The 56,166-nt window shown below is 62.9% G+C and carries 54 protein-coding genes and 1 tRNA gene (1 of these 55 only partly in view); 23 read left to right on the top strand and 32 right to left on the bottom strand.

Annotation, left to right across the window (positions count from 1 at the left end; genetic code table 11):
• The 3 genes in view from KBX17_RS05445 to KBX17_RS05435 are tightly spaced (at most 7 nt apart) and all read right to left on the bottom strand, a layout consistent with a single transcriptional unit that may run on beyond the window.
• Positions 1–406, bottom strand: partial view of a biotin carboxylase N-terminal domain-containing protein gene (locus KBX17_RS05445; RefSeq protein WP_256018842.1) — the 5' end (the start) only. 1,346 nt of this gene lie to the left of the window's left edge; the window shows 406 of its 1,752 coding nt (coding positions 1–406); its start codon is at positions 404–406; the stop codon falls past the left edge of the window.
• Between the two features lie 7 nt (positions 407–413).
• Positions 414–1,967 (bottom strand): urea amidolyase family protein, encoded by a 1,554-nt coding sequence (locus tag KBX17_RS05440; RefSeq protein ID WP_256018840.1) that lies wholly within the window; start codon positions 1,965–1,967, stop codon positions 414–416.
• A complete protein-coding gene (locus tag KBX17_RS05435; protein WP_005291273.1) occupies positions 1,964–2,722 on the bottom strand; it encodes a LamB/YcsF family protein in 759 nt (252 codons plus the stop codon). The genes KBX17_RS05440 and KBX17_RS05435 overlap by 4 nt, the downstream gene beginning before the upstream one ends.
• Before the next feature lie 71 nt (positions 2,723–2,793).
• Here KBX17_RS05435 and KBX17_RS05430 point away from each other — a divergent pair, with 71 nt between their 5' ends.
• Together KBX17_RS05430 and ppk2 are read left to right on the top strand one after the other, a co-directional pair.
• Positions 2,794–3,117 (top strand): putative quinol monooxygenase, encoded by a 324-nt coding sequence (locus KBX17_RS05430; protein ID WP_005291270.1) that lies wholly within the window; start codon positions 2,794–2,796, stop codon positions 3,115–3,117.
• A gap of 82 nt (positions 3,118–3,199) precedes the next feature.
• The gene (gene ppk2 / locus KBX17_RS05425) at positions 3,200–4,072 is read left to right on the top strand and encodes a polyphosphate kinase 2 (protein WP_255995437.1); all 873 of its coding nucleotides are present in this window, start codon (positions 3,200–3,202) and stop codon (positions 4,070–4,072) included.
• Here ppk2 and KBX17_RS05420 read toward each other — a convergent pair.
• Together KBX17_RS05420 and KBX17_RS05415 are read right to left on the bottom strand one after the other, a co-directional pair.
• Complete coding sequence (locus tag KBX17_RS05420) at positions 4,069–4,626, bottom strand: DNA-3-methyladenine glycosylase (protein ID WP_256018839.1); 558 nt, start codon at positions 4,624–4,626, stop codon at positions 4,069–4,071. The two genes, ppk2 and KBX17_RS05420, sit on opposite strands and share 4 nt — an antisense overlap.
• A gap of 3 nt (positions 4,627–4,629) precedes the next feature.
• Positions 4,630–5,442, bottom strand: a complete 813-nt coding sequence (locus KBX17_RS05415; protein WP_256018837.1) for an HAD family hydrolase — start codon at positions 5,440–5,442, stop codon at positions 4,630–4,632.
• A gap of 34 nt (positions 5,443–5,476) precedes the next feature.
• Here KBX17_RS05415 and KBX17_RS05410 point away from each other — a divergent pair, with 34 nt between their 5' ends.
• The 3 genes from KBX17_RS05410 to manA all read left to right on the top strand — a co-directional run bounded on the left by KBX17_RS05410 (position 5,477) and on the right by manA (position 9,297).
• Entirely contained in the window at positions 5,477–6,478 is a 1,002-nt protein-coding gene (locus KBX17_RS05410; protein WP_256018836.1) for a 3-hydroxyisobutyryl-CoA hydrolase, read from the top strand.
• 72 nt (positions 6,479–6,550) lie between these two features.
• A complete protein-coding gene (locus tag KBX17_RS05405; RefSeq protein WP_256018834.1) occupies positions 6,551–8,023 on the top strand; it encodes a glyceraldehyde-3-phosphate dehydrogenase in 1,473 nt (490 codons plus the stop codon).
• Positions 8,023–9,297 (top strand): mannose-6-phosphate isomerase, class I, encoded by a 1,275-nt coding sequence (manA, locus tag KBX17_RS05400; RefSeq protein ID WP_256018832.1) that lies wholly within the window; start codon positions 8,023–8,025, stop codon positions 9,295–9,297. The genes KBX17_RS05405 and manA overlap by 1 nt, the downstream gene beginning before the upstream one ends.
• Positions 9,298–9,307: 10 nt before the next feature.
• On the opposite strand, the gene KBX17_RS05395 is transcribed toward manA, so the two are convergent.
• From KBX17_RS05395 to KBX17_RS05385, 3 genes are all read right to left on the bottom strand, one after another.
• Positions 9,308–9,643, bottom strand: a complete 336-nt coding sequence (locus KBX17_RS05395; protein WP_005291246.1) for a PLD nuclease N-terminal domain-containing protein — start codon at positions 9,641–9,643, stop codon at positions 9,308–9,310.
• Between the two features lie 114 nt (positions 9,644–9,757).
• Complete coding sequence (locus KBX17_RS05390) at positions 9,758–10,897, bottom strand: glycosyltransferase family 1 protein (RefSeq protein WP_256018831.1); 1,140 nt, start codon at positions 10,895–10,897, stop codon at positions 9,758–9,760.
• An 11-nt stretch (positions 10,898–10,908) separates the two neighbouring features.
• Positions 10,909–12,105: an NAD-dependent epimerase/dehydratase family protein gene (locus tag KBX17_RS05385; protein ID WP_256018829.1), complete on the bottom strand. Its 1,197-nt coding sequence runs from the start codon at positions 12,103–12,105 to the stop codon at positions 10,909–10,911.
• Between the two features lie 289 nt (positions 12,106–12,394).
• Between KBX17_RS05385 and KBX17_RS05380 the strand changes: the two genes are divergently transcribed.
• Positions 12,395–14,026, top strand: a complete 1,632-nt coding sequence (locus KBX17_RS05380) for an FAD-binding dehydrogenase (RefSeq protein WP_256018828.1) — start codon at positions 12,395–12,397, stop codon at positions 14,024–14,026.
• Here the strand turns inward: KBX17_RS05380 and KBX17_RS05375 are convergent.
• On the bottom strand, positions 14,023–15,279 hold the full coding sequence (locus KBX17_RS05375; protein ID WP_256018826.1) for a D-serine ammonia-lyase: 1,257 nt from the start codon (positions 15,277–15,279) through the stop codon (positions 14,023–14,025). The two genes, KBX17_RS05380 and KBX17_RS05375, sit on opposite strands and share 4 nt — an antisense overlap.
• Positions 15,280–15,379: 100 nt before the next feature.
• Here KBX17_RS05375 and KBX17_RS05370 point away from each other — a divergent pair, with 100 nt between their 5' ends.
• Positions 15,380–16,648 carry an MFS transporter gene (locus tag KBX17_RS05370; protein WP_256018824.1) on the top strand — a complete coding sequence of 423 codons (1,269 nt, stop codon included), beginning with the start codon at positions 15,380–15,382 and terminating at the stop codon, positions 16,646–16,648.
• Between the two features lie 34 nt (positions 16,649–16,682).
• Here KBX17_RS05370 and KBX17_RS05365 read toward each other — a convergent pair whose 3' ends face one another.
• From KBX17_RS05365 to KBX17_RS05355, 3 genes are read right to left on the bottom strand one after another with little or no spacing between them, the layout of a single operon-like run.
• Positions 16,683–17,081, bottom strand: coding sequence for a hypothetical protein (locus tag KBX17_RS05365; RefSeq protein ID WP_005291230.1), 399 nt, complete (start codon positions 17,079–17,081; stop codon positions 16,683–16,685).
• Positions 17,082–17,084: 3 nt separating this feature from the next.
• Positions 17,085–17,372 (bottom strand): PLD nuclease N-terminal domain-containing protein, encoded by a 288-nt coding sequence (locus tag KBX17_RS05360; protein ID WP_256018823.1) that lies wholly within the window; start codon positions 17,370–17,372, stop codon positions 17,085–17,087.
• 15 nt (positions 17,373–17,387) lie between these two features.
• Positions 17,388–17,681, bottom strand: a complete 294-nt coding sequence (locus tag KBX17_RS05355) for a PLDc N-terminal domain-containing protein (protein WP_005291223.1) — start codon at positions 17,679–17,681, stop codon at positions 17,388–17,390.
• An 85-nt stretch (positions 17,682–17,766) separates the two neighbouring features.
• On the opposite strand from KBX17_RS05355, the gene KBX17_RS05350 reads away from it, so the two are divergent.
• The 6 genes from KBX17_RS05350 to KBX17_RS05325 all read left to right on the top strand — a co-directional run bounded on the left by KBX17_RS05350 (position 17,767) and on the right by KBX17_RS05325 (position 25,437).
• Positions 17,767–18,969: a YihY/virulence factor BrkB family protein gene (locus KBX17_RS05350; protein ID WP_256018817.1), complete on the top strand. Its 1,203-nt coding sequence runs from the start codon at positions 17,767–17,769 to the stop codon at positions 18,967–18,969.
• Between the two features lie 23 nt (positions 18,970–18,992).
• Positions 18,993–19,874, top strand: coding sequence for an SDR family oxidoreductase (locus KBX17_RS05345; RefSeq protein WP_005291217.1), 882 nt, complete (start codon positions 18,993–18,995; stop codon positions 19,872–19,874).
• Between the two features lie 41 nt (positions 19,875–19,915).
• Positions 19,916–20,791, top strand: a complete 876-nt coding sequence (locus KBX17_RS05340) for a patatin family protein (protein ID WP_256018816.1) — start codon at positions 19,916–19,918, stop codon at positions 20,789–20,791.
• 11 nt (positions 20,792–20,802) lie between these two features.
• Positions 20,803–21,672, top strand: a complete 870-nt coding sequence (locus KBX17_RS05335) for a patatin family protein (RefSeq protein ID WP_005291211.1) — start codon at positions 20,803–20,805, stop codon at positions 21,670–21,672.
• Between the two features lie 215 nt (positions 21,673–21,887).
• Complete coding sequence (locus KBX17_RS05330) at positions 21,888–23,555, top strand: HNH endonuclease (RefSeq protein WP_256018815.1); 1,668 nt, start codon at positions 21,888–21,890, stop codon at positions 23,553–23,555.
• 292 nt (positions 23,556–23,847) lie between these two features.
• Positions 23,848–25,437: a DASS family sodium-coupled anion symporter gene (locus KBX17_RS05325; protein ID WP_256018814.1), complete on the top strand. Its 1,590-nt coding sequence runs from the start codon at positions 23,848–23,850 to the stop codon at positions 25,435–25,437.
• A gap of 19 nt (positions 25,438–25,456) precedes the next feature.
• Here KBX17_RS05325 and KBX17_RS05320 read toward each other — a convergent pair whose 3' ends face one another.
• Together KBX17_RS05320 and KBX17_RS05315 are read right to left on the bottom strand one after the other, a co-directional pair.
• Entirely contained in the window at positions 25,457–27,088 is a 1,632-nt protein-coding gene (locus KBX17_RS05320; RefSeq protein WP_256018813.1) for a peptide chain release factor 3, read from the bottom strand.
• 59 nt (positions 27,089–27,147) lie between these two features.
• Positions 27,148–28,032 (bottom strand): NAD(P)/FAD-dependent oxidoreductase, encoded by an 885-nt coding sequence (locus tag KBX17_RS05315; protein WP_256018812.1) that lies wholly within the window; start codon positions 28,030–28,032, stop codon positions 27,148–27,150.
• Positions 28,033–28,170: 138 nt separating this feature from the next.
• On the opposite strand from KBX17_RS05315, the gene KBX17_RS05310 reads away from it, so the two are divergent.
• On the top strand, positions 28,171–28,716 hold the full coding sequence (locus tag KBX17_RS05310) for an NADPH-dependent FMN reductase (RefSeq protein WP_256018811.1): 546 nt from the start codon (positions 28,171–28,173) through the stop codon (positions 28,714–28,716).
• Between the two features lies 1 nt (position 28,717).
• On the opposite strand, the gene pth (KBX17_RS05305) is transcribed toward KBX17_RS05310, so the two are convergent.
• Complete coding sequence (gene pth / locus KBX17_RS05305) at positions 28,718–29,404, bottom strand: aminoacyl-tRNA hydrolase (RefSeq protein ID WP_370687584.1); 687 nt, start codon at positions 29,402–29,404, stop codon at positions 28,718–28,720.
• Between pth (KBX17_RS05305) and KBX17_RS05300 the strand changes: the two genes are divergently transcribed.
• From KBX17_RS05300 to KBX17_RS05290, 3 genes are read left to right on the top strand one after another with little or no spacing between them, the layout of a single operon-like run.
• On the top strand, positions 29,403–30,194 hold the full coding sequence (locus KBX17_RS05300) for a hypothetical protein (RefSeq protein ID WP_256018810.1): 792 nt from the start codon (positions 29,403–29,405) through the stop codon (positions 30,192–30,194). The two genes, pth (KBX17_RS05305) and KBX17_RS05300, sit on opposite strands and share 2 nt — an antisense overlap.
• Before the next feature lie 8 nt (positions 30,195–30,202).
• The gene (locus KBX17_RS05295) at positions 30,203–30,880 is read left to right on the top strand and encodes a hypothetical protein (RefSeq protein WP_256018809.1); all 678 of its coding nucleotides are present in this window, start codon (positions 30,203–30,205) and stop codon (positions 30,878–30,880) included.
• Positions 30,881–30,923: 43 nt separating this feature from the next.
• A complete protein-coding gene (locus tag KBX17_RS05290) occupies positions 30,924–31,883 on the top strand; it encodes a nitronate monooxygenase (protein WP_256018807.1) in 960 nt (319 codons plus the stop codon).
• 6 nt (positions 31,884–31,889) lie between these two features.
• Here KBX17_RS05290 and KBX17_RS05285 read toward each other — a convergent pair whose 3' ends face one another.
• The 3 genes from KBX17_RS05285 to KBX17_RS05275 all read right to left on the bottom strand — a co-directional run bounded on the left by KBX17_RS05285 (position 31,890) and on the right by KBX17_RS05275 (position 33,932).
• Complete coding sequence (locus KBX17_RS05285) at positions 31,890–32,426, bottom strand: hypothetical protein (protein ID WP_256018806.1); 537 nt, start codon at positions 32,424–32,426, stop codon at positions 31,890–31,892.
• A 111-nt stretch (positions 32,427–32,537) separates the two neighbouring features.
• Positions 32,538–33,104 carry an aminoacyl-tRNA hydrolase gene (gene pth / locus KBX17_RS05280; RefSeq protein WP_255997064.1) on the bottom strand — a complete coding sequence of 189 codons (567 nt, stop codon included), beginning with the start codon at positions 33,102–33,104 and terminating at the stop codon, positions 32,538–32,540.
• Positions 33,105–33,245: 141 nt separating this feature from the next.
• A complete protein-coding gene (locus KBX17_RS05275) occupies positions 33,246–33,932 on the bottom strand; it encodes a 50S ribosomal protein L25/general stress protein Ctc (RefSeq protein ID WP_005291181.1) in 687 nt (228 codons plus the stop codon).
• 307 nt (positions 33,933–34,239) lie between these two features.
• Here KBX17_RS05275 and KBX17_RS05270 point away from each other — a divergent pair, with 307 nt between their 5' ends.
• Complete coding sequence (locus tag KBX17_RS05270) at positions 34,240–35,721, top strand: NAD-dependent succinate-semialdehyde dehydrogenase (RefSeq protein ID WP_256018804.1); 1,482 nt, start codon at positions 34,240–34,242, stop codon at positions 35,719–35,721.
• Here the strand turns inward: KBX17_RS05270 and KBX17_RS05265 are convergent.
• The 4 genes from KBX17_RS05265 to KBX17_RS05250 form a co-directional block, all read right to left on the bottom strand.
• Positions 35,718–37,196, bottom strand: coding sequence for an amino acid permease (locus KBX17_RS05265; protein ID WP_232210306.1), 1,479 nt, complete (start codon positions 37,194–37,196; stop codon positions 35,718–35,720). The genes KBX17_RS05270 and KBX17_RS05265 overlap by 4 nt on opposite strands.
• Position 37,197: 1 nt before the next feature.
• Positions 37,198–38,175: a ribose-phosphate diphosphokinase gene (locus tag KBX17_RS05260; protein ID WP_005291171.1), complete on the bottom strand. Its 978-nt coding sequence runs from the start codon at positions 38,173–38,175 to the stop codon at positions 37,198–37,200.
• Positions 38,176–38,194: 19 nt separating this feature from the next.
• Entirely contained in the window at positions 38,195–39,646 is a 1,452-nt protein-coding gene (gene glmU / locus KBX17_RS05255) for a bifunctional UDP-N-acetylglucosamine diphosphorylase/glucosamine-1-phosphate N-acetyltransferase GlmU (protein ID WP_370687588.1), read from the bottom strand.
• 72 nt (positions 39,647–39,718) lie between these two features.
• Complete coding sequence (locus KBX17_RS05250) at positions 39,719–40,969, bottom strand: MFS transporter (RefSeq protein ID WP_256018801.1); 1,251 nt, start codon at positions 40,967–40,969, stop codon at positions 39,719–39,721.
• 109 nt (positions 40,970–41,078) lie between these two features.
• Here KBX17_RS05250 and KBX17_RS05245 point away from each other — a divergent pair, with 109 nt between their 5' ends.
• Entirely contained in the window at positions 41,079–42,593 is a 1,515-nt protein-coding gene (locus KBX17_RS05245) for a multicopper oxidase domain-containing protein (protein ID WP_256018799.1), read from the top strand.
• A 23-nt stretch (positions 42,594–42,616) separates the two neighbouring features.
• On the opposite strand, the gene KBX17_RS05240 is transcribed toward KBX17_RS05245, so the two are convergent.
• Positions 42,617–43,519: an Ltp family lipoprotein gene (locus KBX17_RS05240; protein WP_256018796.1), complete on the bottom strand. Its 903-nt coding sequence runs from the start codon at positions 43,517–43,519 to the stop codon at positions 42,617–42,619.
• Positions 43,520–43,953: 434 nt separating this feature from the next.
• On the opposite strand from KBX17_RS05240, the gene mfd reads away from it, so the two are divergent.
• Complete coding sequence (gene mfd, locus KBX17_RS05235; protein ID WP_256018794.1) at positions 43,954–47,628, top strand: transcription-repair coupling factor; 3,675 nt, start codon at positions 43,954–43,956, stop codon at positions 47,626–47,628.
• Positions 47,629–47,652: 24 nt separating this feature from the next.
• Here the strand turns inward: mfd and KBX17_RS05230 are convergent, their stop codons facing one another.
• The 8 genes from KBX17_RS05230 to KBX17_RS05195 all read right to left on the bottom strand — a co-directional run bounded on the left by KBX17_RS05230 (position 47,653) and on the right by KBX17_RS05195 (position 52,273).
• On the bottom strand, positions 47,653–48,015 hold the full coding sequence (locus KBX17_RS05230; protein ID WP_256018793.1) for a Fic family protein: 363 nt from the start codon (positions 48,013–48,015) through the stop codon (positions 47,653–47,655).
• Between the two features lie 36 nt (positions 48,016–48,051).
• On the bottom strand, positions 48,052–48,225 hold the full coding sequence (locus KBX17_RS05225; protein ID WP_256018791.1) for a hypothetical protein: 174 nt from the start codon (positions 48,223–48,225) through the stop codon (positions 48,052–48,054).
• A gap of 74 nt (positions 48,226–48,299) precedes the next feature.
• Complete coding sequence (locus KBX17_RS05220; RefSeq protein WP_005291148.1) at positions 48,300–48,500, bottom strand: antitoxin VbhA family protein; 201 nt, start codon at positions 48,498–48,500, stop codon at positions 48,300–48,302.
• Positions 48,501–48,543: 43 nt separating this feature from the next.
• The gene (locus tag KBX17_RS05215; protein ID WP_005291146.1) at positions 48,544–49,470 is read right to left on the bottom strand and encodes an ABC transporter substrate-binding protein; all 927 of its coding nucleotides are present in this window, start codon (positions 49,468–49,470) and stop codon (positions 48,544–48,546) included.
• On the bottom strand, positions 49,470–50,156 hold the full coding sequence (locus KBX17_RS05210) for an ABC transporter permease (protein WP_256018789.1): 687 nt from the start codon (positions 50,154–50,156) through the stop codon (positions 49,470–49,472). Before KBX17_RS05210 ends, KBX17_RS05215 begins: the two co-directional genes overlap by 1 nt.
• Positions 50,157–50,161: 5 nt before the next feature.
• Entirely contained in the window at positions 50,162–50,797 is a 636-nt protein-coding gene (locus tag KBX17_RS05205) for an ABC transporter permease (RefSeq protein WP_370686977.1), read from the bottom strand.
• On the bottom strand, positions 50,794–51,600 hold the full coding sequence (locus tag KBX17_RS05200) for an ABC transporter ATP-binding protein (RefSeq protein WP_005291138.1): 807 nt from the start codon (positions 51,598–51,600) through the stop codon (positions 50,794–50,796). Before KBX17_RS05200 ends, KBX17_RS05205 begins: the two co-directional genes overlap by 4 nt.
• A gap of 52 nt (positions 51,601–51,652) precedes the next feature.
• Positions 51,653–52,273, bottom strand: a complete 621-nt coding sequence (locus KBX17_RS05195; RefSeq protein ID WP_256018788.1) for a CPBP family intramembrane glutamic endopeptidase — start codon at positions 52,271–52,273, stop codon at positions 51,653–51,655.
• Between the two features lie 22 nt (positions 52,274–52,295).
• On the opposite strand from KBX17_RS05195, the gene KBX17_RS05190 reads away from it, so the two are divergent.
• Both KBX17_RS05190 and KBX17_RS05185 read left to right on the top strand, forming a co-directional pair.
• Positions 52,296–53,630 (top strand): NAD(P)H-binding protein, encoded by a 1,335-nt coding sequence (locus KBX17_RS05190; RefSeq protein WP_256018786.1) that lies wholly within the window; start codon positions 52,296–52,298, stop codon positions 53,628–53,630.
• 72 nt (positions 53,631–53,702) lie between these two features.
• Positions 53,703–53,776 (top strand) — tRNA-Leu (locus tag KBX17_RS05185).
• A gap of 8 nt (positions 53,777–53,784) precedes the next feature.
• Here the strand turns inward: KBX17_RS05185 and KBX17_RS05180 are convergent.
• Positions 53,785–54,828, bottom strand: coding sequence for a suppressor of fused domain protein (locus KBX17_RS05180; RefSeq protein ID WP_255997055.1), 1,044 nt, complete (start codon positions 54,826–54,828; stop codon positions 53,785–53,787).
• A gap of 119 nt (positions 54,829–54,947) precedes the next feature.
• On the opposite strand from KBX17_RS05180, the gene KBX17_RS05175 reads away from it, so the two are divergent.
• The gene (locus KBX17_RS05175; RefSeq protein ID WP_005291123.1) at positions 54,948–55,850 is read left to right on the top strand and encodes a Bax inhibitor-1/YccA family protein; all 903 of its coding nucleotides are present in this window, start codon (positions 54,948–54,950) and stop codon (positions 55,848–55,850) included.
• The last annotated feature ends 316 nt before the right edge of the window (positions 55,851–56,166 follow it).

Raw genomic sequence — 56,166 nt, 5'->3', positions numbered from 1 at the left:
CGCCAACCTCCACTGCGACGCGGCGAGCGGCGATCTTGTCGCCGAGCAGCTCGATCGAGTCGGGAGTGGGGCCAATCCAGGTCAGGCCAGCGTCAACAACTGCACGGGCGAAGTCAGAGTTCTCCGACAGGAAGCCGTAACCGGGGTGGATGCAGTCTGCTCCAACTTTATGCGCCAGGGAGATCAGTGCCGGGACGTTCATGTACGTCTCGGAAGCGCTATTGCCGGGCAGGCGGTAGGCCTCGTCGGCAACGAGCGTGTGCAGCGCGCCGGTGTCAGCGTCGGAATAGACCGCGATGGATCGGATGCCCAGGTCGCGCGCCGCGCGGGCGATGCGGACCGCGATCTCCCCACGGTTGGCAATGAGCACCGCTTTCAAGGATGTCTGAGGTGCAGGAGTGGTCATGGTGTAGTTAATCTCTTTCGCTGTATCGTTCGAAGCGGATGGTGGAGCCAGGGGAAAGTTGCGCGGCAATGTCGACGTCTTCACTGATCACGGTGGCAATGACGGGATAGCCACCGGTCACTGCGTGGTCACGCAGGAACACGACGGGCTGGCCGCTGGGCGGGATTTGCACGCTGCCGGCCACCATGCCTTCTGAGGGAAGTTCGCCACTGCGATCACGCTGCAGCGGTTTGTCTGTTTCTAGGCGCACGCCGACGCGGTTGGATTCGCCGGTCACCGTGAAAGTCGTGTCAAAGAAACGCTCGACTTCATCTGTGCTGAACCAGTCATCGCGCGGGCCGAGCACGCAGCGCACGGTCGCGGTGTCAGCGGTGACGCGCAGTGGGTTGGACAACAGGGCGTTCGCAGTGTCCGGCTTCTTCAGCGACACGGAAACGGTGTCGCCAGCCTGGATCGGTGCGGGGCCGAGCCCGGAGAGCAGGTCGGTCGCGGCGGAATCCAACTCGGTATCGGCGATGAGCCCGCCGCGCACAGCGATATAAGAGCGCATGCCCACCCGGGGTGGGGCGACAACGAGCTGCGCACCGGCCGGCACAATGATCGGGGTGGCGAGTGGGAACGACCTCTGGCCCACGAACACGTCGGTGTCGGCACCGGTGACGCACACGACGGTTTCCGTCAGTGCCGTCATAGTCAGCCCGCCGATGTTTTCCAGGAGAGTCGCGTTGCGCTTGTTGCCCACCACGTCGTTCGCGATGCGCGCGGACGCACGGTCCGACGATCCGGACGTGGTCACGCCGAGGCTGCCGTTGCCCTGCCTGCCCAGGTCCTGGTAGAGCGTCTGCAGTCCAGCATCGTCCACAGTGAACAGCGGCATGCGTGGGGGAGTGTCCAGCTCGAAGTGGCTGGTCTCTTGCTCGTGCGCAAGCTTTTCGACGCTGACATAGCGCACCGTATCCCCAGGGCTGACCAACGCCGGAGGCTTAGCGGTGGAGTCCCACATCGGTGTCGTGGTCGTGCCGATGAGCTGCCACCCGCCTGGTGAGGTGCGCGGGTAAACGGCGGAGAAGTCACCAGCCAATGCGACGGCGCCGGCTGGGACCTCAGTACGGGGGGATGAGCGGCGTGGCACGTCGAGTGCGTCTGCCTCGTTTTCAGGGACGCAGTAGGTGAATCCGGGAGCGAATCCGCCAAACCCGGCCTTCCACACGGTGGACGTGTGCCATTCGATGAGTTCGTCGCGGGTCTTGCCCAGGTGTTCAGCTAGTTCGTCGAGGTCTGCGCCGTCGTAGCAAACCTCAATTTCGATCTCGCGGGATTCCTTGCTTCCTGCCGCCTCGGGTTCGAAGTCGCGGAGGAATTCGGCTGCTGCTGTAGCCGCTGAGGTGGAATCAAAGGTGACCAGCACGGTGCGGGCGCCGGCGATGACGTCGGTTTGGCGCTCGAGAGGCTCGGTGCTTAAGGCCGCGTAGAAATCCATGACCTGTTCGAGGCTGACTAGGTCGACCATGAGTCCGCGCGTGCCCACGCGCTTGATGTCGCGTTTAATGGTGCCGCTCACAGGAAGCTCCTGATCTCAATGCCTTCGTCCTGCAGCTTCGCCACAACGCTGCGGGTCAACTCAACAGAGCCGGGGGAGTCGCCGTGCACGCACACCGATTCCGCAGCAACGTCGACGATACTGCCGTCGATGGCAGTGACGGCACCGGTTGAGGCGACCTGCAACACGCGCTCAGCCACCTGTTGGGCGTCCGTCATCACAGCGTTCGGTTCGCGGCGGGAGACCAAAGTGCCGTCCGGGTTGTACCCGCGGTCCGCGAAGGCTTCACGGATCACCCGCAGGCCAGCCTTTTCTGCGATGTCCACCGCGGCGCCGCCAGGCAGAAGCATGACTGGGAGATCCCCAAAGGCTTTGATGCCGTCGATCACGGCTTGGGCGTGCTTGTCGTGGTGAACGATGGTGTTGTACAGCGCACCGTGCGGCTTGACGTAACGGACCTCCAATCCCTGCGCACGGGCCAGTGCGTCAAGAGCGCCAATTTGGTACAAAGTCTCGTCAGCCAGCTCGGCTGGGTCGTAGTCGATGAAACGACGTCCGAAACCGGCCGGGTCCTTGTAGGCGATGTGGGCGCCGACGGTCACGTTGCTTCTTTTCGCGTCGACAAGCGTCCCTTTAATGGAATGCGGATCACCCGCGTGGAAACCTGTAGCCACGTTGGCGCTGGAGACCATCTCCAGCATGGCTGCGTCGTCGGCGACGGGGTTACCCGCCGTCGTCTCGCCAAGGTCGGCGTTGAGGTCGATGTGCTCGCTCACGGTGCACCACGCTTTCCAGTTCGTCGAAAGTAGTTCTTCCCAGTGTAGTGAGCCGCTCTACACTGGGACTCATGATCCTCATCAATGTCCGTTTCAAGCCCTTGCCCGAAAACACCGAGAACTTCCGCGAACTGGTCGCCGACTTCACTGATGCGTCCCGCAACGAGGCCGGATGCCTGTTCTTCGAGTGGTACCGCAACACCGACCAGCCTGGCGAGTACATCCTCGTCGAGGCGTTCCAGGACGATGCCGCCGAGGCCCACGTCACCTCTGATCACTTCAAGGCCGCACAGGAGCTGTTCCCGAAGATTCTGGAGGAGACCCCGGAGATCATCAACACCCTGATCGAAGGCAAGACCGAGTGGGACGAGATGGCTGAGTTCAAGGTGAACTAGCTGGGGGGGGGAATCACCCCTCCGCCTGCCGGGGCGACCCCGGTTGCCAGGTATCTCACAGCCGGGACTACGGTGAAAGCCCATGAGTTCCGACATCAATTCCGAAGCCCGAGATTCAAAAGCAGAGGAATACACCAAGCCCCCGAAGCTGGCGAAGAAGGCTTATGAGAAAGAGCTGCTGCGGCTCCAGGCCGAGCTGGTGAAGTTGCAGCAGTGGGTCGTTGCCACGGGTGCCCGTATCGTCATCGTGATGGAGGGTCGCGACGCCGCTGGCAAGGGCTCGGCGATCAAGCGCATTACCCAGTACCTCAACCCGCGGGTGTGCCGCATTGAGGCATTGCCTAAGCCGACGGAGCGCGAGCAGACGCAGTGGTACTTCCAGCGCTACATCGAGCGCCTGCCTGCGGCTGGTGAGATCGTCATCTTTGACCGCTCCTGGTACAACCGTGCCGGTGTAGAGCGCGTGATGGGTTTCTGCACGACGGACGAGTACCGCCGTTTCCTCCACCAAGCGCCGATCTTTGAACGCCTGCTGGTCGAGGACGGGATCTTGCTGCGCAAGTACTGGTTCTCTGTCTCCGATGAAGAGCAGATTGCGCGTTTTCAGTCCCGCCGCGAAGACCCGTTGCGCCAGTGGAAGCTGTCACCGATGGATCTGGAATCCATCACGAAGTGGGAGGAGTACTCCCGCGCGAAAGACGAGATGTTCGTCCACACCGACATCCCAGAGGCGCCGTGGAACACGGTGGAGAGCGAAGATAAGAAGCGCTCGCGCATCAACGTCATCTCGCATCTGCTGGCCTCAATCCCGTACGAGGACGTCGCCCTCGACCTCCCTGAGATCCCGGAGCGGCCCGCCTCCAGCAACTATGAGCGGCCACCGCGCGAGGAGTTCCGTTACGTCCCCGATGTCGCTGCCGACTTGGAGCGCGACAAGAAGGGCAAGAAGAACTAGCGTTTCTTTCCCCGGAACTTGCTCACGGTCGGGTCGCCGGGGATCCAGAAGCGGTAGGGGGCATCGACGTTTTTGCTGATGCCCACACGCGGCCCAGACTCCCACTCTGGTTCTTCATCGCGTTCGGTCAACTGGACGGGGGTGCCGTTGTCGGGAAGGGACAGCCCCAGTGCCTGCCCCAAATTTCCGGGTCCGCGCGCAAGGTTCTCGTCGACGACAGTATTGCCTTTCGCTTGTCGACGTTCCCGCGCCACGTCGACCCCCTCTACAACCTCACCACCACGCATGAGGCATCCCTGGCCTGTGCCCGCCGGAGCGCAGACAATGTTTCCGTTCAAGTGGATGCCGTAGGAGAGGTAGACGTAGAGCCGGCCCGGCTCGCCGAACATGGCAGCGTTACGCTGGGTCTTTCCGCGGTAGGTGTGTGCGGCCTCATCCTCCTCGCCGAGGTAAGCCTCCACCTCTGTCAGCCGGATTGTCACGCCGTTGTGGGTGATCAGGCAGCCAAGCAACTGTGGGCCGACAACGTCAGCGGGTGCGGTGAAATCGATCATTTTCTAGTCGTTGGCCTCCAGCCACCTACGGATTGCGTTGAGAGCACCGTGCTCCGCATTGGTGCCGGTGATCTCGTCGGCGATGGCTTTCAGGTCGCTGTGCGCGTTTCCCATCGCCACGGCGGTGCCAGCAGCTTCGAGCATGGACGTGTCGTTGAGGTAGTCACCGATGGCGGCAGTATCGGCGATGTCGACATCCAGCGATTCCGCGAGTGACGTCAGCGCGGCACCCTTGTTGGCATCGTCGGACATGATGTCCAGCCAGTGCTCGGAGCTGACCGCCGCGTTCACACCGGGGGCTGCTTTCTCAATAAGAGGAACGCCGTCGTCTTCGGCATTGGACTCCACGAACAGGGACACTTTGGTGGTGGGGTTGGAGTCGGTCCGTGCAGCGTCGATAAGCGAACCAACCGCACGCTGCGACACGTAGTACTTGTCCGTCTCCTCCTGTACCCACTGCGGCATGGCCTCGGCAACGTAGGCGTACTCGGGCATGCACACGACGGGGTGAATGGCAGCGTCGGTCTCGCGGACAGCGTCGAGGATCGAGGTGACGGTGTCCAGGGACATCGGCTTGGTAGAGACGATCTCTCCGCGGTGCCACACGACGGCGCCGTTTTCGGCGATGAACGTCTCCAGTCCGCGGCCGTCGAACATTGTCTGCAGTGTGGCCAGCTGGCGGCCCGACGTGGGGGCGATGATCATCCCAGCGTCCTGGGCACGCCCCAGCAGCGGCCAGAATTCGTCGGGAATGTTGCCGTCCGGGTCGACGAGCGTGCCGTCCATGTCCAAAGCAACGATGCGGGGAAAGCTCATAGCAGTCCTTTGTAGGGTATGGAACACTGGTTTCATGAGTGAAAGCAACGAAAATGCGACGCAACCAGTGAAAATCGATGTGATTCAGTCTACCGGAGTGGTCACGCTCCACCGGCCGAAGGCGCTGAACTCGCTGAACCCGGACATTCTCTACCCGATCATCGATGCGTTGCGCGCCTGGCGCGAGGACGACGCGATTGAGCAAGTGCTGGTTCAATCGAGCGGCAAGCACTTCTGTGCGGGCGGCGATGTGCGGTACGCGCGCGAGCAGATCATGGCCGGCAACCACGACGGCGTCGACGAGTTTTTCCGCCGCGAATACGAGATGAACTACCTCATCTCCGAATTTCCAAAGCCGTATATCTCACTCATCTCCGGAGTGGTCATGGGTGGCGGTTTGGGCCTGTCTGCACACGGCAGCCACTTCGTGGTCACGCCCGACGCATTCGCTTCGATGCCGGAGATGAACATCGGTTACTTCACCGACGTGGGCATGAGCTGGACTCTGCAGAATCTGCCGAAGCACCCGTCGCAGGGTCTGGGCACGTTCATCGCGCTTACGGGGTACCGCCTCACAGCGAATGACTTGATGGCCACGGGCCTGGCCACGCACCTCGTTGAATCGCTTGACGGTGTCGCGGAGCGCGTGATCAACGAGGGGGCCGGTGCGCTCGACGCGATGGGCATGGAGCACGGCGAAGCGGAGATCGAGAGCATTTATTCGCTTGTCGACGGCACTTTCACCGGCCCCTGGTCTCACATCCGTGAGCAGCTGACTGGTGAGCTCGGCGAGCTGGCCAACCCGCTGCTGAAGCAGGCCTCACCGGCATCATTGGTCGCCTCGGCGGAGTTGATGGACGCTAACGCCAAGCACGATCTGAAGGGCAGTCTCGACAACGAAGAGAGGTTGGGGTTGAAGATCCGCCGCGAGCCGGATTTCCTCGAAGGAGTACGCGCTGTGCTGGTGGATAAGTCCAACGATGCGGACTTCGCCCCGGAGCCAGGGCCGGAGCGGTACAGGGAAGTACTAGACTAAGTCACTTAGTGGCCTGTGAGCAGGCCAGCTGAAGCACTAACGCATGTAGAGAATGTAAGGAAGGACGCAGACGTGACGGAAGCCGTAGGGCAGCCCCAGAACCTGACCGAGGACTGGAACAACAAGCTGAAGCTCGCCCAGGAAATGCTGCCGCTGATCAGTAAGCTCCACCGCGAGAACAACGCTGTGACATCGATCTACGGCCGCATTCTGGTGGGAATGACAGACATTGAGATCATCAAGGCCCACCGCTACGCCCGCCGCGTGGTCGCCCGCGAGCTTCCGCTGGACGCGACCCTACCGATTTTGCGTGAGCTGTCCACGATGGACCTGGGCACTGCGTCCATCGATCTAGGCCGTCTGGCCAAGAACTACAGCCGCACCGAGGGAGTGGAGCTGCGCACCTTCCTCGAGGAGGAGCTGGCGGAAGTCATCGGTGCTGACAGCCACCGCGTCCCGCGCGACGTGGTCCTCTACGGCTTCGGCCGCATCGGTCGCCTGCTCGCCCGCATCCTTATCGCGCGTGAGGCCCAGTACGGCGGCGTGCGCCTGCGTGCCGTGGTCGTGCGTAAGAAGGGCGACGACGACATCGTCAAGCGCGCGTCCCTGCTGCGCCGCGATTCCGTCCACGGCGCGTTCAACGGCACGATCACCGTCGATCGTGAGAACGAGATTATCTGGGCTAACGGCACCCCAATCCAGATGATTTACTCCGATGATCCGGGTGCGATCGACTACACCGCCTACGGCATCAACGACGCAATCGTTGTGGACAACACCGGCCGCTGGCGTGACCGTGCCGGTCTGTCCCGCCACTTGGACTCAAAGGGTGTTGCCCGCGCGCTGCTGACCGCGCCGGGCAAGGGCGACGTGAAGAACATTGTCTACGGCGTGAACCACGACATGATCGACGATTCCGAGCAAAACCGCGTGCTCTCCGCAGCGTCGTGCACCACGAACGCGATCACGCCAGTGCTCAAGGTCGTTGGCGACCGTTGGGGCGTCAAGCACGGCCACGTTGAGACCGTCCACTCCTACACCAATGACCAGAACCTGGCTGACAACTTCCACAAGGGTGCCCGTCGCGGCCGCGCCGCCGGCCTGAACATGGTGCTCACCGAGACCGGTGCAGCCAAGGCCGTGTCCAAGGCGCTGCCGGAGTTTGAGGGCAAGCTCACCGGTAACGCCATCCGCGTTCCTACCCCGGATGTGTCCATGGCTGTGCTCAACCTCGATCTGGATTCCGAGGTGAACAAGGACGACGTGAACAACTACCTCCGTCGCGTGTCCACTGACTCGGACCTGCGCCAGCAGATCGACTACATCCAGTCCCCGGACATTGTTTCCACCGACTTCGTGGGCACCACCCACGCCGGCATCGTGGACGGGTTGGCCACCATCGCCACCGGCAACCACTTGGTGCTCTACGTCTGGTACGACAACGAGTTCGGCTACTCCAACCAGGTTGTGCGCATCGTCGAGGAGATCGCGGGCGTACGCCCGAAGATCTTGCCGGAGCGCAAGGATCCGCAGGACATCCGCTAGTGCTCAAACTGACAGGGCAGCTGCAACATTATCCCTGGGGCGATGACTCCAGCATTGCTTCGCTGCAGAACCGCGAACCTTCAGGCAAACCGGAAGCCGAGCTATGGTTCGGTGCGCACCCGAGCGCGCCGTCTTTGACCGACGCCGGCCCGCTCGATGCTGTCATCGCCGCCGACCCCGCGGGGATTCTCGGCCCGCAGTGCGCGGAGACTTTCTCCGGCACGTTGCCGTACCTCGTGAAGATTCTCGCGGCCGCGCAGCCCCTGTCCATCCAGGCGCACCCGTCCATTGCGCAGGCGCGGGAGGGTTTCGCATGGGAGAACGCCGCCGGCATCCCCGTGGACGCGCCCGCACGTAACTACAAGGACGACAACCACAAGCCGGAGATCCTCATCGCGCTGTCTCCGTTCCGTGCGCTCGCAGGATTCCGCCCGGTGGCCAAAACCCGGGCGCTTATCGACGTTCTTGCGCTCCCGGCGCTTAACCCCGCCCAGAAGGTTCTCGCCGACGAAACGATGAGCGAGGAACAACGCCTGCACACGGTGCTGGAGGGGTGGCTGTCGTTGGATGACCCTGCCCCGTTGGCCAACGCTGTCGTTCAGCGGGCGCAAGCCCTCGCTGACGGTGAGACGGATGAGGCGGAACTGATCACCATCGCCCGGAACCTGGAGTTCATTGGGGAGCAGTTCCCCGGCGATGTGGGCATCCTTGCCGCGCTCTTGCTCAACCACGTCGAGCTGGACACAGGTGACGGGCTTTTCTTGCCGGCCGGTAACCTACACGCCTACATCAGCGGCCTCGGTGTGGAAGTGATGGCCAACTCCGACAATGTGCTGCGCGGCGGATTGACCAGCAAGCACATCGATCAGGCAGAACTGCTGAGCATTCTGGAGTTCACGCCGCTGGAGGACCCCACCTTCCACGGCAAGGCCACAGAAACGCTCAGCCTGTACACGCGCAACTTCGACGTTGGCATCCCGGATTTCCGGGTCACCCGCTACTTCGACGAAACTGATGACGAAGAAGAAAACGGCACAATGGTCCGCATTGACGGTGGGGAACCGACCATCATCCTGGTGGTGGAAGGCACCCTGACCATTGCGACTGAGACTTCCTCGCCGCTGGAGCTGGCCCCGGGTGAAGCCGTCTTCATTGGCGCGAATGAGGGTCTCATTCACGTAGAGACCACCCCAGGGTCTGGTGCCCGGTTCTTCGAAATTGCACCTGGAGAAATAACGAAAGCCGGGTCAATCGACCCGGCCGAGTTCGACTAGCAGCCAGCTACTAGTACTGGTAGCCGCCCGGAGCGCTCGGTCCGCCCGGTGCAGTCTGGGTGACGTCGTTAGCCCGCCACTTGTCTTTGTTCCGGCGGCCCCACAGCAGCCAAACCAGCGCGGCGAAGATGCCAGCGAAGAGAAGCGCGACCAGCCAGATGATCCTCGAGGTGCTATCCATCGGCTTGGTGCGGGCGAAGTCAATGACCGCCCAGAGCCACACGATGAAGGAGATCAGGCTGGCGATTCCCAAACCGATGAGCAAGCCTTCGGGGATGACCACGTCGGTGGTGGTGCCGTACTCGCTGTAGGTCTGGGCGAAAAGGTGGACAGATTCGTTGAACATGAGAGGGAGGATTTCCTTTCGGGAAAGTGAACGTCTCGTACAGCGACATCATCAACTGATGTCCTGATCCTTAGACTTTGCATAGAAGCGTAAGGTTACACGTCGAGAGAAAAATTATTTGGCGTGCCCGCTGATGCACTGCTCGTAGTACTCGACCAGCTTTTCTGTGGCCGCGCGCCACGACCACCGCTGCGCCTCTTCGCGGGCAAGGGTGCCCATGGTGTGGCGGCGAGGGGCGTCAATAAGCAACTGCGCGAACGCGTCCGCCCATTGCGCGGCTGAGGCCTCTTTATCCACGAGCAGGCCCGTCTCGCCGTCGTCAATCACGAAGGGGATGCCGCCTGCGCGGGCGCCGACAACTGGGACGCCGGACGCGAAAGATTCCAGCGCGACGAGGCCGAGAGTTTCGGTCAGCGAGGGGAACGCGAAAACATCCGCCGACGCGAATGCTTGCGCAAGCGGCTCGCCCGACATGTAGCCGGTGAAGTGGGTGAACTCGGGGTTGAAGGCCTTCTTCATCTGCTCGTACAGCGGGCCTTCGCCGACCATGGCCAAGCGCGCGCCGGGGACCTTCTCGCGCAGCAGCGGCATGACATCGTTGAGGATGGTCAGATTCTTCTCCGCCGACATGCGCCCGACGTAGAGCAGTAGGGGAGCCTCCGGATTGCCGTCAGTGAGACGCGCCCGCATCTGCTCCGAGTACTTGTCCGGGTGGTAACCGACGGTGTCGACAGCCTTCGGCCACAGCGCCACGTTCTTGAAGCCGTAGCCTGCGGCAGTGTCCATCATGGGGTCAGAGGTGACCAGGTTCATTCCCGCGAGATTGTGCCAATTCTTGATCAGCCAGATCGACTGCTTATGCACGAAGCCAATGCCCAGATCCTTCGTGTAGGCGGGCACATCCGTGTGGAAGGACGCCAAGAGAGGGATCTTCTGGCGGCGGGCCACAACGGCGGCGTATCCGGCGTACGCGACGGGGTTGACGATGTGCACGATGTCCGGCCCGAACTCTTTGAGGCGCTTAGATACCCGCGGCATCGGCAAACCGACTTTGATCTCCGGGTAAATCCAGTGGAAGGAAATGCTGGGCACCTTCTCCACAGGGAACCCCGCGTAGGTGTCAGGGGCATCACCGGTGGCGAAGATGACTACGTCGTGGCCCATTTCCGCCAACTGGTCCACGGTGCGAATGATGCGGGTGACCACACCGTCAATTTTGGGGAGGAAGACCTCCGTGAAGATGGCAATGCGCATGGGGGCTCGAGCTAGCGCTCGGTCTCCGGCACACCCTCAGCCTGGTTCCCGGTCCACAGGGAGCGGGCGGGGATCTTGGAGCGGTCCACGCGGTCGGCGTAGCGCTTCGCTACCTCTTCCACCTCCTGCAGCAGGCCTTCAGCGAGCTTTGTGGGCTCGAGGCCGAGGCTCAAGAAGGTGTCGTTGGAGACAAAGAGATCGTTCTCGTCGGCCTCCTTGCGCGGGTTGGGCACGAGCGCGTACTCCGTGCCGGAGATGTCGGCGATGAGCTTGGCCAGGTCGCGGACGCGGTGAGTCTCCGTCATCTGGTTGAAGATCTTCACGCGCTCGCCGTTCTCCGGCGGGTTTTCCACCGCGAGCTGGATGCACTTGGCCATATCGCGGATGTGGATGAACGCGCGGGTCTGGCCGCCGGTGCCGTGCACAGTCAGCGGGTAGCCGATAGCTGCCTGCATGAGGAAGCGGTTGAGCACGGTGCCGTAGTCTCCGTCGTAGTCGAAGCGGTTGATCAGGCGCTCGTCGCGCTCCGTCTGCGGGGTGTGGGTGCCCCAGATGATGCCCTGGTGCAGGTCGGTGATGCGCAGTTCGTCGTTCTTGGCGTAGTACGCGAACAGGTTCTGGTCCAGCACCTTGGTCAGGTGGTACACCGAGCCCGGATTGGTGGGGTAGAGGATCTGCTGGTCGATCATGCCGTTTTCACCAGCGTCGACCTTGATGTCTAGGTAGCCCTCCGGGATCTCCATTCCAGCAGTGCCGTAGCCGTACACACCCATGGTGCCCAGGTGGACGATGTGGATGTCCAGGCCAGACTCCACCACCGCCACGAGCAGGTTGTGGGTGGCGTTGACGTTGTTGTCCACGGTGTAGCGCTTCGTGCGGTTGTTCTTCATCGAGTACGGTGCGGCGCGCTGCTCGGCGAAGTGGATGATGGTGTCTGGGCGTTCCTCTTCTATGAATCGCTTGAGCGATTCATAGTCTTGGGCGACGTCGATGTTGCGGAACTCGATCGTCTTGCCAGAAACCTCTTTCCACGCTTCCAGACGCTCCTCGATGGGCACGATCGGGGTGAGCGACTGAGCGCCGAGCTCTTCGTCGATGGCGCGGCGGGAAAGGTTGTCCACGATGGTGACGTCGTGCCCGAGATCCGAAAGGTGCAGGGAGGAGGGCCACCCGCAGAATCCGTCTCCGCCGAGAACTGCAATCTTCATCGTGTTGTTTCACCTTTCAAGTCGCATGCACAGGTCGCGCGCGTGAACTTTCATGCGCGCAAGCTTCTAGGTCACGTTACCTGCCCGGCTCTACCGGCGCGCGGTATGCAGAGTGAACGTTAGATGACATGGTCGATCAGTTTCTATAACGCCCTCAAACTCGTTCTCAATCTGCTCACGGGCTCACGGGGAGCCGGTATTCTTTTTGGCATGAAAACTTCTGATTCCATCATTATCGTCCATTATCGTCGGCGCGGGCCTGGCCGGACTTGTCGCAGGCCACGAAGCCGTGAAGGCAGGCCGCAAGGTCGTGTTCATCGATCAGGAGAGCAGGGTGAACCTAGGCGGGCAGGCGTTCTGGTCGCTCGGTGGGCTGTTCATAGTGGGTACCCCGGAGCAGAAGTTGATGGGGGCGAAGGACTTTGAAGACCTCGCGTGGGCGGACTGGGAGAACTCCGCTGATTACGACGATGCGACCGGGCCTGGTGGCGAGGGCAACCACGACTATTGGCCGCGCAGGTGGGGCCGTGAGTTTGTTCGTTTCGCAGCTAACGAGATGCGCGATTACCTCGGCGAGCTGGGTTTGCGTGTGCTCCCGACCGTCGGGTGGGCTGAGCGTGGCTCTGGTGATGCATCTGGGCACGGCAACACTGTGCCGCGTTTCCACCTCACATGGGGCACCGGCCCCGAAGTCGTCCGCGTCTTCCTCGAGCCGCTCGAGGCCGCCGAGAAGCAGGGCAAGGTGGAGTTCCGTAACCGTCACCGCATGGACGAAATCATCGTGGAAAACGGCAGAGCAGTGGGAGTCAAGGGCATGGTGCTTGCCGACGATTCCTCCGAGCGCGGTTTCGCCTCCAACAACGATGAGGTGGAACCGTTTGAGATCCGCGGCGACGCCGTTGTCATCTCCACCGGAGGCATTGGCGGAAACTTGGATAAGGTCCGCGAAATGTGGCCGGACGACCGTTGGGGCCCGTGCCCGGAGAATATGGTCACGGGTGTTCCCGAGTTCGTCGACGGCCGAGGCATCGGCATCGCGGAGGCAGCTGGTGCGAACCTGGTCAATACCGACCGTATGTGGCACTACCCGGAGGGCATGATCAACTGGGATCCGATTTGGCCGGGCCACGGCATCCGCATCATTCCCGGCCCATCGTCGATGTGGCTCGACGCGACTGGCAAGCGCTTGCCCACGAACCTGTTCCCGGGCTCGGACAACGTTGCCGCCCTGGCCCACATCGGCCGTACCGGACACGGCTATTCCTGGTTCCTTCTCAACCAGCACATTGCCGACATAGAGTTCATCTTCTCCGGCTCAGAGCAGAATCCGGACCTGACCGACAAGTCCTTCAAGAAGCTCGCCGGCAAGCTCGGCCCCGGCACGCACGTGGCCGTCAAGGCGTTCATGGACAACGGCGCGGACTGGGTCATTGCCGACAACCTTGAAGATCTGGTGCGCAAGATGAACGAGCTGGCTGCCGAAACTGCAGACGGTGAGGCCATCGAGGTGAACTACGACCTCGTGCACAAGCAGGTCGTCGAGCGTGACGCCCAGCTGACCAACACCTTCTCCAAGGACGCGCAGATCAACTACATCCGCACGGCACGCAATTTCCTGGGCGACAAGATCGTGCGCTGCGCCGAACCCCACCGCCTTCTGGACGAGAAGGAGGGCCCGCTCATTGCCGTCAAACTGCACATTCTCACCCGCAAGACCCTTGGCGGCATTGAGACAGACTTGAACGGCCGCGCTTTGCACGACGACGGCTCCGTCTTCCCCGGCCTCTACGCCTGCGGTGAAGTCGCCGGATTCGGCGGTGGCGGCTACCACGGCAAGAACGCCCTGGAGGGCACCTTCCTGGGCGGCTGCATTCACTCCGGCAAGCGCGTCGGAGAAAGCGTTGCCAGCGACTCTGCCTAACGTGCAGCCTGGATAGCGGCGGTGGCCGCTTGTCCGCGCAGTCGTTCCCGGTCCTGGTCGGGGATGAGTGAGCCACCGGTGAGCCAGACCAGGTGCGTGGCAGTGTCGGGCACATCAGGCAGCCGCCACGGGATAGTCAGGCCGGCTGTCGCAGACGGTTCGACAACGATGCCGGTGGTGCGCTCGAGCCAGTTGACTCCGGCGAGGAATGTCACGTCTTCGAGGGTGTGGATGCCGTCGAAAAGCGCATCCGCGTGCTTGACGACGAGCGGCGACGGGCGCTGCACAGCTAAACCATCGGCAATGGTGCGCCCGCTCAGGCCGAAGTCCGCGCAGGTGATGTCGGCGCCTTTGCCGGTGGCGAGGCCGAGAGCCATGCACGGGCTGGTGACGGGTTCGACGATATGGCACTGCACCGCGCGGCCGAAGGCCTGCTTGAGACCGAACGCGACCCCGCCGGGGCCGCCGCCGACACCGCAGGGGAGGTAGACGATAAGCGGGGAGTCCGGCGTGAACTCCTTGCCGAGGGCATCGAACTGGGCCTTGAGGCGACGGCCAGCAACGGCGTAACCGGTGAACAGACCGAGCGAGTTCTCGTCGTCGATGAAGAACGCCGATCCGGCTTCGGTAGTTGTGCTTTGTGAAGTCGCCCGGGCCGCCGCGACGGTGTCCGTGAACAGTCCAGGGTGCTCGATGACGGTCGCGCCGCCAGCGCGCAGCCGGTCTTTCTTCCACTGTTTGGCGTCGACCGACATGTGCACCTCGGTGGGGAAGCCCAGCTGCGGGCCGACTGTGCCGATGGACAGCCCGAGGTTGCCCGTGGAAGCGACAGTGATCTTCACACCGGGCTGCTCCTCAGCGAGGCGGAAGACTTCGTGGATCCCGCCGCGGGCTTTGATCGAACCGCTGATCGGCAGGGCGTCGTCACGCTTGATCCACAGTGGCCCCGACAGGTCGCGCTCGAGGATGCGGGAGAGATAGTCCTTGGTGTCCGGTACTTCCTTGACGGGAGATTCGATGATGCCGGGGCCGAACGCGCCTGACCCAGCGCGGGTTTCGGGATAGTGCTCGGCCACCCACGGAGCGAAGCGGTCGAAACGCTCCGCGGCCTCGTCCACGGCGGCCGCGATATCGGCGTCGAGCTCACGGGTAGTTTCGCGGGCCCAGGAGATTTCTTGGGCGGTGCGGAGGGCGTCGATAAGCGAAAGGGCGCTTGGGGGAGGGGAAGCGGGACGGTCCCAGAGCATGGTCATAAGCACCCATTCTATAAATCTGTTGGAAAGTAGATATTAGCGGGAGTAGAGTTACCCGGGTCACAACCGTTGCATTGTTCCGCGGGAGGAGGCACCTGCAATGACCCGCACCTTCACGCCGAAAGACTCCAAGACTGTCTTCATGAGCGTGGTAGCGTTCCTCATCTCTGCCGGATGGGCCGCGAACCACTTCGCGTCCGTGCTCGTGGTGCTCCGGGAAAACCAGGACATGTCGACGCTGCTAGTCAACAGTGCGTACGGTATCTACGCCCTGGGTCTGTTTCCGTGCCTGATCGCTGGCGGCCTCATCGCGGACCGTTTTGGTTCACGCCCGGCGGTGATGGTCGGCGCGACCGTGGCCATGCTGGGCAACATCGCGCTCATGTTCTGGCAGGAGCACCCGGCGGTATTGCTGGGAGCGCGCTTCGTTGTCGGACTCGGCGTGGGCCTGGTGGTCAGCGCGGGCACTGCCTGGGCCGGGCGTTTGCGCGGCACAGAAGGCACGACGCTGGCTGGCATCTTCCTCACTTCGGGCTTCATGCTGGGGCCGATCGCCTCCGGGATCATCGCGCACACGGTCAGCGCTAGCAACGCCATTTACATCCCGTACGTGGCGTCGATCCTGCTTTCGCTGTGTGCGATCGTGTTCTCCTTCATCGTCGGCGATGTTCCGCACACTCGGGAAGTCCTGCATCAAGAGGTGGATGAGGAAGACATTCAGCGCGATGCGCTCGACGATGCAGACGATGCAGACGGCGCTCACGACGCAGATGAGCTGGCGCCGGCGGTGGAGCAGTCCGCCGGCAAGGCGTTGGCGACTGCATTCCCCATGGGTCTGTGGGTCTTCGCATGCATGACCTGTGCGATTGTCACCCTGTCCGGACGCGTGGGACAGTACTTCGAGTCTGGGGCGTTCCTGCCGGGCGTTGCCGCTGTGACCGCCTTCGGGTCGGGTCTGGTGATCCAGGCGATCGGCCGGAAGATGAACTTCGGCCCGTACTCCGGTGTCGTCGGTGCGTTGTGCGCGGTAACGGGCATGACGCTGGTGGCGCTCGGCGGAGCAAGCCCATCGATGGTCATGTTCATCGTGGCGTCGGTCTTCTTGGGCCTCGCGTACGGGCTGTGCTTGCGCGAAGGGCTTCTGGACGTTGATACATTCAGCCCGCCCGAAAAGCGTGGCTCTGTCATCGGCATTTACTACGTGGCCACCTACATTGGCTTCGGGTTCCCGCCGTTGATTGAGTGGCTGAGCGGCTTTGTCGGACCATCCCTGCCGTACTGGGTGCTCGCGGTGCTCGCGTTGACGTCCGCGACAATCCGCACGGTGCAGATCCGCTCTGGTTACCTCACCAGGCCGCAGGCAGCGTAAACGGCTGTTCAAGCACGTGCTGAAGTAGCGCGCATTACTCCAGCACAATGAGTCCCACGTGAATCGTGGCCAACTCATGCTCGTCCGGACCTGGCGGGAGAGCGTGGAGCTCCTCGCGGGTCGCGTCTGTGACGGGAATGATCCAGCCGTAGTTCGGGTCCAACGTGGGGGCACCGCCGGTGATACCGGTCACGAATGTGACGGGACGGGATGTAGGGGAGGTGAGGCGCAAGGGAGCGTCGATAAGCGAAAGCTCCTGGAACGCATCTTCGTCTAGCGTGATGATGACAATGATTTCATCTGTGTCGGGGCTCAAGTTCGCGGTGTGAACCTCGAGTGAGCGTGCTTCCACTTCGCGGGGGTCGCGCGGCATGGCAACGAGCGGGACGGTATCACGGCCGAAGAGCGTGCGGACACGGTCGAAGAGACCCATGTGCTACCTCGGCATGTAGTTCGGGTCGACGCTGCGCCCGGATCCTGTGTGCCCCGATCCTTTGCGCCCAGCCAAAAGCCACACCAAGGAGCCAAGGAGGGGGAAGGCCGCGCAGACGATGACCCAAATGAGTTTGGAGACCCCATCGAGATAATCAGCTCTGATAATGGACGCGATCGCCCACACAAAGAGAACAAAAGAAGCCACTGCGAGGAGGGCCATGCCGCCGAGGATCAGGACTTCTAGCCAAGAAACATTGAAACCGAGTTCACCGAATTCAGTAGTGCCCATGGATATAACCTTCCTTTAGTCCTTGCGCTCCCACGGTGGCGGTTCTTGTCCAGGCTGGAGTGGGGTGGTGTGGCGCCCCACCTTGTGGCCGAGAAAGATCCACAGCAAGGGCCCGATGACCGGAAGCAAAAGCACCACAATGACCCAGAGCAGCTTGGGCGCAGGTTGAAGGCCTTTATCCAGGATGATGCTGAACAGAGCCCAGAAGAACAGGACGACCGCAGCCACACCGAGCAGCATCATGAACAGGAAGCCGAGACCAAAGGCCGTATCCCCGCTGATGATGGGATCACTTGCCACAAGAACCATGTCTTTAATTTTAACCGAGAAACCTGGCGCAAAGCTGCTGTGAACATGCGCTGCACGTGTGAGCCGGGCAGATAAGGTGAGGGATATGAGCGAGGACGACAGCGCAAAGGGCGCAGACAAAGAGATCATCGCGCGCCCTGCGCAACTAGTCCAAACCTACGGGCCGGGCGAGACAGTCCTGGTGGATCCGCCTGACAAGAACCCCAAGGCTTTGCAAAGGGGAAACCGTCTGAGCTGGAAGGGTTGGAAGCTCGTCATCGCGCGCACTGTGCTCGATTTCGGGCCGATCGCGCTCATGGACCGGGGTGCGACGCTGACGTATTTCACTATTACTGCGATGGCGCCGACTCTGCTCGCGTTTTACTCGCTGGTCACGCTGATGTTCCCGTCAGACAAGGATGACCTGCGCGAGTTCATGGGCGGGGTGATTGAGGATACGGTGCCTGAAGAGCTGCGAGAGCAAGCACTCGACCTTCTCCTCAACGTCGCCGGTACCCCGGAGCAGAGCACCGTGGCCATCATCATTTCGCTATTAGTGTCGCTTTTCTCTTCGTCGGCGTATGTGAGGGCGTTTTCCCGTAGCTGCAACGTGATCTACACCCGTACCGAGGGGCGCAGCTTACCGGTGACCTGGCTGACCATGTGGGGGATCACGGTGCTGATGGTGCTCGGCGGCGTGATCATGGTCGCAGGTGTAGTGCTGCGCACATCGATCGTGGACGCGGTATTAGGGCCCATCGCGGAGCCACTGCGGCTCCAAGGGGTGGTGGACTACCTCAACCAGATCTTCATCCCCGTCTGGAACTGGGTGCGCTACCCAGTGGTGATTCTCGCCGCGATCGCATTGGTGTCCTGCCTGTACTACTTCGCACCGAATGTGCGGCCGGGGCGGTTCCGCCTACTCACCGTCGGCTCTGCACTGGCGCTTGTGGTCATTGGCCTGCTGTGGGCGCTGTTCAACTGGTTCGTGTCCAACTTCGGGCTTCAGAGCGCCTACGGGGCCTTCGGGTCTGTCCTGGCGATGCTCGTGATGGTCTGGGCAATGAATATTGTGCTGCTGCTCGGAGTGAAACTCGACGCGGAGATCTTGCGGGCCAAAGAGCTCCAGATGGGGTGGAACGCGGAAGAGATGGTGCAGGCGGCGCCGAGGTCGCAAGACGCCGTGCTGTTCCGGTATAAGATCGTGGGTTTCCTGCACCGGCTGGCGCGGGATGTCTACGAGGATGCACAGTCCAAGCGCGAGATGGAGGAGCAGGAGAGCGTCAAGCGCAGCGGCGACCGGGACTAACGTTCTTGCGTACGGTGGGTGTCATGTCTCTCATTGACCCCCGCAGCAAGTACCCGACAATCTCCCCGCCCGAACAGCGCCAGCCCCACCCGGGCCTGGACGTTGAAATGGAACCGACCGCCGACATCGGTTTGGAGTCTTACGTGGGCCGTGGCCGCCTCGAAGGCCGCAAAGCGCTGATCACCGGTGGTGACTCCGGCATCGGTGCTGCCGTCGCCATCGCTTACGCCCGTGAGGGTGCTGACGTTGCCATCGCGTACCTGCCAGAAGAGCAGGTCGACGCTGACCGCGTGCTGGCCGCCATTGAGGAGGCCGGCCGCAAGGCTGTGGGCATCCCAGGCGATCTGCAGGATCCAGATACCTGCACCAAGACCGTGCAGACGGCCCTCGACGAGCTGGGTGGCCTGGACATCCTGGTCAACAACGCATCGCGCCAGATCTTCGCCGAATCGTTCCTGGACATCGACGATGAAGAGTTCGATGCCACGATGAAAACCAACATCTACGGCTCCTTCCGCGTGACCAAGGCGGCGTTGCCGCACCTGAAACCCGGCTCGTCCATCCTTTTCACCTCCTCCATTCAGGCGTATGACCCGACGCCGGGCCTGAACCACTACGCCGTGACCAAGGCCGCGATGAACAACATGGCGAAGGGCTTGAGCATGGAGCTGCTGGAAAAGGGCATCCGTGTCAATGCTGTCGCGCCGGGTCCGGTGTGGACTCCGCTGCAGCCGAGCTACGGCCAGCCGATGGAGAAGCTCACCGAGTTCGGCCAGGAATCCGGTCTGGGACGGGCAGGTCAGCCCGTCGAATGTGCTGGTGCTTACGTGTTCTTGGCATCTGAGGAAGCCTCTTTTATCTCCGGTGAGACCCTCGGCGTTACAGGTGGGGCGCTCACGCCCTAAATGGTCCGCAGGCGGCCTGTGACCCCGTACACTGGTGAACCATGATTGACGCACGTGATACTGCTCTCGTCATTGAGGGCGGCGGAACCCGTAACTCCTACACCGCCCCGGTGATCATCAAACTCATTGAGGAAAGTGTCCAATTCGGCTGGGTAGGCGGGGTGTCCGCCGGCGCCATCCACTCCGTGAACTTCCTGTCCGGGGATGCGGAGCGCACCCGCGAGGCATTCACCACCTTCATGGGCCACCCCAAGATCGGCGGCTTGCGCTCGCTCGCACTGGGACGCGGTCTGCTCAACGCAGAATTCATGTTCCAGGACCGCGGCGGTGAGCTGCCGTTCAACATGGACGCGTTCAAACAGGCTGAAACACCGCTCCACATCGAAGCCGTGCGTGCGGACACTGGCGAATCAGTCGCATGGCACAACGAGGAGCTTTTCGACGAAGACTTCATGAACCTGGTCATCCGCGCCTCTTCCACGATGCCGATGTTGATGCCGATGGCGCACATCGACGGCGTGCCGTACGTCGACGGTGCTCTAGGTGACGGCGGTGGCCTTGTCATCGATGCTGCCGAGCAGGCTGGTTTCAAGAAGTTCCTGGTGCTGGGCACCAAGGACCGCGACTATGCGCGCGAGCCGGTCAACCGTCCAGCGATGATCCGCCGTATGTTCCCTAAGTATCCCGAGGTCGCGCGCCGTACGATCGAGCGCCCAGACAAGTACAACCGCGCCAAGGATCGCATCGTTGAGCTGGAGAACGCTGGCAATGCGTACGCGTTCTTCCCGGAGAACATGATGGTGGAAAACGCTGAGTTCAAGGTGCACAAGCTGGAGAAGAACTTCGCCGCTGGTGAAGAGCAGCTGGAGCGCGAGTGGCCCGCTATGAAGGCTTTCCTCGAGGGGTCCGGCGCGTAAACTAGCAAGTTATGATCGATGCCACCGACACTGCCCTTATTCTCGAGGGTGGTGGGATGCGCAACTCTTATACCGCTCCCGCCATCGTCAGATTCATCCAGGAACACGTCGTATTTGGCTGGGCTGGGGGAGTGTCGGCTGGTTCGGGGCATGCGATCAACTACGTGTCCCGCGACGCACACCGTGCCCGCGAGGCGTTCACGAATATGGCTGCCAATGCAGAGTTCGGCGGCTGGAAATCGCTGGCCCGCGGTCGCGGTTACTTCAACGCCGAGTTCATTTATGAGCGCTCCAACGATGTCTTGCCGTTCGACTGGGACGCGTTCCTGTCCAACACGGACACTGAGGTTCACATTGAGGCGGTCCGCGCCGACACTGGCCACACCGTGCAGTGGACGAAGAAGGATCTCGCGAACATCGAGACCGTAGGCAAAGTCACGCGCGCGTCGTCCACGCTGCCGAAGATCATGCCGATGGCAGAGATCGACGGTATCCAGTACGTCGACGGTGCGTTGGGGTATTCGGGGGGCTTGCTTATCGACGCCGCCGAGAAAGCCGGCTTCACCAAATTCCTCGTTCTCGCCACCAAGGAACGGGACTACGTCCGGCCGACGGTGACACGGCCGATCGCGACCCGCAGGTTGTTCAATAAGCATCCCGCCGTCGCAGAGGCATTAATTGTCCGGCCGGGGCGGTACAACGCGTCCAAGAAACGCATTCTGGAGCTAGAGCAAGATGGCCGAGCGAAGGTCTTTTTTCCGGATCAGATGAGCGTGGATGCATCAGAACGCAATGTGACCAAGCTCAACACGAACTACATTCTGGGCCAGGCTCAAATGGAGCGCGAATGGGACGAATGGATGGAATTCCTGGGCGGCTAGGCGCTACAGGCCAGTCCCACGCAATCCGGCGTCAGCCAGGTTCAAACCGATAGATGCGCTGGCCGTCCCCAGCCTCTGTCTCCCTCTCGGCATCCTTGATCGCGCTGCGGACGTTCTGATGAATATTTTCGAACAGTCTTGCGTTCACGGTTTGGGGGTGGGTACAATGGTGGCATCGGTTGATACGCTGCACACAGTATCGAGGGGAGGGGGCCATGACGGGGCGCATCGCACAGCTTGTGAACACTATCGGCGATGCTTTGGCGCAGCTTCGCGAGGAGTTCGCCGACCCGTCTCTGCTATCGCTGCATGATGTGGCCGCTGAGATGGAAAAGCTCGAGGAGCACCTTAACGCCAAAGCGCTTATCGACGCTTCATTCGCCTACCTGTGCGACCGTGACAACGCCGGACGACTCGTCGGGGCAGTCCACCCCAACGCCTACCTGACCACCCGACTAGGGCTCTCGGCCGGGGAAGCCTACGACCGGCTCGCCCGCGGACGCGACCTCTTCGCCCCGCCAGTGACACCTGAACCGGCTGACACCGGTGGTGACGATGATGGTTCCGGTGGTTCAGGGTTTGAGCTCGAGTTCGGTACGGATAATGCGGAAACCGAACAGGCCCGCCGTGAGGCTGAAGAGCAAGCCCGCCGCAGCCAGGAAGAAGCACGCACCAAAGCAGCTGCTGTGTCCGCGGAGAAGCAGAACATCATCCGCCGCGAACTCGACAAGCTGCTTGCTCCCGCCCGCGGGGACCGCACCCGCATCCACGCCCAAGCCATGGATGAAGCCGCCACCCGGGACGTAAAAGACCTCCGGATGTTCGTGCGCCGCAACGTCGACGCCGCCAACCGTAAGCACGCCCCACGAAACAACCCGAACGCAGGCTTTGCCAACCGCGCGGTCCACATCGGGCACCGCAAAGCTGACGGCACCCACGAGATCACCATCACCGCCACAGCCGGTGATACCGCACTATTCAAAGCGCACCTGGATAAAGGACTCGCCCCGCACACCAACACCGGTGATGCTCAGCGCGGCACCGATGGCGCCGGCGAAACCGGTGGTGTGACGGATTACCGCACGCCACCCCAACGCCACTACGACCAATTCACCACCATCCTCAAAGCCTTCGAATCAGGCCAGCAGAAGCTCAGCGGTGGTGCGGCATCTGTCGTCATCGCCATGACGATGGACGATCTTGCCGATACTGACGGCTACGCTGCCGGCGGTGGGGTGTTTGCCACCAACACAGGTATCGACATTGATGTCATCGACATGGCCCGCCTCGGCCTGGGCACCCTGGATACCGCTGATTCAGACCAGGCGAACTTCATCCTCCAGCTCGACTCCGTCACTGCGGTGCCGCTGTCGATGGGCAAAACCCGCACTGCTTCGATCGGGCAGCGCATCGCGATGCTCGCCGTCCAAGGGGTCTGCTCCTGGACCGGATGCACCAAACCGCTGACCGAATGCGAAGCCCACCACATCTTCGCCTGGATCCTGGGTGGTTTGACCACGATGGATAACCTCACCGGATTATGCCGGGAGCATCACAGGTGCAACAACGACAACCGCGACGGCACCTGGGGCAAAGGGCATATGGACTACGACCCCGACACAGGACAAGCAGGACTTGTCACACCCGGGGCTACACACATGCAGTTCAACACCACAGACCCCGCCCACCACTGCGCAGCCAACCGCATCCGCCGCAGAAACACCACCACCAGCATCACCACCGGCAGTGGCACCAGTGGGCCCACAACACCCACACCCAAAACCAGACCCGACCCACCCCTATTCCCACCAAACAACACACGACCCCGCACCCGAAAACGCCCCGACCCACGCGCCCGGGAACGCACCCGTGCTCGTGAGTAAGAGGGACACCCTCGCTTCACTACCCCCAGTCCTGCCGTATCCATCCGCACTGTGCACCCCCTGGTGCGCCGTGGAAAAGGCCTGCCGGAAACGGTTTGGGCGCCAGATTCCTGCATCCAGAGCCCAGCGGGCCATGAACGAAACGTTGGAGGATTGTGTGAGCTAAAACGCATGCCCTAAACCGGGGCTGACCAGTCATTTCAGGTCTCAGGCGGGCGTAGTCTGGAAGGTGACCCCTTCGAGGAGAGTGCGTCCGCATGTCTCTCCACTGACTTTGATTGGAGTGTTCCGCTTGTCATCCGCGGTCAACAACCCCGCGTCATCTTCCACCCCGTCCGAACCCTCCGGTGCCACCGCGCCCTCGACGGCGACGGACCCCAACACCCCCACGGCTGAAGCTAGCAGCGGTGCTCCGGAGAAGCCCCAGGGCACAGCCCGGGGCAAGCTGATTGCCTTCTTCCTTGCGTTCATCGCGCTCGGTGCCGTGCTGCTCATCCCGATCGAGACCATCGACTGGCAGGGCCAGATCGCGCTCGGTCTGCTCGCCTTCGCGGTGATCATGTGGGTCACTGAGGCAGTGTCCTATCCGGTTAGCTCCGTGCTGATCATCAGCTTGATTTCCTTGCTGCTCGGATTCTCACAGGACCCCGAAAACCCGGGTGAGATCGTCGGCACGTCCGCGGCCCTGAAGACAGCGATGGCTGGCTTTTCGTCCTCGGCCGTCGCACTCGTTGCCGCCGCCCTCGCACTGGCCGTGGCGATGCAGGCGACCGGCTTGCACCGCCGCCTCGCCCTGTACGTTCTGCGGTTGGCCGGCGAGAAGACGTCGAACATCGTCATCGGCGCGATCATCATCTCCATCATCTTGGCGTTCTTCGTGCCGTCTGCAACGGCCCGCGCCGGCGCCGTCGTGCCGATTCTGCTGGGCATGGTCGCGGCTTTCGGGTTGGCCACCAACTCGAAACTGTCGGCGCTGTTGATCATCACAGCGACCCAGGCCGTATCGGTGTGGAACGTGGGCATCAAGACCGCTGCCGCCCAGAACCTCGTTGCCGTCGGATTCATCGAGTCGGAAATGGGCCGGACCGTGTCGTGGGGTGAATGGTTCCTCTGGGCCGCGCCCTGGTCCGTCCTCATGTCGATCGCGCTCTACTTCATCATGCGCTGGGCGATCAAGCCGGAAACGGAGTCGATTGAGGGCGGGAAGGCGCTCGTCGACAAGCAGCTGGAAGAGATGGGACCGATGTCCGGCGCAGAAAAGCGTCTTACCGCGATCGCGGTAATCTTGCTGCTGTTCTGGGCGACCGAAGGCGTGCTTCACCCCATTGATTCCTCGGTGATCACCATCGTGGCCATCGGCATCATGCTGTTGCCCGGCATTGGCGTCATGGACTGGAAGTACGCTCAGGAGAAGATCAACTGGGGAACGCTCGTCGTCTTCGCTGTCGGTATTTCCTTGGGCATGTTCATGCTGGAGACTGGCGCCGCGACGTGGTTGTCGGAAAAGACCTTCGGCGCCATTGGTTTGCAGAGCATGCCGCTGTTGGCCACCATCGCGCTGGTCTCGCTGTTCAACATCGTGATCCACCTCGGTTTCGCCTCGGCCACCTCGCTGTCGTCGGCGCTCATTCCGGTGTTCATCGCTCTCGCAGCGACCTTGGATGTGCCCAACGGCGGATTGGGCTTCGTGGTCATCCAGCAGTTCGTCATCTGCTTCGGCTTCCTGCTGCCGGTCTCCGCCCCGCAGAACATGCTGGCCTACGGTACCGGCGCGTTCACCACCCGCCAGTTCCTCAAGACCGGTATCCCGCTGACAATCGTTGGGTACCTGCTGGTGTTGCTGTTCTCGGCGACGTACTGGAACTGGATCGGGCTGGTCTAAACAACTCGCACCAAACGCGCTAGTCGGCGACGAGCGGCTCCATGGTGAGCTCTGGGTGCTCCTTCTCCACGAAGGCGAGCTTCCACTTGTCGCCGAACAGCGCGATGAGTTCGCCGTCGGTGCGGGTGAAAATCTCCACGCCGCGCTGGCGTCCCAGCTCCGGGGCGGACTCCGCATCGGTGCGCCGCGCCACCGAGTAGGGGATCGGCTCGGTCACGGTTTCGACGTTGTATTCGTTTTCCATGCGGGCCTGCATGACCTCGAACTGCATGGGGCCGACAGCGGCCATGACGGGGGAGGCGTCGCCGCGGGCGTCGTTACGCAGAATCTGCACAACACCCTCAGCGTCGAGCTGCTCGAGCGCCTTACGGAACTGCTTGTATTTGCCCAGCGATTTCGCGCGCAGCGTGCGGAAGTGCTCGGGGGCGAACTGTGGCATCGGCGGGAACTGGACCTTGCGGCCCGTGTAGATCGTGTCGCCCGGCGCCAGCGCACCGGCGTTGACTAGGCCGATGATGTCGCCCGGGAACGCGGTCTCCACGGTGTCGCGGGTGCGGCCGAAGACGGTGAGGGCGTATTTCGTCGAAAAGCTGCGGCCCGACTGCGCGTGCGTGACCTGCATGCCGCGGTCGAACTCGCCGGAGACGACACGCATGAACGCGAGCGTGTCGCGGTGGTTCTTATCCATGCCGGCCTGCACCTTGAACACGACGCCGGAGAACTCATCGCCGACCGAACGCGACTCGTCCATCGCGCTTGTCGACGCCTCCACCGCCGCCGGATCCGACTCGCGGCCCTCCGGAGCGGGCGCAATGGCGCACAGCGTGTCCAAAATCTGGTGGACGCCGAAGTTGAGCATGGCGGAGGCGAAGATGAGCGGCGAGGTCACGCACTGTTCGAACAGGTCCTGATTGTGGACGGCGCCGTCGGCGGCGAGCAACTCGGCTTCCTCGATGGCGGTCTCCCACACGTCGCCTTCCTTGGCGGCTGCGTCGTCCGGGGTGAAGTGCTCTTCCGGGGCGATGGTGGAACCGCCAGCGGTGCGGGTGAAGTGAATGTACTCATCGGCTTCACCGTCGTCGTTGACGTGAGCGAGGCCGCGGAAGTCGCCTGCCTCGCCGACAGGCCAGTAGAGGGGAGTGGGTTGGAGGTCGATTTCGGTGACGATCTCGTCGACAAGCTCCAGCGGCTCGCGGCCCACGCGGTCCCACTTGTTGATCACCGTGACAATCGGCAACCCGCGGGCTTTGCAGACGCGGAAGAGCTTGAGAGTTTGAGGCTCGAGGCCCTTCGCGGCGTCGATCAGCATGACGGCAGCATCGACGGCAGACAGCACGCGGTAGGTGTCCTCGGAGAAGTCCGCGTGGCCCGGGGTGTCCACGAGGTTGACCACATACGGCTCACCGGTGTGGCCCTCGGGAGCGTATTCGAACTGGAGCGCTGACGATGCGATGGAGATGCCGCGGTCCTTTTCCATCTCCATCCAGTCAGACACCGTGTCTTTGCGGTTGCCCTTGCCGTGCACCGCGCCCGCCTCCGAGATCGCGTGGGCGTGCAGCGCCAGCGCCTCCGTCAACGTCGACTTACCCGCGTCCGGGTGGGCGATGACGGCGAAGGTGCGGCGGCGGGCGGCCTCGGTGACGGTACTCATGACCTGTAGAGGGTAGTCGCTTGTGCGGTGGGAGGGCGAACCAGTGCAAAGCAGCGAAATTAGGACAGCTTCTCGGAGAAAAGCGCCTGGTCGATAGCGATCCCGACGGCCGCCCCTGCACCTGTCGCCTGCGACACTTGGTCGGGAGAGCTGACCACATTGCCCGCTGCCCAGAGACCCGGCTGCGATGTCCGGCCGCGTTCTGTGCGGACCCATCCGTCGACGACATCGCAACCAGCTTCGCGCAGCAGCTCGTCGTTCGGTTCGAAACGTGGGCCGGTGAAACAGGATTCGAACACGAAATGGTGGTTAGTCGTGCGAATTACGGCTTGGTCACCCTCCGCCGAACTGACTTCTAGGACGGGTTCGTCGACGATTTCGATGTTCAGCGAGGAGAAGAGGGCGAGCTCCTCGTCGGGAAGCTCAAGGCCGTTGGGGAAGAAAGTCACGGTCTTCGCCCACTTGGTGAGTAGCTTCGAAATATGGAATGTGAAGCCGGGGTTCTCTCCTCCGATCACGGCGAGGTCCGTCCCGTTCACCTCGTATCCGTGGCAATAGGGGCAGTGGAAAACCCGCGTTCCCCACAGCGGGGACAAACCGTACACGTCAGGCAAGACGTCGGTGATTCCGGTAGTGACGAGAACATGCGGGGAATCAATGGCCTTGCTGCTCGCGAGAGTTACGGACCACTTGTCGTGTGACTTTGTCAGGTTCTCAGCGCGGTCCCGCACGATCGTCCCGCCGAACGACTCGAATTCAGCATGACCCTTTTCGAGTAGCTCGACTGGTTTGATCGAGTCCATTCCTAGGATGCCGTGGGCGTGCTCGCTGAACCGGTTGCGCGGCCGCCCTTCGTCGACCAAGCAGACGGACCGATTCGCTCTTGCCAAGTTGATTGCCGCCGCGGTCCCGGCGAAACCTCCGCCGATGATCGTGACATCCATGTCTTAGCCTCCTGGAATTCTTTGGACTGGTTCTCGTTGAAGAAACTAGTTGCTCGAGCTCCACCGCGGGAGGCCCTGATGGCCTTCATTAGAGTGGAGCCGAGTTAGGTGACTTGTACGCAAACGAGAGGAGAAGCAATGAAGATTGGCGTCATCGTCGGATCTATCCGTAAGGGCCGCACCGCGGAGAAGGTGGCCGCCTGGGTGCAGGAGCAGGTGGCCGATCGCAGCGGCGCGGAGTACCAGCTCATCGACGTCGCCGACTTCGACCTGCCGATGTATGACGGTGCCGGCATGCCGATGCTCATGAACCGCGAGTACGACAACGATGAGGTCACCCGCTGGTCGCAAGCCATTGACGCCTGCGACGCGTTCATCTTCATCACGCCGGAGTACAACCACTCGGTCCCGGCAGCGCTGAAGAACGCTGTGGATACGCTCGGCCCCGAGTGGGTGGGCAAGCCGATCGCGTTTGTCGGCTACGGCGGTGTCGGCGCGATCCGCGCCATCGAGCATTGGCGCCAGATCGCCGCGAACTTCCACATGCATGACATCCGCGAGCAGCTCGGCTTTATCCAGGCGATGGAGATGCGCGACGGCTTCCAGCCGATGCCCCATCGCGCCAAGGAGCTCGCCGCGATGTGCGACCGCCTCGAGACGCTCACCGCCCAGCTGAACAAGTAACTCAGCTACGCGGGTGGATCTCGTTCTGCGCGCGCTGCACCCCGTGCTTAACGACGATCCCAGCCGCCTCGGCCGCCAACTCCAACTGCTCCGTCAGAGCTTTCTCCTCGTGTTCTGAGTCCTGCGGCAGCGAGCTGAGCACCCACTCCGGCACGGGCATTCCTTTCGGCGGGCGCCCGATTCCGATCCGAATTCGCACGTAGTCGCGCGTCCCCAGGTGCTCAGTGAGGGACTTCAATCCGTTGTGCCCGTTCTCGTTGCCGCCGAGCTTGATGCGGACTTTGCCGGGTGGGAGGTCGAGCTCGTCGTGAAGCACCACGATGTGGTCGGGCGCAACCCCCAGCTCGCGGGCCAGGGGAGCGATGCCCTCGCCGCTCAAGTTCATGAACGTGGTGGAGCGGGCGTAGGCCACCCCGTCAGCGACGGCGACGGTCACTTTGTGTCCGTTGAGCGGGGCCAGGGTGGCCGCGACCTGGTCGAGGAGGATGTCCTGCACCATGTAGCCGACGTTGTGCTTCGTAGCGTCATACCTCGCGCCGGGGTTGCCCAGGCCAACGACGAGCCATTCGGCATCGGGCAGCGCTGGATCAACGTCAGGGGTTGGATCGGTGTTAGTGGTCGGCGTTGAACGGAAGAGTCTGCGCAGGAAATCGAACACGATAGCCAGTCTAACTATGATGGGGGCCATGAATGAGCAGCTACGGGCAGCCCAGGAGCCCATTGGGTGGGGGCCGACGCTGCTGGTACTGGGCATCATCCTGATTGTGTTTGCCGTGGGTGCGTTCATCGCTGTGGCCTCGAGGAAGAGGGCAGAGAAGGGGGCGGAGCGTGGGTTCGTCGATAAGCATTATGCGCGTGCGGCGAACCTTATCCCGGAAACCGACGCACGCGTGCGTGGGTTGCACTCGCCGCTGTGTCCGCCCCACGCCGTGCAGGAGTGGGAGGCCACCCGCGCCCGCTTCGAGCAGGAGAGCTCGCGCGAGGCGACGGAGCAGGTGCTTGCCGCCCACGCAAACGCGCTGTACCTGCAGGGGATCGAACAGGGCGACCTGCGGCTGCGTGCACAGGCCGTCAACGAGCTGGTCAGCGAAGCGCGCCAGTTCGGTTCGGACCAGCTTGCGCGCCACGTGGCTGGTCTACGGGCAAAAGTTGCGGACCCGGAGTTCTGTGCCGAGTACGCCCGCGCTGCATCCGCCTTGGGCCCCGCATCGCGCCAGTGGTGCGACCGCGAATTCAACAAGCTGATGTCCTTGCGGCAAGTGGGGCGCAAAGCTGACCCGGACGTACCGTCACCGAGAATCACCAGCCGGGAGTACCGCCCGGGATCCGGGCTGGGAGGCTTCGTGCCCATCGGTGCGATCTGGGAGCAGTATTGCGCGGGCATGGGCTCGTACGACGTGGCGCAGACGGTCAACCTGCATCCGGCGGCAACTGGGCGCGTGTACCGCCGCTGGCTGCGCGGTGAGGTCGCACCGTGAGGAGGTTCATGGACCACGCGAAGCTGACTAAAGAAACCGACGGGCACGTCCCTCGTGATGATGCTTTCTACCACCGCGCCCTGACCCGCATCGACGAGACCGACCGGCTTATCCCGCAGCTGCGCTCCGCGTTAGCTGCCGGTGCCGGCAAGCAGTGGCAACGCGCGAAGGCGGATATCCATCCCCTACCCGAGCGCAAGCGCCCCGGCAAGGGGGTGACCCGCGCCATGCGCTCTGTTGAGCAGATCGACCGCACCGCCACGCTGGCCGCCGTGCTTGCCGGCGCTGAGCAAGGCGACGTCGACGCGCGGCTCGTTGTCGTGAATGACCTGCTCGAGGACCTCCGCTTCGCCACGGCACGGTGCGGGGCATCCACGCCTGACCGCGTGGCCGCGCGCGACGGGATCTTCGCCATCACGGATAAGCTCCGCGCACTGAAAGGGGAGCTGGACTCGCCGCAGTTCATCGACCGGTTCGTCGGAGTGGCCGCGCAGTACGCCGACGTCATGCGGTCTGCCCGGCCGTGTTTCACCGAGATCAAAGACTCTACCGTCATCGAACCACCGCAATTCGGTGACGAGCTTTTCGTGCTCGGCACCGGCATCAACGGCCTGATCCCCTGGATGTACATGGACGATGTCGACGAGTGGATCCGTTACGACCGCACCCGGAACGCCAATGCTTAGATCACGCGGCTCGGCTTGAAACCGGTGGGGTAGGGTAGGCCGCATGCCCACCGACCTGCCTGCTCCGTTGCCCCGCGTCGTCGCCGCCCCTATGGCCGGCGGCCCGTCCACGCCCGAACTGGTCAATGCCGTCAGCTTCGGGTTCCTGGCTTGGGGTACCTGCTCGTTGGCGCAGGCGGCCGAAGAGCTCGCCCGCGTCGAGGAGCCCTTCGGCATCAACCTCTTCTACCCGCAGGCCGATGAGCCAGCCGCGGCGGACCTGGAGCGGCTCTCCGCAGAACTCGACGAGCCTGTGCCCCCAGCCGACCTGACTTTCGGCTTCCACGACAAGCTGCGTTTGGCCATCGAGGACGGACGAGCCACCATCGTGTCGTCGACCTTCGGCTGCTTCACTCCTGAGGAAGTCCGCATGCTGCATGACGCCGGGATCCAAGCCTGGGTCACCGTCACCAACGAAGTCGACGCGGTCAAGGCGGCCGAGTACGCCGACGGACTCATCGTGCAAGGTCCCGAAGCTGGTGGGCACCGCGCGACGTGGCGGCTGGGGGAGGAGCCGGGGGACCGTAGCGTCGAAAAGCTTCTTGATGGCATCTTCCGCCTCATCAACATCCCCCTCATGGCCGCTGGCGGCGCCCGCGGCCCCGCCGACGTGGAGCGCCTCATCGAGTGGGGCGCGTCATCCGTTGCGTGCGGCAGCGCCTTTTTGCTTGCCGACGAAGCCGGCACCTCCGACACCAACCGCGCCCACCTTCGCGATGCCCGCACCGGCGGTGAGCGCGGCGTTTCTACGCGTGCTTTCTCGGGCCGTTACGCCCGCGGCTTTGAGACTGAGTTCACGCGCACCCATCCCGACCTGCCGCCGGTCTATCCTCATCTCAACGCCATGCTCAAACCTCGGCGCAACGACCCAGATTACGCTTATTGCCTGGTCGGCGAGCGGCCAGAGGAGTTGCGTGAGGGCCCGGCGGCCGAGATCGAGGCGTACTTGCTGGGCGCGCGTTAGTCAGGTTCAGTCCAGAACTTCCGGTTCGTGATCGGAGTTCTCCACATTGACGGCGTCAGGGGGAGTCGCTATGTCGGAGCCATACCTCAGTTGATCCGCACGGGCGATGACACGGATGCGCTTGTCGACGTATTTGGTCCAGTCCAGCGGTTGCGGCGAGGTGTCATTACCCAGGATTGCCCACAGCGGGCTTTGGGTAGTTTCGATCCCTCCAGCGACAAGGCCGTCAACTGGTTTCACTGGGTCAAGCTCGATTGCATAGAAAGTAGAAACATTGTCTACGTCGTCCGCAACCTCTTCATGCACTCCTGGGGGAAGCATGTCCTTGAAGTGAACCGCCTTGAGCGTTCCTTCCAGCACTTGCTCTCCTGGCGCAAGGTTGAGGTCTTCCCCCGAATCTCCTCCCTCGCCCGGCACGGCCAATGAATCGGGCTCTGGGATCGGTGCTTCAGTGGAGCATCCCGTGACGCCGACACTGAGAATCGCTGCGGTGAGGACCGCGGCGAGCGCCCGCGTTGTCAGGTGGCGGGTGGACTGGTGCATGGAACCGACCTCTCTACGAATGTCACGCCGTTTCCCGGGGGCAGAATACTGCTGAGGGTTTTCCGGAATACTGCTCGGATAAACATACTGGTCAAAAACGTGCGGCGTGGCTTATTCGGGCGAGCAGTATTCCAGCAGCCCGTCGGCCACGTCCGCGAGCACGATCGGAAGCTCCGCGAACTCCTGCTTGCTGAATGGCTTGAGCACGTAATCGGCGGGAGCCTGCCGCCCCGGCGGGCGCCCGATGCCCACCGCGAGACGGTGGTAATCGGAGGTACCCAATGACTTGGTGACGGACTTCAACCCGTTATGGCCGTGGTCCCCGCCGCCGAGACGGAGCTTGAATTGGCCGAAGTCGAGGTCCAGCTCGTCGTAGATGACGTAGACGCCGGCAGGCTTCGTTCCGTAGTAGCTGGCCAGCGCCTTAACGGGGCCGCCGGAGACATTCATGAAGCCACGCGTGCGCGCGAGAATCGTGCGTCGCGGCATGAGACGACCCGCGGCGAGTTCAGCGACCTCAGTGTTGGTCTTCTTGTGCACGCTCAGTTGGGCGGGCATCGGGGTAGCGCGATCCAGAAGCTCGTCGATCACCATCGCCCCCGCATTATGTCTCGTCTGCGCATAGATAGTGCCCGGGTTGCCTAGGCCCACGACCAGAATGGGGGAATCAGTAGCCACGGGAATTAATTCTACGGGCAATACGGATCAACGGGTGGCGGGTAAACCCGGGGCATGCCGAGAGTTGCCGGACCAATGCGAAAGGCCGGCTCCCCGGGGTGGGGGAAGCCGGCCTTGGCAAGGGGGGCGTCGATAAGCGACTTACTCGCTTGCGCCCTCGTCGCCCTCGCCGCCGTCGGCGATCTCAACGGTGCCCTCTGCGTCGCCGTCCTCGCCTTCGGTGTCAGCGCCAGCCTCAGCGCCGCCCTCCTCAACATCAGCGGCAGCAGCCTCGAGCTCTTCGTCGACCTGCTCGTAGGTGACGTTGATGACCAAGAACTCCGGATCGGTGAGCAGCTCTGCACCCTCCGGCAGCTGCAGGTCGGAAGCGAAGATCTGGTCGCCGATCTCCTTGCCCTCGATGGACACGATGATCTCGTCCGGAATCTTCAGGGCCTCGACCTCGATCTCGACAACGTCGAGCTCCTGCAGGACCACGGCATCGGCAGCAGCCTCACCCTCGTAGGTAACCGGGACCTCGACGTTGACCTTCTCGCCGCGCTTCACGCCCAGCAGGTCGATGTGGTCGATGTTCAGGGTCAGAACGTTCTGGTCGATGTTCTTGACCATGGCGAGGTTCTTCTCGCCGTCGATGTCGAGCTCGAGAATGGCGTTGGTGCCGTCGTTACGCACAAGCGCACTAATCTCGAGGATGTCGACGTGGAAGTGCAGGTTGTCCTCGCCGGAGCTGTAGAGAACGCCGGGGACGCGGCCCGCGGCGCGAAGGCGGCGGGAAGCACCCTTGCCGAACTCCTCGCGCTTCTCGGCCTTAATAACCGGGTTAGCCATAATGGTTACTCCTGTGTGTTCGGGCCACAAAAAATGCGGCCACTGTGATGACGATGTTCGTGTGCTCGTCGAGTGACCGCGCGCTGTTGTTTCGCTTCCGCTCAACAACAGCGAGATGATATGTAGTCGAATCGCGTCGATAACGGCTCCCCGTAGGGCGCCCTCGCCGAGACGCAGTAGAGCTTAACAGCCCACCGCAGGCGGGACCAAAACCCCCGTTCTGCGAATAGTGGGCTAACACCCAACGTTGGCGGTGGTAGACCGGAAAGGGAAAGCATCAGCAAACCGCGATTGAGGGAAACCCCGCATGATGTCCAAGATTGATATTGACCAGCTTCTGGAAAAGGTAGAAAAGCGTCTCCGCATCGGCGGCGAGTGGCGCGACGGCTCGGAGGGTGAGACGTTCGAGGTAGAAAACCCGGCCACGGGGGAGACCATTGCAACCATGGCGTCGGCAAGCCGCGAGGACGCACTCAAAGCGCTCGCAGCGGCTGATAATGCCCGCGCCGAGTGGGAGCACACCACCCCGCGCGAGCGAGCCGAGATCCTGCGCACGGCATACGACCTCATGCACGAGCACAAGGCGGAGTTTGCCACCCTGATGTCCCTGGAGATGGGAAAGACGTACGCCGAGGCTGAAGGTGAGGTCGACTACGGCTCCGATTACCTGCTGTGGTTCTCTGAGGAAGCCAACCACTTCTTCGGCAACACCAACGCATACCCAGCCAAGGGCAACCGGATGCTCACCTTCCGTAAGCCGATTGGTCCCTGCCTGCTGATTACGCCGTGGAACTTCCCGCTGTCGATGGCCACGCGCAAGGTGGCTCCGGCGTTGGCGGCCGGCAACACCGTCGTGGTGAAACCTGCTAGCAAAACCCCGCTGACCATTCAGTACTTTGCGCAGACGATGATGGAAGCTGGCCTGCCCGCCGGCGTGATCAACCTGGTTTCCACCGCGAGCTCGAAGGATGTCTCCGAGCCGATCCTAGCCGACAGCCGCCTGCGCAAGCTTTCCTTCACCGGATCGACTCCCGTGGGCGTGACCTTGCTCAAACTGGCGGCAGAGAACGTCGTGCGCACGTCGATGGAGCTCGGGGGTAACGCGCCCGCCATCGTTTTCGGTGATGCTGACATGGATGTCGCAGTCGAGGGTGTGAAGATGGCCAAGATGCGCAACAATGCAGAGGCTTGCACCGCCGCGAACCGGATCTTCGTTCACGAGTCCGTCGCCGACGAGTTCACCGAGAAGTTCGTTGCTGCGGTCAAGGAGATGAAGTTCGACGACCCGTTTGCGGAAGGCGCTGACATCGGCCCGCTCATTGACGAACAGGCGCAGCAAGACATGCAAGAGCTTGTCGACGACGCTGTCTCCCACGGCGGCGAGATCCTCTGCGGAGGCACGAAACTCGACCGCGACGGCTACTTCTTCGAGCCCACCGTGGTCCGCGGCTGCTCCAAGGAAGCCAAGGTATACCGTGAAGAGATCTTCGGCCCGATTGCGCCGATTTTCACCTTCAAGGATGAGGACGAGTTGTGGGAGCTGGCTAACGACACCGAATACGGCCTGGCTTCCTACGTGTTCTCCCAGAACCCCGACGTGATCTTCCGCGCCTCCGACAACTTGGAGTTCGGCATCGTCGGCTTCAACACCGGCGCAGTGTCCGATGCCTCAATCCCGTTCGGTGGTGTCAAGGCGTCGGGTCTGGGGCGCGAGGGCTCGAAGGAGGGCATGCTCGAGTACACCGAGGTGCAGTTCGTCGGCATGCCAGACCCGTACGCGAATAACTAGAGGGTGTGAGGCTGTACAGTCTCGCGCCGCAGCGCCCCGTGACCACCGGGACGCTCCATGACTGTCGCCGCGATGAACAGGCCGATCGCCCAGACAGCCATGGCGATGAGGCCGACGCGGTAGTCGGGCAGTGCGGCCATGAGCACCAGGACCAGCACGAAGTAGGCTCCGCAGATGTAGTTCGCAGCGGGGAAGAGCGGTGCTGTGAAGCTCGAGCTGCGTCCGCTCTTGCGGAAGTTCAGGTGGGCGAAGTTCACTGCAGCCCAGGTGATCAGCTCGGAACCGACCACGACGGCAAGCAACACAGTGAAGATCTTGCCCTCGAAGAAGTAATTGAGCAGCACGACAGAGCCCATGAGTGCGCAGTTGAACAGCAGCGCACGCAGTGGCAGACCCTTCCTCGTGGTCTGGCCGAAGTACGCGGGGGCTTGACCGTTGAGCGACAGGTCGCGCAGCATGCGGGCACCTGAGTACGTCATGGTGTTGCACACCGAGGCGACCGCGGCGAGGATCACGAGGTTGAGCACATGGGCAGCGCCGTCAACACCGACAAAGCTAAGCACGCGCACGAAGGGGCTTTCCGACGAGTCCTGCCCATCCCACGGCGCCAGCAGCAGGATCACGCTCATGCCGCCGATGTAGAAGACCAAGATGCGCCAGATCACGGAGTTGATGGCCTTCGGGATCGTGTGTTCCGGATTCTCTGTTTCTCCGGCGGCGGTGCCGATGGACATGATGCCGCCGAAGGTGAAGGTGACCGCAACGAGTGAGAAGACCACGCCGGAAGCACCGAAGGGGAAGAAGCCGCCGTGGTCGGTGAGGTTGTGGAACCCGGCGTCGGCGGAGGGGGTGAGCACCAGCACGAAACCCAGAATGATCATCGCGACGAGTGCGATGACTTTCACGAGGGACAGCCAGTATTCGGCTTCGGCGAAGATGCTCACGCGGGCGGCGTTGATGATCAGCACGACCACCAAGGTGACCAGCGCCGTGATCCAGTGGGGGATCTGCGGGAACCAGAAGTCCAGGAACGTGCCCATGGCGGTGAGCTCGATCATGCCCACCACGATCGTGGTGTACCACCAGTTCCAACCCGCGACGAAGCCCGCGCGGGGGCCGATGAAGTCGCGGGCGTACGCAGCAAACGACCCAGAGACAGGGTTGGCCACCGCCATCTCACCCAGCATGCGCATGAGCAGGTAGACGATTGCACCGACGAAGAGGAAGGTGACCAGCACGCCTGGACCGGCGTAACCAATCGATTCCGCGGATCCAAGGAACAGACCGGTGCCGATGGCGGAGCCCAGCGCGATCATCTGCAGCTGGCGGCTTTTCATTGCCCGCTGCAATCCAGCGTCGCGCTGCTGCAGCGAATGCGGTGCATCCGATGTCACGGTCGCGGCAGGCCCAGCGGGCACGGTGGAACTCCCGCCAGCTGACCCGGCGCCGGCGGGATCAATGTGAGGGGCAGGCACCTTAAGCTTGGCCCTCAAACAGCGTGGTCACGGAACCGTTCTCGAAGATCTCGTGGATCGTGCGGGCGAGCAGCGGCGCAATAGACAGCACGGTGAGGTTCTTCCAGCCCTCGGTGGACTGCGGCAGGGTGTCGGTGGTGATGATTTCTTCGGCGCCGCAGTCGTTGAGGCGCTCGCGGGCCGGGTCGGAGAACACGCCGTGGGTGGTGGCGATGACCACCGAGCGGGCGCCAGCGTCCTTGAGCACACCGACAGCCCCGGCGATGGTGCCGCCGGTGTCGATCATGTCGTCGAGAAGCACGCAGTCCTTGCCTTCAACGTCACCGACAACGCGGTTGGCCACGACCTTGTTGGCCGCGTCGATGTCGCGGGTCTTGTGGACGAAGGCCATCGGAGCGTCCCCAAGCGTGTTGGCCCACTTCTCAGCCGTCTTCACACGGCCGGCATCGGGGGAGACCACGGCGAGGTTGTCCATGGAGTACTTGGACTTGATGTAGTCGGTCAGGATCGGCATCGCGTGCATGTGGTCGACCGGGCCGTCGAAGAAGCCCTGGATCTGGTCGGTGTGCAAGTCCACGGAGACGATGCGGTCGGCACCCGCGGCGGTGAGCAGGTCAGCGACCAGGCGGGCCGAAATCGGCTCGCGGCCGCGGTGCTTCTTATCCTGGCGGGCGTAGGGGTAGAACGGCAGGATCGCGGTGATGCGCTTGGCGGAACCACGCTTGAGCGCGTCAATCATGATCAACTGCTCCATGAGCCACTTGTTCAGCGGCTGCGCGTGGGACTGAATGACAAAGCAGTCCGCGCCGCGGACGGACTCGCCGAAGCGAATGAAGATCTCACCATTGGCGAAGTCGCGGGCGGTGGTGGGGACCAAGTCGATGCCGAGTTCCCGGGCCACGTTCTCCGCCAGCTCTGGGTGGGCGCGGCCGGAGAAGACCTTGAGGTCCTTGTGGCTTTCGACTTTCTTACCGGTCATGGGTGGTGTCGCCTTTCAGTTAGCTCTCGCGTGCGCGCTGGGCAGCCTCCGCCGCGGCGGTGCCGGGGCGCTTGTCTTCCACCCAGCCCTCGATGTTGCGCTGGCGACCTTCCTTGATGGCCAGGGCGCCTGCGGGCACATCCTTAGTGACTACTGTACCTGCGCCTGTATACGCTCCATCACCGACGGTCACCGGAGCGACGAACATGGTGTCGGAGCCGGTGCGGCAGTGGTCGCCGATGGTGGTGCGGTGCTTGTTCACGCCGTCGTAGTTGACGAAGACACTGGACGCGCCAATGTTGGACTCCACGCCGACGGTCGCGTCGCCGATGTAGGTCAGGTGAGGCACCTTTGCCCCTTCACCGATCGTGGCGTTCTTGGATTCCACGAAGGCACCAAGCTTGCCGCGCGCGCCCAGTTCTGTACCCGGCCGGATGTAGGTGAACGGGCCGACAGTAGCGTCGTCGCCGATGACGCCGAGTTCGCCGTGGGTGCGCACCACCGACGCCCGCGCACCGACTTCCATGTCGGTCAGGGTGGTGTCAGGGCCGATCACGGCACCGTCGCCAATCTTCGTGGAGCCCCACAGCTGCGTATTCGGGTGGATGGTCACATCCTGGCCGACTTCCACGTCGACGCCGATCCACGTCGTGGCCGGATCGATCACGGTCGCGCCAGCGCGCATCGCGCGTTCAACCAAGCGGCGGTTGAGTTCCTTGCCGGCCTCGGCGAGTTGCACGCGGTCATTCACGCCGGCGAGTTCGCGCGCGTCGGGGGCGATGTGGGCGGCGACTTTGCGGCCGTCGTTACGCGCGATGCCCAGTACGTCTGTGATGTAGAGCTCGCCCTGGGCGTTGTCGGAGGTGATGCGTGTCAGAGCGTCGCGAAGCACGGCGCCATCGAAGGCGAAGACACCGGAGTTGACCTCGCGCACGCGGCGCTGCTCGTCGTTCGCGTCCTTCTCTTCGACAATTTCTTGCACCTGCCCGGCAGAATCGCGGATGATGCGTCCGTACCCGGTGGGGTTGTCGAACTCGAGGGAGAGCACCGTCACCGCGGCCTCTTCGCGTTCATGCTTATCGATGAGCCCCTCAATCGTCTCCGGCGTCAACAGGGGCACATCACCGTTCGTGACCACAACCGTGCCGGTGAACTCGGGGATCGCGGTCAGACCAATCTGCACGGCGTGGCCGGTGCCGTTTTGCTCCTCCTGCACGGCCTGGAGGATCTGGATGCGCATTTCCTCTGCCACCGCGTCGACAGCAGGGGAGACCTGGTCGCGCTGGTGTCCCACCACCGCCACGACATGCGCCGGGTGGATCGCCGCCGCCGCGTGCAGCGAGTGCGATAGCAGGCTGCGGCCGCCAATCTCGTGCAAAGTCTTCTGCTTGGTCGACTTCATGCGGGTTCCGGCACCGGCAGCGAGGACGACAACGGCGCGGGGCTGGTTCGCAGTGTTCGCAGTGTTCACAGCGGGCACAAAAGCTCCTTCTTCAGTGATGGGGAGTCGTGGGCAGTTCGCCCCCACTTTACGCACTGCCATTTAGGAGGCGGAGACTTCCTTCAAGTTCCTCGCTCCGAACACTCCGCACACACCCAGCACAGCCAGGAAGAGCAGCACGGCCTGGGTGCCGAGGACCGCGATGACCGAGTTCACCGCGCCGACGACGAGCAGCATGATGCCCATCACCGTGTTGGAGGCACCCGTGATCAGCGTGCGGCGGTCGCCGTCCGCCATGTCCACGAGGTAGGTCTTTCGGCTCACTCGCACGGTGGTGTGCGCTAGGTTCACCGCGAAGAATCCGAGCGGCATCACCCACGCGTTCACGCTTTCCGGTGCCAGGCGTGCGCTGAGCACCAGCAGCACCAGCACGACAGAGGCAGTTGCGGCGGCCCACGCCATTGTGCTTTTCGACGACTTATCCGACCACCACCCGGACACCCGTCCTCCCAGCAGAGCAGCCCCGCCGGAAGCGATGATGAACGCACCGAGACCTGCGAGATCGGTACCTTGCTCTTGGGCCAGCACCACGATGAATGGGGTGGACAGTGCGGTCACTAGCATCAACGAGCGCACCAGGAGGAACTTCTGCAGGTCGCGGTCGGTTCTGACCAGCTGCCACATGTGCCCGAAACCGTGTGCCGTCGCGTTGTCCTCGGTTTCGTATTCCGGTTCTCTAACGCCCGCGAAAACGAGCGCAGCGAGCGCCCAGGTCGAGGCACCCAGGGCAAGCAGCGCGGCCATGACCCACTGCGGCAGGTCGTTCGGCAAGAAGAACAGAATCAGGCCGACTGCCAAGGTGAAGCCGCCGCCCAGAGCAGTCGCCCGGCCCGTGATCATTCCGCGGTGACCCTTGGAAATGGTCCGTCCTTGGACGTCTTTGCCGGCAATGGAGCACATGGCTCGGAACAACGCGAGACCGGCAAGCAGGATGAGGACGGAGATGCCGAGGGTGGTGCCGTCGAAAAGCAATGCGGATACAGCGATGAGCGCGGCGCAGATTGCTTGGCCCACGGATCCTAAGATCCATACGCCTTTGCGGGAGCTCTTGGATGTCACCCACGGCCCCAGTGCGAACTGCGGCAGCATCGAGCCCGACTCGCGGATCGGCACGAGGAAGGAGGTGAATGCCGCCGGTACGCCGGCGGAGGTGAACAGCCACGTCAATACGGTTTTGGGGGCGACGATCTGGTCGCCGATGTTCTGGAACCCGTTGGACCAGATGAAGCGGCGGGCGTTGTGCTCCTCGTGGGGGAGGCTCGTGCCGCCCGATTCGTTCTCGTCTGCGGTCATAACGGAAATAGTAGGCTGGGCGGGAACGCGTGGAAAGCAAGTGTGGGCTAAGAAAGGCTCGCTTGATCTGCGTCCTTGATCAGCGTCGATCGACTTCCTGGGAGGCTATGTGGGCACTATCAGCAGGCGGACGTTCTTCAAAGGCATGATTCTGGCCAGTGCCGCCGCGCTGACGGCCTGCGCTGGCCCCGGTGGTGTGCGCCGCGGCCAACCAACGCCTGCTGGTGCTGACGCGGACCCGCGTCCACTGCCGATTCCGCCGCTGTACGAAGGCGAGTTGGACGGCACGGACGGCACGACCCGCCGCTTCGAGCTCACTGCGCAGGAAGGCGAATACGAGATAGTGCCCGGCCACACCACGAAGACCTGGGGGTTCAACGGGGCGTGGTTGGGGCCGACGCTACTCATGCGCCGTGGCGAGCACATCGAGATGACCGTGCGCAACGAGGTGCCAGAACCCACCGTCGTGCACTGGCACGGCCTGCACCTCCCGGCCGCAGCCGATGGTGGTCCCGCCTTAATGTTTCCGCCGGGGGAGTCATGGACACCGAGCTGGGATGTCGACCAACCTGCCGCGACGTGCTGGTACCACCCGCACCCGCACGAGACTTCCGCGCTGCACGCCTACCGCGGGCTCGCCGGCGCGCTCATCGTCGCCGACGAAGGGCCGGAGACGATTGACTTCCCGTCCGAGTACGGTGTCGACGACATCCCGGTGATCATCACCGACGCGAAATTTACCGAGGACTTCCAACTCGACGAGACCATCGACCCCACCTACGGCTTGCTCGGCGACACCCCGTTAGTCAACGGCATCACGCGCCCGCGGTTTGAGGCATCCAGGCGAGTGTTGCGCCTGCGGCTCGTCAACGGCGCGACGATGCGCTTCCACCACCTTGAACTCGGCGTGCCGTTTCAGGTCATCGCTACCGATCAGGGGGTGCTGAACAGCCCCGCGCTTGTCGACGGCATCCTGCTCAGCCCCGGCGAACGCGCCGAGATCCTCGTCTACCTCGAACCCGGCAAGAACCTCACGCTGCGCAGCACCGGCGTGCCCGACGGCGGGGGCCTGCCCCGCGAGGAAGCCGCCAACGGATTCGGCCTCCGCGACACCTTCGACCTGCTGGAGATCGCGGTGCCGGAAACCTTGGAGGGCTCCGGCGAGGGCGAAGAGGGGAAGCTGGTCTGGGACATTCACAGTGAAGAACCTTCCGCTGAAGGGGTGCCGGAACGTGAGTGGCGGCTCAACGGCTTCCAGATCAACGAGCAATCCATGGACATGGCGCGTGTTGACGCCGTGATTGACCACTCCGGCCCCGAACTGTGGCACGTGATCAACGAGAACGCAGATTGGCCCCACAACTTCCACATCCACAACGCCCGGTTCAGGGTTCACGACATCCAGGACGGAGAGATTGCCTTCCGGGACGGATGGCACGACACCATCACTATCCCACCGAGATCGCGGGTGTCTTTACTTGTCGTGTTCGGCCAGTATCCCGACCCCACCTTGGCCTACATGTTCCACTGTCACATGCTCTTCCACGAGGATGAGGGCATGATGGGGCAGTTCGTCATCGTGGAACCGGGGCAGGAGCCGGCACTAGACCATCCCAACCACTAGGCCTAGCGCCGGCAAGCAAAGAACTAGAGCTTGCTTAAGGCGTAATCGATCTCCTCGTCAGTGAACCCAGCTGCGATGGAAAGGTAACTTCTTAGTTCTTCATCGCTGGTGTCTTGAATGTCTCGTAATTCTTTAGCAGCTTCCAGCGCTTCTTCGTTCCAATCGACGTCGACGTTATCGAGTGCGTAATCGATAGCTTCTTGGGTGTAGCCGTGTCCGTACGTCGTGTTGCCGAGAAGCGACTTCAAGTTGCGCTTGGAAACGCCGCCTACATCAACGTACATCTGCGCGGCTTCGAGGGCGTCTTCGTTGCTGCCAGCGCCACTGGCGGCACCAGTGCTTGCTTGAGAGCTCGGTGCCGTAGACGGCTCTGTTTCTTTTCCGGTCGCACCGCCTATACCGGGCGCGATGGTGCTCGTCGGTGCTGACGTTGCTGACGCTGACGAGTCTGCGTCGTCTCCGCCGGTGAGCAAGAGCACAGCGGCGAGAAGCCCGAGTGCTGCCAGCAGCCCAATGACCGCGATCGCGGTGATCAACCCGTTGTTACTTTTCTTCGTCCCCCCTTGCGTGTACGGGTTGGATGCCCCGGGACGGCCTTGATATCCAGGCATCTGCTGGCCCTGCTGGTACCCGAAACCAGGCCCGTTGGGCCCGGCGGCAAAGTTCTGCTCCGAACCCTGGTGCGGCTGCTGGGCGCCTTGGAACGGATACTGCTGCACGGGTTGAGTGAACTGCCCGCCTTGGTAGGGCCCACCCTGATTGACCTGCCGGTGGTAAGAACTTTGGGGCTGACCAGTGTTACCGGGGTGTGCTGGTTGCCCGGGTTGGGCGTGTCCTTGCTGCTGGGACAGGTACGGGTTTGGGCGAGGTGAGGTGCCTCCGCGCTGGTTGGAGTCGTTGTTCGGGCCGGGATAAGCGGTGCTCATGACAGGAATGACCTTTCGGGGAAGTTGACGGCACTCATCTTCCTGTTAGATGGGATCAGGAGCGCCCCGGGTTACAAGACATTGTGACAAAGTCGGCTTGTGCGCATACTCACTCGGCGGCAGGTCCGGTTTGAGCCAGACCATCTCCACCGTCGGTGGCTGCGTGCCTTGTCCCACATTGAACGGTTCTACGCCTTCCGTACTGGGCTTTTGGCTGAAAGCGTTGCCCTCGCCGCTGCAGTGCACCGAGGCGAGGAGAGCAACGAAGGCTTATTAGGGGCAGGAGCGGGGATGCGGTATGCTCTTGATCGTCTTTCCCCATGGTGTAATTGGCAACACTACGGTTTTTGGTACCGTCATTCTAGGTTCGAGTCCTGGTGGGGAAGCTTTTTTATTGCCTGCCCAACACCCCAAGCGCTTCGCAGAAAGATTCCATGGCCAACCACACCGAAGACCTTCCCATGCTCGCCGGAGTGCTCACGCAGGCCGCGGGCGACCCGAAGCTGACGGGCTTGCGCGCACGCGTGGGGGATCCCGCGCTCCACGTCACCGGCATCGACCAAGTGCGTCCGTGGGCTGCGGCGGCGCTCTCACGTGAGGTGCCGGTCCTGCTCATTACCGCCACCGGGCATGAGGCAGAGGATCTCGCGGCGGAGATCGCGGCGCTCATCGGCCAGGAGCAGGTCGCTTTGATGCCGGCGCTGGAGACCTTGCCGCACGAGCGCCTTTCGCCTGCGGCGGATGTCATCGGTGCGCGCAACAAGGTGGTGCACAACATCGCATCCACGCGTGTGGTCGTGGCGTCGGCACGCGCGGCCTGCCAGCCGGTGCTGCCGTCGGTGGCTCCAGTCACGGTGAAACTCGGCGAGGAATACGACTTCAGTGAGCTCACCGAAACCCTAGTCCGCTTCGCGTACGAGCACGTGGACATGGTGGCCAAGCGCGGCGAGTTCGCCACCCGCGGCGGCATCATCGATGTGTTTCCCACGACCGCCGAGCACCCCGTCCGCATCGAGTTCTGGGGTGATGAGGCCACTGATCTGCGCACGTTCGCGGTGGCTGATCAGCGCACCATCGATGATGTCGCCTCCGTCGAGATGCACCCCGCGCGCCAGTTGCTTATCGACGACTCCGTCCGCACCCGCGCCCAAGCCCTTTCCACCGCGCACAGCGGCAACCCGACGTTGGCCCAGTTGCTGGAGCGCGTATCGGAAGGGACCTACGTCGACGGCATGGAGGCGATCGTTCCCGCCCTGACGGATGTGAGCTTCTCCGTGCTGCCGGAGCTCATGCCGGCCGGCTCGATCGTGTTGGTGACCTCTCCGGAGAAGGTGCGCGCCCGCATTGCTGACCTGCAAGCGACCGACCAAGAGTTCCTCGAAGCGGGCTGGGAGGCCGCCGCCATGGGAGCAGAGGGTCCTGTTGCCGCTGAAGGACTCGACGTGTCGGCCAGCTCCTACCGCTCCTTCGAATCACTCGAGGTCTCGGCGCGCGACGCGGCCAACGCCTGGTGGACGTTCGCACCGCCCGGCATGTTCACCGCTGATGATGAGGCCACCTTGCCGCTCGAGTACGAGCCCGCCCCCGCACCAAAGGGCGACCCGAAGCAGATCGAGGCGCTGTACGGCCAGGTGAAGCTGCACCTGCAGGGCGGCGGCCGCGCTGCGTTCGTCGCACCAGCCAAGGGCACGATCGAGCGTATGGCGGAAAGGCTGCGTGAAAACAGCGTCTCCGCGCGCATTGCTACCCCGGGCCTGGAGCCGGTCGATGGCCAGGTGACTCTCTATCAGGCTCTGTCCCATGCCGGCCTGAGCTTCCCCGGCCCGGGGCTGGTCGTTTTCACTGAGACCGACGTGACCGGCAACCGTGTCGGCGACATCGCCGGGGCCAAGCGTCGCGCTCCGCGCCGCCGCAACCGCGTCGACCCGCTCGCGCTTAAGCCGGGGGACTACGTCGTCCATGACACGCACGGCATTGGCCGCTTTGTGAAGATGGCTGAGCGCACAATCGGCACCGGCTCTGACGCTGCCCGGCGCGAGTTCATCGTGCTCGAGTACCAGCCCGCCAAGCGCGGCCAACCCGCGGACATGCTGTGGGTTCCAATGGATTCCTTGGACCTGCTGAGCAAGTATTCGGGCGGGGAGCAGCCGTCGTTAAGCAAAATGGGCGGCTCCGACTGGAAGAACACGAAGCGCAAAGCTCGCGCCGCGGTGCGTGAAATCGCCGGTGAACTTGTGGAGCTCTACGCCAAGCGCGCGTCCGCGCCGGGGCACGCGTTCGCGGCGGATTCGCCCTGGCAGATGGAGATGGAGGACAACTTCCCCTTCGTCGAAACCGAAGACCAGATGGCTGCGATTGAAGCCGTGAAGTCCGACATGGAAAAGCCCACGCCAATGGACCGCGTCATTGTCGGTGACGTTGGCTTCGGCAAGACCGAGGTCGCGGTGCGCGCCGCGTTCAAGGCGGTGCAGGACGGCAAGCAGGTCGCCGTGCTCGTGCCCACCACACTGCTCGCCCAGCAGCACTACTCGACGTTTTCTCAGCGCATGGACGGGTTCGGGGTGGAGATTCGCGAGCTGTCGCGCTTCACCACGGCCGCGGACGCGAAGAAGATAAGCGCCGGGCTTGCCGACGGCTCCGTCGACATCGTCATTGGCACCCACCGGCTGCTGCAGACGGGTGTGCAGTGGAAGAACCTGGGGCTCATCGTCGTCGATGAGGAGCAGCGCTTTGGTGTCGAGCACAAGGAGCACATCAAGGCCCTGAAATCGCATGTCGACGTGCTCACCATGACCGCGACGCCGATCCCGCGCACCCTGGAGATGTCCCTGACCGGCATCCGCGAGATGACCTCGATCACGACCCCGCCGGAGGACCGCCACCCGGTGCTCACGTACGTCGGCCCGCAGGAGGACAAGCAGGTCGCCGCCGCGATCCGCCGTGAGCTGCTGCGCGACGGCCAGGTGTTCTACATCCACAACAAGGTCGCCGACATTGAGAAAACCGCCCGCCACCTGCGCACCCTTGTACCGGAGGCGCGCATCGTCGTCGCCCACGGCCAGATGAGTGAGCAGGTGCTCGAACAGACCGTGCAAGGGTTTTGGGGCCGCGAATTCGACGTGCTCGTGTGCACGACGATCGTGGAAACTGGCTTGGACATTGCCAACGCCAACACGCTGATCGTCGAAAACGCCCAGAACATGGGTCTGTCGCAGCTCCACCAGCTGCGTGGCCGCGTCGGCCGTTCCCGCGAGCGCGGCTATGCCTACTTCCTGTACCCCAAGGACAAGGTGCTCACCGAGACGTCCTACGACCGCTTGGCCACCATCGCCCAGAACAACGACTTGGGCGCCGGCATGGCTGTCGCGCAAAAGGACCTGGAGATGCGCGGCGCCGGCAACGTGCTCGGTGCGGAGCAGTCCGGACACATCGCTGGTGTCGGCTTCGACATGTACGTCCGCCTCGTCGGTGAGGCAGTGGAGACATTCAAGTCCCTCATGCAGGGCGAAGTTGTCGACGCCACCGACCACGGCCCCAAGGAAATCCGCATCGACCTGCCTGTTGACGCTCACATTCCGGAGACCTATATCAACTCCGAGCGCCTACGCCTGGAGAGCTACCGCAAGCTCGCCGCCGCCCGCGACGAGGACGAGCTGACAACGGTCGCCGACGAACTTGTCGACCGTTTCGGCGATCTTCCCGCCGAGGTCCAGCGTCTCTTCGCGGTGGCACGCGTGCGCCATCAGGCCCGCAAGGCCGGGGTTGCTGACATCACCATGCAGGGCACCCGCCTGAAGTTCCACCCGGTGGACATGGCCGACTCGAAACAGATCCGGCTGAAGCGCCTCTACCCGGGCGCGAACTACCGTGCCGCCGCAAAGGCCATCCAGGTGCCTTTCCCGCGCGAAGGCGGGACGAAGAAGGCGCTCAACGCACCCAACCTGCGCGACGAAGAACTGCTCCAGTGGGTCGCCGACTTCCTGTCTGAGATGTTCGACGTGGACCCGGTGTCCGTGTCGGGGTCCACGGCAGTGGGGGATGGTGCTGCGGACGGCGCAGCCGGGAACGGCGATAAGCGGAAGAAGCGTGTGTTCTCGGTGAGCGAGTAGCCGACTGAACGGGCCAGTGTTCGGTCATGCGCGCACGATGGTGGACAGAACCGCGGCCAGTTTGGTGTTCTCGCCGGTGTCTTGGGAGTGAAAGCGGGCAGCAACGAAAGCGTCGCGAAGCGGATCATCAAGGAACACCGCTGGTTCCAGCACGTAGCCCGCGTTGCGGGCGAGCTCGCTGAAGAACACCACCTGCGCGCGGGTGTTGCCCTCTCGGAAGCTGTGGATGACATTGATTTCACCCCAGGCTTCCGCAAGTTCGATGATGAACTCCTCTCGCGTCAAACCTTTGAGTAGGTTCTTTTCGTCCAAAAGCCGGTACTGCTTTTCGGCTGCTTCGGTGAGGACGGGTCCGGCGGGGTAGTAGGCGTGGCCGTCTTTGGCCATCCATTGCCCAGTTGGGGCGACGCGTTCTTCGCCCGCTCACTCGTACACATCCTGGAAAATGTGGCGGTGGATCGCCTTCATGTGGGCGTAATCGAAGTTGCCGGGGAGGGGGTTGGTGGCGAGCTCATTCAAGCGGAACTCCGTGTTAACCAACTCCAGTACCCGCAGTTTTTCTGGGTCTTCAACGCCGAACGGTTCTTCATCGCTCACGAAGAGGTTGCGTAATGTACGTGTTCCAGGGATGAAGTAGTCATCCCAGTTTCTGAACGCCCCCCACCGCGCCATTATCCGAGGATGTGTTCTCGAGCCAGCTGTTGAGCTTGTTCGGTTGTGAGCTCACCTGCAGCGTGGGCATCGAGCAATTCCGACAGGTAGGGGTCGGCTGTGCGCCCGCCGGCTAGATTCGCGGCGCCTGCGGAATATTCCCGGATTTCCTTGGGTGAAAGATCAGAAGTTGGGTTGAGGTTTTTCATCGTCCGAGTCATGTGCGACCTCCTTTCTTCCTGCTGATTCTACAGTTGGGAGGCGCTAAAGCTCCAGACCGTCCACCCAGTCCCTGGCGATGACGGCCGGCTCGGCGCGCTCGTCGCCGACGTTGCGGAGGTTCATTTCCACCAGGTCATCAGTGGTCAATGAGGCGTTGACGTTGTTGAGAACGTCGAGCGCTTCGGGCGGCAGTTGGCCGGCGCGGATGACGGGGACGACGTTCTGCGGCGGGATGAGGTTTAGGGGGTCCTCAAGAATCACGAGGTCGGGGCGGTCACCCTTGCCGGTGATGGCGGGGGAGGTGGTGAAGATGTTGGCGGTTTCTGCCGCGCCCTCGACCAACGCCTGAACGGTGAGCGGGCCGCCAGCATCCGAGATCGGCTTCACCCTGATCTTGGACGGGTCAATGCCGTAGACCGACGTTAAACCGGGTGGGCCGTAACGCCGTTCAGCAAATTCGGGCGGGGCAGCCACGGTGATCTGGTCGAGCTTGTCCAAATCGGCGATGGTCTGGATGTCGTTGTCCGCGGCGGTCTCGGCAGTGACGCGATAGGCGTCGGCTGATTCTGCGGGACTGAACTCGCCGACCTCGATGGTCTCGGGCAGGGAGGAGGCGAGGGTGTCGCGGATGGTCTGCTCGTCGGCACCTTCGGGCAGGTCGTCGTAAAAGGCGGCGAGGTTGCCGGCGTACTCGGGCACGACGGTGACGTCGCCGTCCTCCAAGGCGGTCATGTAGACCTCGCGGGAGCCGATGCCGGAAGCGACGTCGACATCGAAACCGGCATCAGAAAGCGCGGCCGCCCAGATCTGGCCGATGATCTCAGCCTCGGGGAAGTTGGCGGTGCCGATGACGATGTCCCCGCTGGCCTCGATCTCCGGCTCCTCGGTCGTCTCAGTCTCCAGCGGGTCACCGGAGGCGCACGCCGCGAGAACCAGTGGCAATAACAGCACCCACACGCGTTTGAGCATTAGCCGTTTCCTTTCACTCGCAGGCCCGCAGGCGTGGCCCAGCGTTGCACAGCAGCCAACAGGAGGTCCATGACTAACGCCACAAGCGTGACGACGATCGCTCCCGCCACCATCCGTGCATAATCCTGTACCGCAAGCCCATCGATCAGGTATCGGCCCAACCCGCCCATGCCGATGTAGGCGACGACCACCGCGGTGGCCAGCACCTGGACGACGCAGGACCGCAACCCGCCAAGGATTGTCGGGGCAGCAATGGGTAGCTCGACGTGGCGGAGAATCTGCCGTTCGCTGAATCCGGCAGCGCGGGCGGAGTAGACCACGTCGCGCGAGACCGAGTCGAAGCCTGCCACCACGCCGGCGAGCAGCGGGGCCACGGCGAGCAGCACCAGCACGATGGTGGCGGGAATGATCGGCCAGCTGATCCCGCGCGGAATGGAAATGGCCAACCAGGTGAGCAGGCCGAGGGCAGGCAGAGCACGCAGGGCACCGGAGACAGCGAGCACTGCTGAGGCTCCGCGTTGTGTGTGGCCCACATACATCCCGATGGGCAGTGCAATGAGCACGGCGCAGAGCACAGCCAGGACCGTGTATCCGAGGTGTTCGGCGATCCGCATGGGAAAACCGGTGGCGCCGGACCAGTGGGTTGGGTCGGTGAGGTAGGTGAACGCGTCGATAATCGGTTGCATGGCGGTCAGTGCCTCCACGGCATGGTGAGGCGGGCGATGAGGGTGAGGCAGACGTCGATAAGCACTGCGAGCAGAATCGTGCCCACGAGCCCCGCAATGATCTCGGTGGGGAAGGCGCGCTGGAACCCTTCCGTGAACAGCGTGCCGAGGGACTGCACGCCGACAAGCGCGCCGACGGAGATGAGGGACACTGTCGATGCCGCCACGACCCGCACCCCGCTCAGCAGCCCGGGGCCGGCTAACGGAAGTTCAACCCGCATCACGCGTGCTAGCGGCGAGTAACCGGCTGCGGTGGCGGATTGGCGCACGGCTCCAGGAACAGCGTCGAACGCGTCGGCGGCGCTACGGACCATGAGCGCAATGCCGTAGAGCGTCATCGCGATGACGACGTTGACGGGCGAGAGGATCGAGGTTCCCAACACCAACGGCATGAAGACGAACATGGCCAAGCCCGGGATGACATAGATCAGGCTGGTCACCACAACGATGACTTCGCGGAACCGGCCTGAGCGGTGCGCGGCCCAACCGAGCGGGACCGCAATGAGGAAGGACGCAATGATCGCTGGCAGCGCAATGAGCAGGTGCTGCCCGGCGAGACCTGCGATCATGCCGAGATTGCTGGAAAGCCACGCCCAATTCACCGCAGCACCCCTTTGATGTTGCCGCCTGCGTCGAGGACGAGCGTCTCGCCGTCGCGCTCTACGGTGCGTAGGGTGCGCGCGTCCATGCCGACGAAGTCGCGCACGGCATCGTTCGCGGGGCGCGCCATGATCTCTTCCGGGGACGCTGCTTGCTCGATACGAGCCTGTTCTCCGAGGATGACCACGGTGTCACCGAGATAGAACGCCTCCTCAATGTCATGACTGACAATGAGGATCGTGGTGGCAAGGTTCTCCCGAATGCTCATGATCTCCTGCTGGAGGCCGCGGCGCACCACCGGGTCGACGGCGCCGAAAGGCTCGTCCATGATGAGCACGTCCGGCTGATTCACCAGACCGCGAGCCACCCCGACGCGCTGCGCTTGGCCGCCGGAAAGCTCCGCGGGGTAGCGGTCCTCCAATGCGGGGTCGAGGTTGACCAGCTCGAGCATCTCGGATGCCTTGCGTTTCGCCTCTGACTTGCTCGCTCCGCCGAGTTTGGCGACGTCGGCGACGTTGTCGCGGACGCTGCGGTGGGGCATCAGACCGGAGTGCTGCATGACGTAGCCGATGCTGCGGCGCAGTTGAACTGGGTCCGTGTCCGCAACATCCTCCCCACGCACAAGAACTGCGCCGGTATCGGGCTCGACCATGCGGTTGACCATGCGTAACAGGGTTGTTTTGCCGCAACCGGACGGGCCGACGAAGGCGGTTGTGGAACCCTCCTTGACGGTGTGGGAGAAGCCATTCACTGCCGGTGCAGAGGTTCCAGGGTACGTCTTTGAGACGTCGCGGAATTCAATCACCAAGCCCAGCGTAGCTTGTTGAGCCGGAAAGGAGTGGGTTTACATGTACGGGTTAAAAGAAAAGCGGCATGACGAGCAGCATGGTCACGCTCCACGTCAGGTGCACGGCGATCGGTGAGTACAACCGCCGCGAGCGCGATGCCTCGTAGAACGCCACGGCGCCGAGAACCAGGGCTGAGAACACCAGCAGCGGCACGCCCATTGCGATGGTGACCACGCCGTAGATCAGGGTGGACACCACGCCGACAGAGATTTCCGGGAGCCGGGGGAACCGTTCGCGCAGTTGCCGCGGCACCATGTCGCGGTACACCAGCTCCTCGCCGATCCCGTTGATGACCAGCACAAAGAACGTGGGCAACAGCCCGCCCTGATCCGGGGTGTTCAGCAGCTGCTCGACGGGGCCTGCCAGGAACGGAATGTTCTGCACCACTAGCGCGCCGAGCACGAAGACGATCGCTAAAACAGCACCGATGAGCACGCCACGGCCGAGTTCACGCCCGATCCTCGGCCCAGCGAGCGCGTTCTTGCTGCCCCACAGCCACCAGCCGAGTGCGTACACCGTCGCGGCAAAAAAGGTAAAAGCGTAGAACCCGAGGCTGCCGTCACCCGCATTGCGTGCCAAGAACAGTCCGAGTGCGCCCAGCACGCAGGGAATGACCCAGCCGAATCTCATGCGGCCAGTATAGGTTGGGGGCATGACACGCACAGCGCTCGTTACAGGTGCCACTGGATTCATCGGGGGAGAGGTCGTAAGCAAGTTGCTTGACGACGGATGGCGCGTCCGCATCCTCTGCCGCTCCGCCGCGAAAGCGAGAAAACGCCCTTGGGGCGATGACGTGGACATCGTGGAAGGAGACGCGACCAACCGCGAGGACGTCTCCCGAGCTCTTGAAGGCGTGGACTGTGCCTGGTACCTGCTGCACTCCATGGACAGCGGCTCTGGCTTCGCCGATGAGGAAGCGACAATGGCCCGCCAGTTCGGTGAGGAAGCTGCGCGCCACAAGGTAGGCCGGATCGTTTACCTCGGCGGCTTGCACCCTCAGGGCGTGACCGGGGACTCCGACGATGTCTCCGAGCACCTTGCCTCCCGCATCAAGGTGGGAGAGATCCTTCTGGGTTCCGGCGTTCCCACCGCCGCACTCCAAGCAGGCGTGGTCATCGGTGCCGAATCATTGTCGTTCAAGCTTTTGCGTCACGTGACTGAGCGCGTTCCGCTCTTCATCGCGCCAGATTGGATCACCAACGAGATCACCCCGATTAGCCAGCGCGACATTGTCCACTACCTCGTTGCCGCCGCTGACCTCCCATCCGATCTCAACCGCACGTTCGATGTCGGCGGCCCGGACACCATGCCGTACGTGGAGATGATGCAGCGCTACGCCGAGACCGTGCAGATGCGGCGCCGTCCCTACTTCACCGCCCCAATCATGACCCGCCCCATGGCAGCCCTGGGATTGTCGTTTGTGACGCCGTTGACGTACGGGGAGATCTTGCCGATCTTTGACTCCGTTTCCTCCGACACTGTGGTCAAAGAGCGGGACCTCGAAGACCTCGTCGGCACTCCGGAGGGTGGCAACGATTCATTCGAGTCAGCCGTTATTGAAGCCGCCCTTGGAACGTACCCGCATCACTACAGGTCCACGGCCACCATGTACCACGCGCTCGCGGCGATCTGGTCCCTCTTCGCCCCCGGTAGGAAGTGGTGGCTGCCGCTGAATCTCACCCAAGCGGTGGTCATGGTGCCCACCCTTGCCGACATCAACGAACGGGATGATTCGCAGACCCTGGATGATGCTTCCGGGCTGTCGCCGCTTGGCGCGCCAGCCTCACAGGCTGCCCTAGCGACGGCAATGAACTGGGACTTCAACTGGATCGCCCGTCGGTGGCCCAACAAGTGGACCCGTGGCGCGTGGATGGTCTCCTCGCTCGACCTTGCGCGCCGGGCCTACAAGGAAAAACCGGTGCGTGCCCTCGCTCTGCTGCCGTACATCGCGGGCCAGTTCTTTCTCGTTCCCCGCTCCCGCCGCTAGCGGCGACCGTTGTCATTGACGGCTTCGGGGTGCCGTAGACTCTGGTTCTGTGCGAGCGCTCGCCGCCCGCACGCCCCTATAGCCCAATTGGCAGAGGCAGCGGACTTAAAATCCGTTCAGTGTCGGTTCGAGTCCGACTGGGGGCACTATTTCTTCAGCGCTTCGGGTCGATGACGCAGAACGTCAGCGGGGCAGACCGCATCCGGTAGGTGCCGGGTTCGGCCTCGAGCACAGCCATGATTTCGTGGCGCAGGGCTCGGTTGACCTCGACGGTGATGTGCGCGGACAGCGGGGGTTCCTGAGTGCGCCGCTGTTTGCCTGGACTGTCGCGGCTGAAGGTGACTGACGACGATGCGGCATCCTCGTCCGGCAGAAACCGCAGCCACGCTTCGACACCGTTGCCCGCACCCATGACCGCGAAGGTCCTGTCGTACCCAAGCCGCCAGCGCATAGCGCGGACAACATCTGCGGCAGCTTGAGCGGTCATGTCAATGCGCCCCGATTCATCCACGGCGAAGTAACTGGAGGACACCGCAGATATCGACGAGCCTTCCGCCTCAGTGTGGGAGGTGATGAGGGGGAGGGAGGAGGCGTCGATAAGCAAGGAGCTGCGACGCGGATCGCTCAAGCCGAGCGGAATGCTGTCGCCGAGAACACCCGCGAACTTCAAAGGATCCCAGCGCAATGCCGCCTCAAGCTCATCTGCGGTGACTGCGACGGCGTAAATGAAACGGACCCAGCCGGTGGGGGAGATCGAGAGCTCCAGAATCGGGTCGTTGACGAAGATGAACGCTGACAGCGTCGCGTCCGTGCAGACAGGGGAACGTAAGTCCATGTAGTGGCCCGGCTCGAGCGAATCACCCGATTCACGCAGGTACGCCGCCAAGCGGCGAAGACGGTGGACAGGCCACGTGGGAGGCTCTTCTGTCAGAGGCACTCGCAGGGAAAGCTCTGTCTGAAGCCCGGCGACTGGCTGCGAGCTGTTCGTCTGGGAAATCCCGTGCGTGACGTAGAGGTAGTGGGGGACAGGCTGGTCGAAACGGTATACGAGCACCGCGACACCGTCGCTGAACTCTAGCTCGCCATGCACTGCGACGGGATCTGCGCCCGCCAGCGCCGCGAGATGGTCAAGCAAGAACTCGCTGCCGGTGCGCTTCTTCACCCGGTCGCGCGAGAAGAACCTACGCCTCCAGACCATGGCTTACATACTATTTTGCGCCCGGCGGGAACGAAACGGGCAGTTCTCCCGTTGAACGGTATGATCGAATACCGGTCGAATCTTTGCTTCGAGCTATAAATCAGAAAGGAAACAGGCCAGTGAAATCTTCCAACCCCGTGATGGCGCGACTTCCTCAGTCTGCACAGCAGGCTGGGTTCGGCCAGCCCCAGGGCGGCCACGGCTACAACCCGCAGGGCGGCTCCTACGGCTACGACCAGCAGGGCGGCTACCAGGACCCCTACGGCGCTAGCCAGAACCCTTACGGCCAGGCCGGTTACGCGCAGGATCCGTACGCTGGTGCGACTGGTGAGCGTCCCATCACCGTCGACGACATCGTGACCAAGACAGGCATCACCCTCGCCGTGATCGTGGCATTTGCCCTGATCAACTTCGGTATCGGCATCGCAGTCGACCCGAGCATCTCCATGATCCTCACGTTCGTGGGTGCCATCGGTGGCTTGATCACCGTCCTGATCCACAGCTTCGGCGGCAAGTACGGATCCGCTGCTGTGACCCTGATCTACGCCGCGTTTGAGGGCCTCTTCGTCGGCGGCTTCTCCATGGCCGTCTCCGGCTGGATGCTCGGCAACGCAGACGCTGGCACCCTCGTCTTCCAGGCCGTACTGGGCACGGTTGGTGTCTTCGCCGGCATGCTCTTCGTGTACAAAGTCGGCGCGATCCGCGTTACCCCGAAGTTCACCCGCATCCTCACCGGCTGCATCATCGGCGTGGCCGTCCTGGCCGTCGGCAACCTGCTGATGTTCATCTTCACCGGTATGTCCCCGCTTCGTGATGGCGGCCCGCTGGCCATCGGCTTCTCCCTCGTCTGCATCGTGCTGGCGTCCCTGAGCTTCCTCGTCGACTTCGACACTGCCGACAAGCTCGTCCGCATGGGTGCGCCGGCCAAGATGGCATGGGGCGTTGCCCTCGGCCTGGCCGTCACCCTGGTCTGGCTCTACACCGAGATCCTGCGCCTCCTGTCCATCCTCTCCCGCGACTAGGCAACAGGTAGTAACCAACCCGCCTGCCTAGGCGTTTCCTAGGCACCTGCAGCTCGAAGCAGGATTCGTGCCCCCGCACACCGTTCAGCTCCTGAATGGGTGCGGGGGTTTCGATCTGCGGGGGTGTCGCTTACGGGAGCGGGGCTGGGTGGTCGGAGTGGGGTGCGGCCGGTCGGAGTGGGGAAGTGAACGGGAATGAACCTTTGCCTATGAACAAGGTCAGCGCAGAGGGTTTCACCCGGGACTGTCAATGGGTGAATGCGCCACTTCGATCGAGAGGTGGTTGTTGTGGCCGGTTGGGTTTCAGAGGAGATTC

The organism is Corynebacterium sp. CCUG 65737 (genome assembly GCF_024454115.1).
Taxonomy (GTDB): Bacteria; Actinomycetota; Actinomycetes; order Mycobacteriales; family Mycobacteriaceae; genus Corynebacterium; species Corynebacterium genitalium.
The sequence above is the reverse complement of the archived record's forward strand: the minus strand, read 5'-3'. Positions and strand labels throughout refer to the sequence as shown.

What these genes read in the sequence shown, in the direction of transcription:
- KBX17_RS05350 (WP_256018817.1), top strand. Translation starts at nt 17,767, where the DNA reads ATGAGCGAGGACGACAGCGCAAAGGGCGCAGACAAAGAGATCATCGCG.
- KBX17_RS05260 (WP_005291171.1), bottom strand. Translation starts at nt 38,175, where the DNA reads ATGACCGGTAAGAAAGTCGAAAGCCACAAGGACCTCAAGGTCTTCTCC.
- KBX17_RS05375 (WP_256018826.1), bottom strand. Translation starts at nt 15,279, where the DNA reads ATGACCATGCTCTGGGACCGTCCCGCTTCCCCTCCCCCAAGCGCCCTT.
- KBX17_RS05240 (WP_256018796.1), bottom strand. Translation starts at nt 43,519, where the DNA reads ATGAGCACCGCTTATCCCGGCCCGAACAACGACTCCAACCAGCGCGGA.
- KBX17_RS05370 (WP_256018824.1), top strand. Translation starts at nt 15,380, where the DNA reads ATGACCCGCACCTTCACGCCGAAAGACTCCAAGACTGTCTTCATGAGC.
- KBX17_RS05295 (WP_256018809.1), top strand. Translation starts at nt 30,203, where the DNA reads ATGGACCACGCGAAGCTGACTAAAGAAACCGACGGGCACGTCCCTCGT.
- KBX17_RS05430 (WP_005291270.1), top strand. Translation starts at nt 2,794, where the DNA reads ATGATCCTCATCAATGTCCGTTTCAAGCCCTTGCCCGAAAACACCGAG.
- KBX17_RS05315 (WP_256018812.1), bottom strand. Translation starts at nt 28,032, where the DNA reads ATGGATGTCACGATCATCGGCGGAGGTTTCGCCGGGACCGCGGCGGCA.
- KBX17_RS05195 (WP_256018788.1), bottom strand. Translation starts at nt 52,273, where the DNA reads ATGAGATTCGGCTGGGTCATTCCCTGCGTGCTGGGCGCACTCGGACTG.
- KBX17_RS05320 (WP_256018813.1), bottom strand. Translation starts at nt 27,088, where the DNA reads ATGAGTACCGTCACCGAGGCCGCCCGCCGCCGCACCTTCGCCGTCATC.
- KBX17_RS05275 (WP_005291181.1), bottom strand. Translation starts at nt 33,932, where the DNA reads ATGGCTAACCCGGTTATTAAGGCCGAGAAGCGCGAGGAGTTCGGCAAG.
- KBX17_RS05215 (WP_005291146.1), bottom strand. Translation starts at nt 49,470, where the DNA reads ATGCTCAAACGCGTGTGGGTGCTGTTATTGCCACTGGTTCTCGCGGCG.
- pth (WP_370687584.1), bottom strand. Translation starts at nt 29,404, where the DNA reads ATGGCCCCCATCATAGTTAGACTGGCTATCGTGTTCGATTTCCTGCGC.
- KBX17_RS05210 (WP_256018789.1), bottom strand. Translation starts at nt 50,156, where the DNA reads ATGCAACCGATTATCGACGCGTTCACCTACCTCACCGACCCAACCCAC.
- KBX17_RS05395 (WP_005291246.1), bottom strand. Translation starts at nt 9,643, where the DNA reads ATGTTCAACGAATCTGTCCACCTTTTCGCCCAGACCTACAGCGAGTAC.
- KBX17_RS05180 (WP_255997055.1), bottom strand. Translation starts at nt 54,828, where the DNA reads ATGGTCTGGAGGCGTAGGTTCTTCTCGCGCGACCGGGTGAAGAAGCGC.
- KBX17_RS05365 (WP_005291230.1), bottom strand. Translation starts at nt 17,081, where the DNA reads ATGGGTCTCTTCGACCGTGTCCGCACGCTCTTCGGCCGTGATACCGTC.
- KBX17_RS05220 (WP_005291148.1), bottom strand. Translation starts at nt 48,500, where the DNA reads ATGACTCGGACGATGAAAAACCTCAACCCAACTTCTGATCTTTCACCC.
- KBX17_RS05290 (WP_256018807.1), top strand. Translation starts at nt 30,924, where the DNA reads ATGCCCACCGACCTGCCTGCTCCGTTGCCCCGCGTCGTCGCCGCCCCT.
- KBX17_RS05355 (WP_005291223.1), bottom strand. Translation starts at nt 17,681, where the DNA reads ATGGTTCTTGTGGCAAGTGATCCCATCATCAGCGGGGATACGGCCTTT.
- KBX17_RS05415 (WP_256018837.1), bottom strand. Translation starts at nt 5,442, where the DNA reads ATGAGCTTTCCCCGCATCGTTGCTTTGGACATGGACGGCACGCTCGTC.
- KBX17_RS05340 (WP_256018816.1), top strand. Translation starts at nt 19,916, where the DNA reads ATGATTGACGCACGTGATACTGCTCTCGTCATTGAGGGCGGCGGAACC.
- KBX17_RS05230 (WP_256018793.1), bottom strand. Translation starts at nt 48,015, where the DNA reads ATGGCCAAAGACGGCCACGCCTACTACCCCGCCGGACCCGTCCTCACC.
- KBX17_RS05310 (WP_256018811.1), top strand. Translation starts at nt 28,171, where the DNA reads ATGAAGATTGGCGTCATCGTCGGATCTATCCGTAAGGGCCGCACCGCG.
- KBX17_RS05410 (WP_256018836.1), top strand. Translation starts at nt 5,477, where the DNA reads ATGAGTGAAAGCAACGAAAATGCGACGCAACCAGTGAAAATCGATGTG.
- KBX17_RS05345 (WP_005291217.1), top strand. Translation starts at nt 18,993, where the DNA reads ATGTCTCTCATTGACCCCCGCAGCAAGTACCCGACAATCTCCCCGCCC.
- ppk2 (WP_255995437.1), top strand. Translation starts at nt 3,200, where the DNA reads ATGAGTTCCGACATCAATTCCGAAGCCCGAGATTCAAAAGCAGAGGAA.
- mfd (WP_256018794.1), top strand. Translation starts at nt 43,954, where the DNA reads ATGGCCAACCACACCGAAGACCTTCCCATGCTCGCCGGAGTGCTCACG.
- KBX17_RS05420 (WP_256018839.1), bottom strand. Translation starts at nt 4,626, where the DNA reads ATGATCGATTTCACCGCACCCGCTGACGTTGTCGGCCCACAGTTGCTT.
- KBX17_RS05390 (WP_256018831.1), bottom strand. Translation starts at nt 10,897, where the DNA reads ATGCGCATTGCCATCTTCACGGAGGTCTTCCTCCCCAAAATTGACGGT.
- KBX17_RS05330 (WP_256018815.1), top strand. Translation starts at nt 21,888, where the DNA reads ATGACGGGGCGCATCGCACAGCTTGTGAACACTATCGGCGATGCTTTG.
- KBX17_RS05300 (WP_256018810.1), top strand. Translation starts at nt 29,403, where the DNA reads ATGAATGAGCAGCTACGGGCAGCCCAGGAGCCCATTGGGTGGGGGCCG.
- KBX17_RS05335 (WP_005291211.1), top strand. Translation starts at nt 20,803, where the DNA reads ATGATCGATGCCACCGACACTGCCCTTATTCTCGAGGGTGGTGGGATG.
- KBX17_RS05250 (WP_256018801.1), bottom strand. Translation starts at nt 40,969, where the DNA reads ATGACCGCAGACGAGAACGAATCGGGCGGCACGAGCCTCCCCCACGAG.
- KBX17_RS05385 (WP_256018829.1), bottom strand. Translation starts at nt 12,105, where the DNA reads ATGAAGATTGCAGTTCTCGGCGGAGACGGATTCTGCGGGTGGCCCTCC.
- KBX17_RS05360 (WP_256018823.1), bottom strand. Translation starts at nt 17,372, where the DNA reads ATGGGCACTACTGAATTCGGTGAACTCGGTTTCAATGTTTCTTGGCTA.
- KBX17_RS05285 (WP_256018806.1), bottom strand. Translation starts at nt 32,426, where the DNA reads ATGCACCAGTCCACCCGCCACCTGACAACGCGGGCGCTCGCCGCGGTC.
- KBX17_RS05270 (WP_256018804.1), top strand. Translation starts at nt 34,240, where the DNA reads ATGATGTCCAAGATTGATATTGACCAGCTTCTGGAAAAGGTAGAAAAG.
- KBX17_RS05190 (WP_256018786.1), top strand. Translation starts at nt 52,296, where the DNA reads ATGACACGCACAGCGCTCGTTACAGGTGCCACTGGATTCATCGGGGGA.